Genomic DNA, 57,214 nt, shown 5'->3' on the forward strand with positions numbered 1-57,214 from the left:
ACGCGAACGGTTGGCCCGGCTGTATCCTGACGTTCACCGGCCTGCGATCTCGACGGTGCATGCGGTTCTCGACCGCCATGGCCTGGTCGAGCGCCGCAAGCGAAGGCGCAACAGGGCGATGGGAACACCACTTTCAAACGGCTATCGGCCCAACGATCTGTGGTGTGCCGACTACAAAGGCGAGTTCATGCTCGCCGATCGGCGCTATTGCTATCCGCTGACGATCACCGACTTCGCCAGCCGCTATCTCATCGCCTGCGAGGCGTTGTCGACTACCAAGGAAGCCTATGCCTTCATGGTGTTCGAGAGCGTTTTCAAAGAGTTCGGCCTGCCCAGCGCCATAAGGACCGACAATGGCGTTCCCGTTGCCAGCCCAAACGCGCTGTTCAATCTCAGCAAACTGTCGGTCTGGTGGCTGCGCCTGGGCATCGACATCGAGCGCATCCAGCCGGGCTGTCCGCAGCAGAACGGGCGCCATGAGCGCATGCACCTGACTCTCAAGAAGGAAACCACCAAACCGGCTGGCGCCAATTTCCTGCAGCAGCAGGCCAGGTTCGATGACTTCATCAATGAGTTCAACTCAGAACGCCCACATCAGGCGCTCGACATGGCCTGTCCAGCCGAGCGCTACACGCCGTCACCGCGCATCTATGCCGGCCTGCCGGATCTCGATTATCCGTTTCACGACAAGGCCGTCACCGTCACCACCTGCGGCCGCATCTGCTACAATCGCAAGAAGATCAACCTCAGCCTCGTCTTTGCCGGCCAGACCGTCGGCATCAAACAGGTCGAGGACCATATCTGGCTGGCTTCCTTCATGGATTATGATTTGGGCTACTTCGATGATGAGACATGCAGGCTCGAACCACTCCAAAACCCCTTCGGGCCAAAAGTGTTACCCATGTCTCCGATATAAACCGTAACCTATGTGTCCGGAATGGACCGGAGAGAAGTGGTGCCCAGAGGCGGATTCGAACCACCGACACGCGGATTTTCAGTCCGCTGCTCTACCAACTGAGCTATCTGGGCCTCGCCGGGAAACGAGACATCGCCTGACCGGATTTCAGGAAAGCGCCGTGGGGCACCCCTTGAAAGCGCGTGGGTTATAGCACGGGAATCCGGCCTGTCCAGCGCCTAAGCGCTGATTTTCCGGGGCAATTGTCGCAGACAATACCGACGCCGGCAAAGCAGCAATTGCGTAAGGTCGGCGAAGTGGAATTGCGCGGCCGGCACCGCCCAAACCCTACTTCGGCTCGTCGCTCTCGTCCTCGTCATCCCGCGCGGTGATGACATAGGCGCCCTTCAGCCAGCGGTTGAGGTCGATGTCCTTGCAGCGCTTCGAACAGAACGGATAGGTCTCGCGCGCCGACGGCTTGCCGCATTCGGGGCAGGGGCGCTTCGGGCGCAGTGGTGTGACCTTATCGTCCAGGCTCATGGCCGCGCGGTATGCCAGCTGGTGTGGACCTTGAAGCCTTCGCCCGAAAGCAGCGCCACTGTCTCGTAGAGCGGCAGGCCGACGATGTTGGTGTAGGAGCCGACCAGCTTGACGACGAACGACCCGGCGAGACCCTGGACGGCATAGCCGCCGGCCTTGCCGCGCCATTCGCCGGAGGCTACATAGGCGTCGATCTCCTCGCGCGGCAGCCGCTTGAAGCGAACCCTGGATTCAACCAGCCTTTGGCGCAGCTTGCCGCCCGGCGTAATCAGGCAGATGCCGGAATAGACCCGGTGCGAACGGCCCGAAAGCAGTCCAAGGCAATTGGCGGCGTCGTCCAGCGTCTCGGCCTTGGGCAGGATACGGCGTCCGACCGCGACCACCGTATCGGCGGCCAGCACGAAGCCCGGCGCATAGTCTTCCTCGCTTTTCAGCGAGGCCAGAGCCTTCTCGGCCTTTTCCTTCGACAGCCGCTTGGCCAGCGAGCGCGGATGTTCGGCGCGCAGCGGCGTTTCGTCGACATCGGCCGGCAGCACGCGGTCCGGCTCGATGCCGGCCTGTTGCAACAGTTCGATCCGGCGCGGCGAACCAGAGGCAAGCACGAGCTTCTGCAGGATGCTCATCGCGGTTCGCGCCGGACTGTTACTTGAAACGGTAGGTGATGCGGCCCTTGGTCAGGTCATAGGGCGTCATCTCGACCAGGACCTTGTCGCCGGTCAGCACACGGATGCGGTTCTTGCGCATGCGGCCGGCCGTATGGGCGATGATCTCGTGTTCGTTTTCGAGCTTCACCCGGAACATCGCGTTGGGCAACAATTCCGTCACGACACCCGGAAACTCGAGGACTTCTTCCTTCGGCATTCGATACCTTTGCTTGGATTGCAGTTCCGGCGCCCTGGAGCGCCCAGGCCGGAATTTCGGCGGAACCTATATGATAATCGTGCGCTTGTGAACACGCTTAGATCGCGTCATAAGCGACGCGCTCCAAGCTTTCGTTTTATGCATGTCGTTGTCTCAAAACCGGGACCGCTTTTGAGCGACATGCATCAATCCGCCGCGTTTTTTACCTCCGGAAGCAGAAAACGTCGGCTGATGCGCGCTTTCAGCCGTTCTCTCACGTCGCGATAGCTGGCCATGATCTGCTCGCGCCTGCCGCCGACATCGGTCGGATCCGGCATCGGCCAGTATTCGACGTCGACGGCAAGCGAGCGGGTGAGCTCGAGCGCGGCGTGGTGGGCTTCCGGCGCCAGGGTGACGATCAGGTCGAAATAATCGTCCTCGAGATCGTCCATCGAGCGCGGCTGGCGCTCGCCCAGCGTCAGGCCCTCTTCGGCCAGCACCGCGTCGACGAACGGATCGCGCTCGCCCCTGTGCACGCCGGCAGAGGCGACGAAAGTGGCCGGCGGCAGCATGCGCCGCGCCAGCTGCTCGGCCATCGGCGAGCGCACGGCGTTCATGCCGCACAAAAACAGTATCGAGCGGGGCGCCCCAGTCAGGTCTAACCCCGCCAGTGCAGCACGCAGACCAGCGTGAACAGCCGCCGCGCCGTGTCGAAGTCGATGTCGATCTTGCCGGCCAGCCGGTCCATCAACGTCTGCGAGCCTTCATTGTGCAGGCCGCGCCGGCCCATGTCGATCGCCTCGATATGGCTCGGCGTCGAGGATCGGATGGCGTCGTAGTAGCTTTCGCAGATCAGGTAATAGTCCTTGACGATGCGCCTGAGCGGCGTCAGCGACAGGATATGGGTGACGACATCAGCACCATCCTCTCGGGCGACCGCAAACACCAGCCGGGATTCGGCCAGCGACAGCTTCAGCCGATAAGGCCCGGCGCCGTCATCATTGACCGGCTGAAAGCTGTTCTCCTCGATCAGGTCGAAGATCGCCACCGCGCGCTCATGTTCGACATCGGGCGTCGAACGGCCGATCGACTCGTCGAGCTCGACATCGATCAGCCTTGCGCGGGTTTGATCGCCGTCCGCCATCGCCGCCTACATGTTCAGCCGGATGGCGACGGAGCGGCCATGCGCGTCGAGGCCTTCCGCCTTGGCCAGCGCAATCGCCGCCGGCGCAAGTGCTCTCAGCTGCACCGGCCCGAGCTTCAGGATCGAGGTGCGCTTGACGAAATCGAGCACCGACAGGCCCGAAGAGAAGCGCGCCGAACGCGCCGTCGGCAGCACGTGGTTGGAGCCGCCGACATAGTCGCCGATGACTTCGGGCGTATGGCGTCCCAGAAACACAGCACCCGCATTGCGCATCCTGGCCAGGAAGCCCTCGGCATCGTCGATGGCGAGTTCCACATGTTCCGCGGCGATGCGGTCGACCAGCGGCAGCGCGGCCTCGATGGTCTCCACCAGGATCACCGCACCGAAATCGCGCCAGCTGGCAGCCGCCGTCTCGGCGCGCGACAGGCTCTGCAGCTGCCGCTCGACCGCCTGTTCGACGGCCTTGCCGAAGGCCGGATCGTCGGTGATGAGGATCGACTGCGCCGACACGTCATGCTCGGCCTGAGCGAGAAGATCAGCGGCAATCCAGTCGGGATCGTTGCTGCCGTCGGCCACGACCAGCACTTCAGACGGTCCGGCGATCATGTCGATGCCGACCGTGCCGAACACCTGGCGCTTGGCGGCGGCGACATAGGCATTGCCGGGCCCGACGATCTTGGCGACCGGCCGGATCGTTTCGGTGCCATAGGCAAGGGCGGCAATCGCCTGCGCGCCGCCGACGCGGTAAATCTCTGAAACGCCTGCTAGATCGGCGGCCACCAGCACCAGCGGATTGATGATGCCGCCCGGCGCCGGCACGACGATGACGATGCGCTCGACGCCCGCCACCCTGGCCGGCACGGCGTTCATCAGCACCGAGCTTGGATAGCTTGCCGTGCCGCCCGGCACATAGAGCCCGACCGCCTCGATCGCCGTCCAGCGCGAACCCAACTCGACCCCGACGGCATCGGTATAGCGATCGTCCTTGGGCATTTGTCGCCCGTGATGGGATCGGATGCGGTCACGGGCAAATTTCAGCGCCTCGACCGTCTGCGGATCGGCGTCTTTGTAGGCCTGCGCGATGTCGTCCTTCGACACGGCGATGCCGAGGCTATTGAGGTCGGCCTTGTCGAATTTCAGCGTGTAGTCGACCAGGGCAGCGTCGCCCTCGGCACGAACCCGCGCAATGATGGCGCGCACGGCAGTGTCGACGTCCTCCGATACCTCCCGCTTGGTGGTCAGGAAGGCGGCGAAACGCTGCTCGAAACCGGCATCGGACTGGATAAGCGTAATGGCCATCGGCTGCGTCTAGATCGTGATGAGACTTGGTTGAAATCTCATCACGATCTAACCCTTTGTTGGAGCATGATCTCTGGACAAACGATTCCCGTTTTGTCCAACAAAAACCGGCACCCACTTTTTGGGATCATGCTCTACACCCTGTGCACCGGACGCGAGGTCGCTTCCCAGGCGCCGCCTATGTCGGCAAGCCGCGCCTCGATGCATTCGACGTCGAGCATGATCGCGCCGCCGCCGGAAAAGACCAATTCGACGATGCCGGCCGGCTTGCTGATTTCGATAAAGCTGATTGCCAGAAGCGACAGCACCTCGGCCGGCCGATCGCGGGCAATGCCGCTGGTCTTGGCACCGAGCACGCGGTCGAAATGCAACACCGCCTGGCGGCGCTCATTGTGCTGGCTGAACAGCCCGGACTTCGCCTCCCAGACGAAGCGGTTCATGGTCAATATGAAACGCTTGGCCGAAGGCAGGTATTCGAGATCCGAGACCTTCATCACGGCGTCCTGGACGTGAGCCGAGACGATGCTCAGATCCTGATCGTCGAGCGCAATGAGTTTGAGGGCTGCCATGCCGAATGCACACCTGAAAGTTGGTTTCAGCCTTCTGTTAGGCGGTCTTTCCGGTCGGTGCAACCGCGACACAAATTCAACCCGAGGCTAGCGCCTCGGGTTTGAAGTGTTGGCGGTGAATGGAGGCAGCACCAGACGCCTGTCTGTCTGAAGCAACTGCCGTGCGGTCAAGCCGAAATCCGCTCGATCACCGCGCCGCAATTGGAGAGCTTTTCTTCCAGCCGCTCAAAACCGCGGTCGAGGTGGTAGACGCGGTTGACCGTCGTTTCGCCTTCGGCCGCAAGACCGGCGATGACCAGCGACACCGAGGCGCGCAGATCGGTCGCCATCACGGGTGCGCCCTTCAGCTTGGCGACGCCGTCGACGATCGCCGTTTGGCCGGACAGCGTGATGTGGGCGCCGAGCCGGGCCAGTTCCTGCACATGCATGAAGCGGTTTTCAAAGATGGTCTCGGTGATGCGCGACTTGCCCTTGGCCATGGTCATCAGGCCCATGAACTGCGCCTGCAGATCGGTCGGGAAGGCCGGAAAGGGCGCCGTCGTGACGTCGACCGGCGAAATGCCGGCGCCGTTGCGCTTAACGCGAATGCCGGAGTTGGTCGGCGTGATCTCGGTACCGGTCTGGGCAATCACATCCAACGCGGTCTGCAGCAGCTCGGGGCGGGCGCCTTCGAGCACGACATCGCCGCCGGTCATGGCCACAGCCATGGCATAGGTCCCGGTCTCGATGCGGTCGGGGATGACGCGCACGCGCGCGCCCGACAGCGATTCGACGCCATCGATGGTGATGGTTGGAGTGCCGGCGCCGGAAATTTTTGCGCCCATGGCGTTGAGGCATTCGGCGAGGTTGACGATTTCGGGCTCGCAGGCGGCGTTTTCCAGCACCGTCTCGCCCTTGGCGAGCGCCGCCGCCATCATCAGCACATGGGTGGCGCCGACGGAGACTTTCGGGAACACATAGCGATTGCCGACGAGGCGGCCGTTCCTGGTCTTGGCCAGCACATAACCAGTGTCGACATCGATGTCGGCGCCCAGCGCCTGCAGGCCTTCAAGGAACAGGTCGACCGGCCGCGTGCCGATGGCGCAACCGCCGGGAAGCGACACTTTCGCCTCGCCCATGCGGGCCAGCAGCGGGCCGATCACCCAGAACGATGCCCGCATCTTCGACACCAGCTCGTAAGGCGCGGTCGTGTCGACGATGTTGCGGGCCGAGAAATTGATGGTGCGCGAATAGCCCTCATTCTGCTTCTCGCGGCGGCCGTTGACCGAATAGTCGACGCCGTGATTGCCGAGAATGCGGATCAGCTGCTCTACATCGGCCAGATGCGGCACGTTTTCCAGCGTCAGCGTGTCGTCGGTGAGCAGCGAGGCGATCATCAGCGGCAAAGCGGCGTTTTTCGCGCCCGAAATCGGAATGCTTCCGGCGAGCTTGTTGCCGCCGACAATTCTGATGCGATCCATGAGAGAATGTCCCCTCGGCCCGAAAGGCCGGTTTTCGTCAGTTTGCGTATCGGCCCGTCTAGACCATTGGCCGGCTTGGTTCAAGATTCCTGAGCCCGTTGGCCAAGTTGGCCGGCCAGTGTGGCCGATATCGGTCAGTCCTTGTGCATTTTTTCAGCAGCCGCCAGGCCTTCCGGGCGCTGGTCAGCGTCACCGGTGCGCCGCGAACGCGCTTGCGTCTTGCGCTTCATGAGATTGGCGCGCAACTGCTCGGCCAGACGGTCCTTGCGGCTAGTCCCGTCCTTTTTTGCCGGATCAGCCTTTTTCGGTGGATTTGTCTTGTCGTCCATCGTTCCGTCCCGCCCGCGACTGGCAGGGCCTGCCGTTCAAGGGATAGCTAGCATTGTGGCGCCGCCATGTCAGCGAAACTTGTCTGGCAAAGCCTTTCACAGACGCCTTGCGCTTGCCGGTTCTATATGGCAGAAGCCCCGCCATCAGCGGCTGCGGTAGCTCAGTGGTAGAGCACTCCCTTGGTAAGGGAGAGGTCGAGAGTTCAATCCTCTCTCGCAGCACCAGTTCATTCCTTTGATTTTAAGAAGATGCAGTCGCGAAGTCGGGGTCTCGTTGCGGACCAAAAAAGCCGGCTGACGTAAAAGTGCCAATCCCGCGCATCCAACCGTGGCCCCCTCGCCCGGACACATTGAGAGAAAGAGGCTCTACGGGGCCGGACGACTGCTCAACAAGTCCGGACCTGTCAACTCATGAACAGGCCGGACTGGCCGTATCCGGCATGCTGAACACTACCGCTCGCACGCTGAAAGCCAGCCGCCTCGTACGCATATCCACCACAAGAACACAGCTCGCCCAAGGACTTGCCATCGGCCGGCCATCATGATGCCATCTCGCCTGCGGAAGATAGCGTTGGGTTTTGGGGTAGAGAATGCTCTTTGGGCGAACGGCAGGTGCGACAGGGCGCATGTGCGCGGCAATCGCTGCGGCACTGGCGCTGTGCCTATGCGCGTTTGGCCCCGCTTTGGCTGAAGAGCCGAAGGCGCTGAAAGGCGTCGCGCTCATCATCGGTCAGTCCGACTACCAGCATGTCGGCAAATTGCCCAATCCGGAAAACGACGCCCGCGCCCTCGAGGAGATGTTCGACAGGCTCGGCTTCGAGACCAATGTCGCCACCAACCGCGACGCGCGCAAATTGCGGCGCGATCTCGAAGGCTTCGTCGACGATGCCGAGGGCGCCGATGTCGCCATCATCTACTATTCCGGCCACGGCATCGAAGCCGGCGGCGAGAACTATCTGGTCCCTGTCGATGCCGATATCTCGGCGCTCGACAATGCCGGCGAAAAGCTGGTGCCGCTGTCGTCCATCGTCGCCGAACTGAAGGCCAAGGTGCCGGTCACCATCGTTCTGCTGGACGCCTGCCGCAACGATCCGTTCCCGCCGGGCACGCTCTTGAAGCTGGCGCCGGGCGACGAAGGCAAGCCGATCGGCGCCGGCGGTCTCGGCGAAACGCGCGGCGTGGTTTCCCTGAAGGGCGGCGCCGACGCCAAGGGCCCGGTCGACGGCAGCCTCGGCCAGGTCATCGCCTTTGCCGCCGAGCCCGGCAAGGTTGCGCTGGACGGTCCGGCCGATGGCAACAGCCCCTATGCGGCAGCGATCCTGCGCCACATCGACACGATGGGCGGCGAGGAATTCGGCACCGTTTTGCGCATGATCGGCGAGGAGGTCTATCTCAAGACCAATGGCCAGCAGCGGCCCTGGGTCAATGAGAGCCTGCGCCGGCTGCTCTATTTCGGTACCCCCGCCGAGGCGCCGAAAGGCGACGAGGGGGAAATCCTAAGGGAGCGGCGCCAGCTCCTGCTGACCATCTCGACGCTACCCGATCCGGAGCGCCGCCAGATCGAAACCATATCGCGTGACGGCAAGGTGCCGATGGATGGGCTTTACGCCATGCTGAAGGCGCTCGGGATCGACATACCCAAGGATCCGGCTGAGCTCGACAAGCTGCTGCGTGGCCAGACCGAACGGCTGAAACACGTGTTGGCCGAACGCGAGACTTTGAAAAACCCGGACCCCGAAATTGCCAGGCTATCGAAACTCGCCGAACAGGCGGTTCAGGAAGGCGCGCTCGAAGCGGCGCAGAAATTCAACGAGCAGGCCAAGGCCCGCATCGGCGAACTTTCGTCTACGGTCGACCAGGCCGAGGCCGAGCTGAAGGCAAAGCGGCTGGAATTCGCAAAGGTCTTCGCCAGCAGTGCCAGGACTTATGAAATCTCCTTCAACTTCAAGGAGGCTGCGCAGGATTACGCCAAGGCCTTCGAGCAAGCTGCCAAATGGAGCGACGAAGACGCGTTCTACTACAAGGCGGCAGAGGCCAACGCTCTGTCGGAACAAGGGGACTTCTCCGGCGACAATGCGTATCTCGCCCAGGCCCTGACAGCCTATGAACAGGCATTGACCTATGTCACCCGCGAAAAGTTGCCGCTGCTTTGGGCGGCCACCCAGAACAATATGGGCGCCACGCTTGCTACGTTGGGCGAACGGGAAGCCGGCCGCGAAAACCTCGACAAGGCAGCTGCCGCCTATGAGCAGGCGCTGACCGTCTATACGCATGACGCCTACCCCGACGACTGGGCATCGACCTATGGCAATCTGGGCACGGTCTACTGGCGGCTCGGCCAGCGCGAGAACGGGACGGCGCTTCTGGAGCGGGCTGTCGCGGCCTTCCGCTCGGCGCTCGAGGTGCAGTCGTTGAAGAAACTACCGCTGGAATGGGCGGCGACGCAGAACAATCTCGGCATCGTGCTGTCCGAAATCGGCGACCGCCAGACCACATCGGACAGTTTCCGCGCGGCGATCGAGGCGCATCGTGCGGCATTGACGGAATACAACAGAGAGCGCGTACCGCTCGACTGGGCATTGAGCCAGATCAATCTGGGTGTCGTTCTGGCGAGCCTCGGCGCGCGCGAAAAGGATGTACCGACGCTTGAGCAATCGGTCGCGGCCTTCCAGGCGGCGGCTGAGGAGATGACCAGGGAACGCGCGCCGGCGCAATGGGCGACCATCCAGAACAATTTGAGCACCGCATTCGAGTCGATCGGCGAGATCAACGGCGATATCGCCGCGTTGCAGCGCGCGCGGGAGGCGGCGGAGGCAGCGCTTTCGGTTCGGACGCGCGAGCGCGCGCCGGCCGACTGGGCGAACGGCCAGCTGACGCTGGGCAACGCCTTGCAGCGCCTCGGCGCCAAGCAGAAGAACAAGGAACTGCTGCTGCAGGCAGCCACCGCGTACCAGGCTGCTCTGTCCGAATATCCGCGCGAGAAACTGCCGCTCGACTGGGCTTCGCTGCAGCAGAATCTGGGATCGGTCGACGACACGCTCGGCGATCTCGATACGGGAACCGATTACTACATGCAGGCGGTGACCGCGTATCGTCAGGCATGGGAGGTCTATACCGCCGCGCCGCGCGAGTTCGCTTCGATCGGCTACAGCCTTGCAGGCACGCTGTCGAACTGGGGCGAACGCGCGGGGGACATCTCGATCCTGCGGCAGGCGATCGATGTCTACGGTCAGGTGCTCAGGGTTCGCACCCGCGACAAGGACCCAGCCAATTGGGCCAAGACGGAATTCCGCCTCGGCTGCGCATTGATGATGTCAGGCAAGCTGGCCTCTGACGATCTACTGCTGCAGCAATCGGTCGACGCGCTGCGGGCGGCGCTCGACGGGCAGACGAAAGGCGGTGATGTCACGGAGATCGGCCAGACGCGCCGCGTGCTCGGCCAGACCCTGTCGATCCTGGGCGACAATACATCCAACCTGGACTTGCTGGCGCAAGCAGCGGACACGCTCAAGGCCGCACTTCCCGCCTATTCCAGGGATACCGACCCTGAAGAATGGGCCAACATCAACTATGACCTTGGCTTTGCCCTCTACAGCGAAGGCCGGATTGGCGGCGATGCCGCGTTCTATATGCAAGCCGTGGAGAGCTTCGAGACCGCTGCGCGCATCTACGACGGCTTCCCCGATCGCATGCAATGGGCGCGCACCAAGGGCGATCTCGGCAACGCCCTGCTGTCGGCAGCGAACGGCAGGGACATCGAGTTGCTCAGCCGCTCGATTGCCGCTTATGACGCGGCGCTCAGCGTGGTGACCCGCGACAACGCGTTGTCGGTCTGGGAGAACAACCAGAACAATCTCGCCGGCGGTCTGTCGAGCCTCGGTTACTGGACGAATGATGTTGCAACGTTGAAACGAGCCGCTCAGATCTACCGCGACCTCGCCACGGTGCGCACGATCGCCCGCGGTTCCGATCTTTGGATCACCACCCAGACCAGTCTCGCGCAGACGCTGAGCATGATCGCGGCCCGCGAGCCTTCGGCCGAGCTGTACGAGGAGGCGATTGTCGTCAACCGGGCGCTTGCCGAGCAGATCGGCCGCGAGCGCGATCCCGAACGTTGGGCCAATGCGCGCAACGAGATGGGCTATGCCTTGACCATGGCCGGCCGCGCCGAAAACAATGTCGGGCATTTCGAGGAGGCGGTGCTGGTCCTGCGCGAGGCGATCGTCGTGCAAAAGAAGATCAATTCGGTGCCGGCCGTCGCCTTCACGCAGGACAGCCTGTGCGACGTGCTGGTCGATCTGGGCGCCGCCCACAAGGACAAGGCGATGGCACAGGAAGCGATCGCCGCATGCCAGGACGCGCTCGTTGTCTTCCGCGAGCGTAAGATGGACGATCTCGCCGCCGGTTCCGAAAAGAACCTCGCCGAGGCACAGGCGTTGCTGGCCGAGTTGCATTAATCCGAGCCCGCGCTCCCGGATGCGGGCGAATGGTGGGCACTTCAGCGTTCACGCTGTTGCGCAAGCAGATGTCACCGGCTCGCCATGGCATGACAGAGATGCGATGTGGCGGTATCGGCTTGTGCGCCGGTCGCCACCCGTCATTCAGGACGACAGGTAATCATATTCCGTTGGAGCGCCAGATGACCCTATTCACCCGCCGCGGGCTTCTGAAAACGGCTGCGGTTGCCGGCGGTGGCGGCGTCGGGCTGGCAGCAATGACCAGGCTCAGCGGTTGGGCAGCTGTCACACCTGAGCCGGTGGTGCTCAAGACGGCAAAGATCCAGGCCAGGTTCATGGATGCGAGCGAGACCCGGGATGTCCTGACGTATGGTGAATCAGGCATGCCGCCTGTACTGCGGATGAAAAAAGGCGAGCCTTTCGCCGCCCGCCTCGTCAACGGCATCGACGATCCGACGACGGTCCACTGGCACGGCATTCGCGTTCCAAACAAGATGGACGGCGTCCCCTTCCTGGTTCAGCCCTACGTCTATACCGGCGATCATTTCGACTACGCCTTCACCCCGCCCGACGCCGGCACCTTCTGGTATCACCCGCATTGCAACACGCTGGAGCAGATGGGCCATGGCCTCACCGGCGTGATCGTGGTCGAGAACCCCAACGATCCAAAATTCGACGCCGAAGCCGTCGTCAACCTGCGCGACTGGCGCCTCGGCGACGACGCGCAGTTCATCCAGCAATTCCGGCCGCGCGATGCCGCAAAAACCGGAACCTATGGCACGGTGCGCACCGCCAACTGGCTCGACCAGCCGCAATTCGACGCGCCGGCCGGCGGGTTGGTGCGGCTGCGGGTCGCCATCACCGATGTCACCCGCATCTACGCCTTTCGCGTCGAGGGTGGGAAGGCCGCGGTCATCGCGCTGGACGGCAATCCGGTGCCGCAGCGTTTTGCGCCCGATGCTTTGCTGCTCGGACCGGGGCAGCGCATGGAGCTCGCCATCCGCATGCCTGACCAGGAGGGCGCGATCGTCAGCCTGGGCGACATCAGAGGCACCAAACCCAAGGTCCTCGCCACCTTGCGCGCCACCGGCAGCTCGCTCAAGCGCGATTTGCGCGACCTCGCACCGCTGGAAGCCAACCCGGTGCCGGAGGTGGATCTCGCCAGCGCGAAACACATCGCGCTCTCGCTCAGCGCCACCGCGGAAAACGTGCCGAGCGACAGCATATGTGGCACGCTCGGCTACTCCTTCTGGGCCATCAACAAGGTGCCGTGGCCCGGCGACACGCCGGACCCGACCGCGCCTTTGGCCGAGCTGAAGCTCGGCAAAAGCTATGTCATCGACCTGGAAAACTTGACGCCGCAATCGCATCCCATGCATCTGCACGGCATGAGCTTCAAGGTGCTGTCGTCTTCGACGCGCCAGGTTCAGCCGGTCATCTCCGACACCTATCTCATGCAGCCCAACGAGAAGGTTCAGCTCGGTTTCGTCGCCGACAATCCCGGCGATTGGCTGCTGCACTGCCACATCATCGAACATCAGAAAACCGGCATGACGAGCTATATCAGGGTGGTTTGACGTCGAGGCGGGTCAATCAGCCTCTACTGGGGTTGGCCTCACCTGCCGGGCCTGTTGCCGGAGAAATTGCCGCCGTCCGCTGGTTTCGTTGGCAAAGCGGGGCCGTTCCCTGCTATTCCCGCCTGCAATCAAGAAGCCGTGGACACGCTTGCATGACCAATGTCGCCCTGACCGGACTGGCCCGCGATCTCGCCAGGCGCGCCGCCGAGGGACGCCCGGTGCGCATCGGCGTCATCGGCTCCGGCGAAATGGGCACCGACCTGGTCACGCAAGGCATGCTGATGCCCGGCATCTCGGTCGCGGCCATCTCGACGCGGCGTCCGCACACGGCGCGTGACGCCATCCGCATCGCCTATGGCGACGAGGCGATGGCGGTCGAGGCCGACATGGGTTCGAAAGTCACCGCGGCGATCGAGGCCGGGAAAATCGCCATCACCTCGAACGAGATGCTGGTCACCAATCCGCTGATCGACGTCGTGATCGACGCCACCGGCAAGCCTGGTGTCGCCGCCGATTTCGACTTGAAGGCGATGGAGCACGGCAAGCACCTGGTGATGATGAATGTCGAGGCCGACGTCACGATCGGCTGCTACCTCAAGCAGCAGGCAGACCGGCTCGGCGTCGTCTATTCGGTCGGCGCCGGCGACGAGCCGTCGAGCTGCATGGAGTTGATCGAGTTTGCCTCCGCGCTCGGCTACACCATCGTCTCGGCTGGCAAGGGCAAGAACAACCCGCTCAACCACGATGCCGTTCCGGATGACTATCGCGAGGAAGCCCTTCGCCGCAACATGAACCCGCGCATGCTGGTCGAGTTCGTAGACGGCTCGAAAACCATGGTCGAGATGTGCGCCATCGCCAACGCCACCGGGCTGGTGCCCGATGTGCCGGGCATGCACGGGCCCAAGGCCGACCGCGACCAGCTGGCCAAGGTGCTGATACCGCGCGCCGATGGCGGCATCCTGTCGAAGAAGGGTGTTGTCGACTACACGATCGGCAAGGGTGTGGCGCCGGGCGTGTTCGTCATCGTCGAGGCGACGCATCCGCGCATCGTCGAGCGCATGGACGATCTGCATATCGGCCACGGCCCCTATTACAGCTTCTTCCGGCCCTACCATCTGACCTCGCTGGAAGTGCCGCTGACGGCAGCGCGTATCATGCTCTACGGCCGCCCCGACATGGTGCCGCTGCCGAAGCCGGTGGCCGAGGTCTGCGCGGTCGCCAAGCGCGATCTCGCCATGGGCGAGACCTTCGATGCCATCGGTGAGACCTGCTACCGCTCCTGGACAATGACCGTCGAAGAGGCCCGCGCCGTCAGCGCCGTCGCGGTCGGCCTGCTCGAAGGCGGCAAGGTGCTGAAGCCGGTCAGGAAGGGCGAGCTCATCACCACCGACAACGCCACACCCGACCGCACGACCAGGCTGTTCGCTTTGCGCAAGCTGCAGGATGAGATGCTGTACGGGAGCTGAGATTGGACGACAGGCCAGTCGGGCTGGCCTTGTCATGACAACTCGCTATGTTGTAGTGGCACCGAACGGAGGCTTCTAGGATGAATCTCCAGATCAGAGACCCGCGCGCCCGTGACCTCGCCCGGCAGCTTGCCGAAAAGCGAAAGATTCCAATGACCGAGGCGGTGATCGAGGCGCTCGAATCCGAGCTTCAGCGCGAACGTGAACGAGTTCCGCTGGCTGAGCGGCTGGCCGCCATATCGAACGATCTGAAGGCCAAGGCGGGAAGCGGCGGCAGGGATTTGACTAAGGATGAGATCGACGAGATGTGGGGACATTCCTGATGTTCATCGACACCTCGGTGGTGATCGCTGTCCTCGCCGCAGAGGAAGACGCCGCCGATTGGAGCCGCCGGATCGGGCAGGCCTCGATACGGATAACATCTCCGCTGGTCGTGCTCGAAGCGGCGATGCGGCTTTCGTCGAAGTTGGTGGTGGAGCCGCTCTCGCCGAAAGGGCAATAGGAGACTTCCTGCGCGAAGCCGCGATCGAGGTGGTTCCGATCGAAAGAGGTGATGCCAAGCTCGCGATCCAGGCTTTTTCGAACTATGGCAAAGGTCGCGGCCACCCGGCTCAGCTCAACCTCGCTGACTGCCTGTCATATGCCTCGGCAAAAAGCCGTGGGATGCCCTCGCTCTACAAAGGGAAAGGCTTTTCCCACACCGATCTGGCCTGATCCTACTCCCCCAGTTCCACGATTCGGTCAGCAGCTTCGTCAGCCGCTCCCGCCCAGCAGGCCAAATGCTGCCGCGGTCGCGCCATGGGGCTGTTGACCTGCTCGCGCAACACGCCTGATCATTGCGCTCGTGCTGACGACGCAGACCATCGGCTGCCATTGTATGATCCATTCATATAGTCTGTCTTTTTGATCCGGGTTTTTCAAACGATGCCGAGATGCCAATCTCCGAACGATCAGTTGAACCCCATTGAGGTTGAAATCTTGCAAACCATTTGGACAAGACGCGAAACAATGAAAACCCTTCTGGCAACGGGCATGGTTGCCATGCTTCAGCCTCTGGCTTTTGCAGCCAAGGCCGCCGCCAAGCTGGAATGGACCTATTTTCAGGCTGACGAGAGGGGTTTCCGCCGCACGCCGGTGCTGCTGACCGGTGAGAAGGAAGCCATCCTCCTCGATGGCGGATTTACGCTGTCGGATGGCCGTGCGGTCGCGGATGCGATCAAGGCGACGGGCAAGACTCTGACCACGATCTACGTCAGCTGCAGCGACCCTGACTATTATTTCGGCCTGCGTCCCGTCGCGGATGCTTTCCCCGACGCCAAGATCATCGCAGCCGCTGCGACGGTGGCTGCCATCAAAGCCAATGTGCAAGCCAAGCTGGATGTCTGGGGCCCGCAGCTCAAGGACAATGGACCGAAGGTCCTGGCGGATGTCGTCATTCCCGAGGCATCCGATATCACCTCACTTGAAATCGAAGGAAACAAGATCGAGATCGTCACCGTCGCCGATCTGAAAGACCGGCGGTATCTCTGGGTGCCCAGCCTTGAAGCGGTGTTCGGCGGCGTGCTGATCTCGTCCGGCGTACATGTCTGGGTTGCCGACGAGCCAACCGTAGACGACCGCAAGAAATGGATTGCCGCGCTCAACGAAATCGCGTCCCGCAAACCCAACATCGTGGTGCCGTCCCATCAGGTAGCCGGTGCACCGGACGGTCTGGCGGCCGTGGAATTCACCCGCGCCTACCTCGAAGCTTTCAATAAGGAAGCCGAAAAAGCGAAATCCAGCGTCGAGCTGATTGCAGCGATGAAGCGGCGCTATCCCGATCTTCTTGACGTCTCGTCCCTGGAACTGGGCGCAAAGGTCGCCAAGGGTGAGATGAAGTGGGGCTGATACGGCCCCGCGAGCGTCTCGGCTACTTCCCCAATTCCACCGACCGCAGCCGCGCGGCTTCCACCGCCTCGGTCAGCAGCTTCGTCAGCCGGTCTTCGCCCATCAGCACGGCAAGGGCGGCTGCCGTGGTTCCGTTGGGGCTGGTCACCTGCTGGCGCAGGACGCCGGGCTCCTCGCCGCTTTCGGCAGCGAGTGCAGCAGCGCCATAGACGGTCTGCATGGCCAGCAGCCTGGCGGTCTCGGTCGGCAGCCCGGCCTTCTCGGCTGCAACCGTAAGCGCCTCGATGAAATGGAAGATGTAGGCCGGACCGGACCCCGAAACCGCCGTCACCGCGTCCATCAGGCCTTCGTCGTCGATCGTCGTCACCACACCGCTCGCCGACAGCAGCTCGGCAACGAAACGCCTGATGTCGTCGGTCACCAGCGGGTTGGAATAGACCACCATCATGCCCTTGCCGATCGCGGCCGGCGTGTTGGGCATGCAGCGGATAACAGGCGCGAGATGGCCGAGTATGTGCTCGAAGGTGGCGACCGGCGTGCCCGCGGCGATGCTGACGAAGGTGGTCCTGCCGTCGCCGAAGCGCTTATAGGCGGCGGTGACGTCGCGGATCACCTGCGGCTTGACGGCGATGACGACGAGGTCGGGCTCTGCGTCGGCGGGGATCCCGTTCGCGTCCGCGCCGACACTGCAACCGAGGTGCTCGGCGCGCTTGCGCAATTCGGCATTGGGCTCGACCACGAACACGGCTTGCGGGGCAAGCTTGCCGGATTTCAGCCAGCCCGCAAGCATGGCGTAACCCATATTGCCGCAACCGGCGAGAACAAGCCTGATCGTCATTGAGAGCCCTCCGAGACAAGGGTTCTCCTTAGACGCTAGCGGGCAGACGGGAAAGCCCCTCAAGGGGTCCTGGATCAGGCCAGCCGGTCAAGGTCGCCGGCGCACCGCGATCGGCCGCAGCGACACTTGCCGCATGCCAAGCGCGCCGAGCACGAAGAACAGCCAGACCGGGTCGCCGCGGTGGAAGAAGAAGCTTTCGAGGAAAGCGTTCAGCGCCGTGAACAGCACCACCATCATGAAGAAGTCACCGAGATAGATGTTCTCCTTGCGCGGCGGGATGCGCATGTAGTCGCGCAGCGGCGCGATCAGGAAAGTGTAGACGGCAACGCACAGCGCCGGGATGCCCATCAGCACCGCAATGTCGAGATAGCCGTCATGGCCATGCACGATGGTCCGGATGTCCCAGGCCCGGTCGAAGGGCTGGTCCTGGCTCAGCAGCAGCGGCGTGCCCCAGAAGCTTTCATAGCCGTAGCCGGTCCAGGGCTTCTTCGCCAGCATCTCGCCGGAGAACTCCCACAGCGTCGTGCGCCCGGTATAGGTGAGGTCGGGGAAATAGATGGCCGCCAGTTCCTTCACCGGCGGGATGAAGACGATGCCTAAGGTGCCGATGGCCGTCGCAATGATCGCCAGTGCAAACAGGACCGGCGTGCCGAACCGCATGCCGATCAGGCCCGGCAGCACGACGATCAGGATCGAGAACGGCACCAGGCCGGCCGTCGTCTTGGATCCGGTGTGCAGCATGAAGATCATCGCCGCGCCGAAGATCGCCACGCCCCAGAATTTCTGGCCGCGCCGGAAGAGATAGAGGCCGGCGAAGCTGAAGCAGGCCATGATTGGTCCGGCAATGTTCTTGTGGGCGAACACACCACGCCACAGGCCGGCATGTTCGGGCTCCTGCGAATCGGCCGTATGCAGGGCCTCATGCGGAAAGACGATGAGGCCGATATAGGACAGGCCGATAACGACGATCGCGCAGAATATGATGACTTTCGAAAAACTGTCGGCATCGCGCGGCAGCACCAGGACCGTCGCTATCGTCAGAACGCCAAGCAGCGTGAAGAAGGCCGCGCGCATGGCCGAGGACGGGTCGGTCGCGTTGATGACTGAAAGCATGAAAAAGCCGAGCATCAGAATCCAGGACGGGCTGAGCAGCGAGCGCACCACCTTGGGGTCGGCGAACGTCAGCAGTGAGAAGATCGAAATGGCGCCGAGCGAACTGAAGCCGAGCTGGTTGACGATGTCGCCGCCGTCGCCGGTCAGTTCCGCGCCTGCCGGCTGAAACGGCCGGAACGACACGATGACGACGGCAAACAACAGCGCGGCAATCGCCGTCGCCACACTGTTGCGGGTGACGATGCCGCCCAGCAGCAGCTCGTCAGTTCTTCTCAGGCTGCCTGTATTGCTCATTGGCGTATCCGAATTCGGCAAGCACGCGGCCGAGCGAGACATAGACGGGGTAAAGCGCCGTCGACAGCGATCCTGTCCGCGCCAATTTGATTGCGCCGCGCACGGGCGAGGCTATCAGCAGCGCCAGGCTTTTTGCAAACACCTTGGCGCCGGCGAATGGCATGCCGGCGCGCTTCTTCTTTTCGACCAGCGTCGAGATTACACCGTTGCGTAAGGATCGGGCGCGGATCCAGTCAGCCTCGACGCGCCGGGCTGGAACGCCTTCGCGCACCTTTGCCTCGGCGCACCAGCCAAGCACGAAACCTTTCTGCGCCGAGCGGCTGAGGAAGTCGGAATCGCCGCCGCCCATGAAGTTGAACCGCAGGTCGAGGAAGGGTGGCCCCATGATGGTGAGCACATTGCGCCCGACCAGAAGGTTGCCAGAGGAATAGAGTGCGGCCACGCGCCCGGTCTGGCGATAGGGCGGCGCAAACACCGGGTGCTCGGCCCATTTGGCGTGAGCAGGATCGGTAAACACCGGCACCTGCGGGCCACCGACAATGTCGGCGCCAAGCGTCTCCGCCGTCCTGCACATGCGCTCCAGCCAGTCCGCGTCGGCGATCTCGTCATCGTCGATGACCAGCAGGTGGCGGAAATCCGGAAAATGCAGGATCGCCGTCTGCCAGCCAGCATTGTAGGCACTGCAATTGCCCCGCTCATGCGCGATGATGACCATGCCCTTCATATCGTCGCGTTCGAACAGCGGCACGGCCGCCTGGGCGCCCTCACGCGCCTCGGCCTCGTTTTCGATGACGATGACGGCGAAGCGCCGGCTGGTTTGCTGTGCCTTGAGCGACGCCAGCGTTTCGAGCAGCAGTTGAGGCCGCTTGAAGGTCGGCAGCGTGACGACGGCTTCCATCGTCTCTGCGGCGAGCCCCGGAGAGCGTCCCGCAATCGATACCGAACCGTCCGATGGCAAAGGGATCATCCGCTCCAGCCGCATGTTTTGAATCTGGCTTTCGATAACACCGCGACGATAACGTTTCGTTAATCACCTTTCGCAGCGGCGCCTGCCGGTCCGCGCCTTTCAGCCGTTGCGTTGCGTGATTTAATCAAGGGTTCACCCAGCTTTGCTAGTGGCTGACGCCTGGATAGGTGAGATGCATCTGCTGTTCGCCACATCGATCGTGCCCGACGGCGCTCTCGCTTCGGGCTATGAGATCGCCAATGCTGCGATCATCGCCGCCTTGCGGCGCGCCGGCGTGCGCGTCACCGTCATCGGCTTCATCTGGCCGGGCAAGGCGCCCAGCGACCCCGAAAACACCATCGTGCTCGGCGCCGTCGACGTGCGCACGGAAAGCGCCTCGGCGCGGCAGAAGCTCGCCTGGCTTGGCAAGGCGGTGCTGTCAGGGCTCACCTTCGCTTCCGTGAAGCTGCGCGCGGTTTCCGACAGCGAAGTCCGTGCCGCGATCGAGCGCGCCGGTCCCTTCGACGGCTATGTCCTGAATTCGGTGCAGTTCGCCGGCGCCTTTGAAAAACTGTTCGCCGACCGTCCCTCGATTTTCGTCGCCCACAATGTCGAACATGGTTCGGCCAAAGAGAATGCGGCAGCAGCAAACAGTCGCTTCCAGCGCCTGCTGTTTGCCCGCGAGGCCAGGCTGCTCAAGACCATGGAGGAGCGGCTCTGCCGCCGGGCTCGCTTCGTCTTCACGCTGGCCGAGGAAGACCGCGCCGCACTCGGCGTTGCCAGCGACGACCGCTCGGCGGTGCTGCCGCTGGTGACCACAGCCACGGCGCCAAAGCCGGTCAAGCCGCGCCGCATCGATTGCGACGCGGCGCTGATCGGCACTTGGACCTGGCAGCCGAACCGCATCGGCCTCGACTGGTTCCTGGAAAAAGTCGTGCCGCATCTTCGCCGGAGCTTTCGCATCAGGGTCGCCGGCAACATGCCGTCGGATATCACCTCTGCCCATCCCGGTGTCGAATTTGTCGGCCGCGTGTCCGACGCCCAGAATTTCGTGCGCGGCGCCGCCGTCATTCCACTGATCAGCACCGCGGGCAGCGGCGTTCAGCTCAAGACCATCGAAACCTTCGAGCTCGGCCTGCCGTCGGTCGCCACCAGCCGTTCGCTGCGCGGCATCGATCATCGCCCGGCAAATTGCTTCGTCACCGACGATCCGGCCGCCTTCGCCGGCGCGCTGGAGGCAGCGGCGGCCGATGTCAAGGATGTCGATGGCAGCGCCTTTCACCGCCGGCAGATCAAGGCACTGGATGCCGCCATCAGGCTCGGCCTGGAAAAGCTCGGGTCGGTGGGGGAGGAGGTGTTTGCATGAACATGCACACCGCCCGCGCCGCCTTCGGGCTCGATACGCTGAAGACGATCCTTGGCATTTCGGTCCTTGCCATCGGCTGGGATGACGCGATCGCGCTGCTCGCTCGTCTGATTGCCGAGCGGCGCTTCACCAAGGTCAGTTTTCTCAACGCTCACAACGCCAACATCGCCTCTACCGATCCGGTCTTTGCCGAGGCGCTCGACGATTTCCTCATCCTGCCTGACGGCGTTGGCGTCGATCTGGCGGCAAAGCTGCTCTACGGCGCGCCGTTCCCGGACAATCTCAACGGCACTGATCTCATTCCGGCCTTTCTGCAGGCATCGGCGAGGCCGCTGACCGTCGGGTTGCTTGGCGCCACCCGCGCCAACGCCGAGGCGGCGTCGGTCAGGCTAGCCGCTCTGGCGGTGCAGCACGAATTCGTCGTCATCCATGACGGCTATTTCTCCCCCGCCGAAGAGCAGGCGATCGTCGATCGCATCGAGGCATTGCGGCCCGACGTGCTGCTTGTGGCCATGGGCGTGCCGCGCCAGGAATTGTGGATCGCCCGTCATATCGATGCCCGCCACTGCACGCTGCCGATCGCCGTCGGCGCGCTGCTCGATTTTCTCTCCGGCACGGTGCCGCGGGCGCCTCTGTGGATGCGCCAGCTGAGGCTCGAATGGTTGTTCCGTCTGTGCATCGAGCCCGGCCGGCTGTGGCGCCGCTACGTCGTCGGCAATCCGGTGTTCCTGCTGCGTGTCGTCAGGCAGAAATTCTCGCGTCGGCCCGAGCCCGCCGGAGAGTTGCGGTGAACAGCCGCGTCGTGCCGAGCCCTGCAGCCGAGACCGGTGCCCTGCCGCAAACGCCGACGGCGGCGGTGGTGACCGCCAGCTATGCGCCGGATTTCGAACGCTGCCGCCTGTTGTGCGAGACCCTCGACCGCCATGTCTCCGGCGTGGCGCATCATTACATTCTGGTCGAGCACCGCGACGTGGCGCTGTTTCGCCAGTTGGAAAACGACCGCCGCAGCGTTGTCGACGAGCGCGACCTGCTGCCGCGCTGGCTGCGTGTGTTCGACGATCCGATGAGCCTCTTTCGCCGTCGCATCTGGCTCAGTTTCAAGACCCAGCCGCTGCGCGGCTGGCATGTGCAGCAGCTGCGCCGCATCGCCATCGCTGCGCATGCTGGAGAAGACGTGCTGGTCTTCTGCGATTCCGACGTCGCCTTCCTCAAGCCATTCGATCTGAGCGCCTTCTGGCGCGACGGCAAGGTGCGGCTGTTCCGGCGCGACGGCGTGCTGTCGAGCGACGGTCACGACGAGCATCGCATCTGGTCGCGCAATGCGGCCTCGGCGATTGGTATCGATGCATCCGAGGTTTCGAACCACGACTATATTTCGACGCTGATCGCCTGGCGCCGTCAGACCGTGACGGCGATGTGCGCCGAGATCGAGAAGGTGCACGCGCGCGGCTGGGTCGAGGTCATCGCTTCAGTGCGCCGGTTCTCCGAATGCATGATCTATGGCCGCTATGTCGACGATGTGCTGGGGGGCGCCGGCCATTTCCACGGCTCGGAGGAATTCTGCCGCGTGCATTGGACCGGGGAGGCGCTGTCGGATGACGAATTCCGCAGCTTCGTCGCCGCTATGGCACCGGGGCAGGTGGCGATCGGCATGCAATCCTTCATCGGCACCGATATCGGCCGCATCCGCCGCCTGATCGGATTGGCTTAGATTGCCTTGGCGGGCTTGCGCAGCGCCGAATAGGTCAGCAGCGCCGAGGCGAGATAGAGCAGCAGGAAGACGACATTGAGCGATACGACAAGCGTGGGCGTGTCGGCAATCGTGGTCAGCACATAGGTCAACAGCACCGCCTTCAGCCCCGCCAGCAGGCCGAGGTTGAGCGCCCTGAGCGCGGTCTGGCCGCGCGCGAACAGCAGCTCGGCCTGGTATTCGACCAGGTTGCGCAGTCCCGGCACGCCGATTGCCAATGCCACCAAGGGCGCCGCCTCGGCGACATTCCGGCCAAGTGCATTGGGGACGAAATGCAGCACGATGCCGAGTGCGGCCAGCGTCAATGTCGATACCAGGAACACGCCGGCTTCGATACCGCTCTTGACCCGCAGTCGCGACAACAGCTCCGGCGACCGCATCATCTTCTGCACCAGCATCATCGAGAAGGTGCGGATTGGTATTGCCGTCAGGTCGACCAGCCGCATGATGATGGCATAGATGCCGGCCAGATGCGGCCCGCCGATCGCCAGGACGAGCAGCTTGTCGAATTCCGACTGCAGGTAGAACAGCACTTCGGCGCCGGCAACATAGATCGAATCGGCAAGCCGCCTGAGATAGAGCTCGGTGCGCAGCCTCAGCCGCTGGCGTGGATAATAGAAGCCGAAGGCCAGCAGCAGCGAGGCGGCGTTGGCGCCGATGTAGAACAATGACCAGATCCAGACGCTGTGCTGCCCCGACAGCATGAACAGCACGGCGCCCAGCGCACGGAACGCCGTGGTCACGATCGACAGTACCGCGGCGCGGCCGAATTTGCCGAGCCCGTTGTTGACGATCAGCACCACCTCGACCGGCCGCCACAAAAGCGCTTCGGCAAAGACGATTGCGGCAAAGACGGCCAGAGGCACGGTGCTGGCGAAGAAGATCAGGTAGACGCCCCACGAGGCGGCCGCCAGCAGTGGTAAGGACACGGCGCCAAGCAAAAGGAAGCCGGCGGTGAAGGTGCCGATCAGATTGGGGCGGATGGTGGCTGTGCGGTAAAGCGCCGAGATGAAGCCGAAAGCGAGGATGCGCGACAGCATGACGCCGGCCGCCGAGGCGGTGGCGAACATGCCGAACTCGGCAATCGACAGCGTGTTGGCAAGTGCGATGAAATAGGCAAGCGAGAACACCAGCCGCCCGCCGGCGCCGCTGATGGCTGAAAGATAGTCGCGAACCAGCCCCCGTCTTTCGGCAAGGAAGGTGCCGATGCGGGCGAATGTCCGCCTTTGCGGTATGTCGCTGGCCTGCGTCATATCGAGGAAAGCCGTAAGCCGGAAAGCTTAACGTGCGGTTCTGACGCCATTTTACAGATCCCGGCAATGCGTGGCGAAGCGAGAAACTTTCACTTGCAGACTTCGGAAATTAACCTTTTGTTTCCCATGCCTGTTTAGCGTGACTTAACGATTGGCCGACCGCCGCTCCCGCGCCGTCGAAGGTAAAGTTTCGAGACAATGGTCGACAGGGAAAACCGTGAAGACTGGAGGCGCGAGCGTTCCCTCCTGGCGCTCGGCGAAGCCGTGCGCGGCGATGAGGCGGCGGATGCGTCGGCGGTCTCGATCGGTGACCGGGTGGATCCGTCATGGCGCGAGGATGCCGCCACGCGTCACCGCATAGCCCGCTCGCAACGCGAGGCGCGGTCGAATCCGGCGCCAACGTCACCGCCCGAGCCGCCGCAGTTCCAGGCCGACGGCGAACCCGTTTCGGCCGGCAGCGCGCGTGAGGAGCCTGTTTCCGGCCGGCGTCAGCAGCACGCCGCCTATGAGCCCCGCTCTTTCCACGAGCAGCGACCGGACCGCGACGACGATGACGGGCAGGAATGGAAACCGCTGATCGATCCGCTCCAGGTCGTCCGCGGCATTAGTCGTTCCAAGTTGCTGATCGTCTCGACGACGATATTGGGGACGGTGCTCGGCGTCGCCGTCGCCGTTTCGACACCGAAGAAATACGAAGCCACCACACAGATGGTCATCGAGCCAGGCGACCTGAAGCTTTCCGACAACGATCTCACCCAACCGGTCGGGCAGCCCGATGCGGCGCTGGCTGTTGTCGAAACCCGCATCAAGATGGTGACATCCGGCAAGGTCCTCGACAAGGTCGTGGCCGATCTCAATCTCGTCGACGATCCGGAATTCAACGGACAGGGCTCTGGCGGCGTTGGCGTCCTGTCGCTCATTCGCTCGATACTGTCGCGCCAGGATGGCCCTGGCGGCGGCGGTGAAGTGCGCCGCCAGGCGCTGGCGGTCGGCAATCTGGCCAAGAGCCTGTCGGTTGAGCGCAGCGGCAAGAGCTTTGTCGTTTCCATCAGCGCCACCACTCAAAGCGCCGACAAATCGGCGGAGATAGCCAATAGGACCAGGGACGTTTTCCAGCAGGAGGCGGCCCAATACCAGTTCGGGATGGCCGGGCGCGCGACGGACCAGCTGACGGCCAAGCTCGATGACCTGCGCAAGAATGTCGAGACAGCGGAGCGCAAGGTCGAGGATTTCAGGGCCACGCATGATCTCGTCGACGCGCAGGGCCATCTGATCAGCGACGACCAGATGCTGAAGCTCAACGAGCAGCTCTCAGTCACCCGGGCCCGTACGCTGGAACTCAATGCCCGGGCCGCGTCGGCGCGTTCGCTGGACGTCAATTCGGTCATCAACGGCACGTTGCCGGAAGAAATCAATTCCAACACGATGAGCGAACTGCGCGCGCAATATGCAGCTTTGAAGCAGGAGGCCGACCGCGCCGCCGTGCGTCTGGGACCGCGTCATCCCGAATACCAGGCGCTCAGTGCCCAGCTCGACGGCTCGCGCGAGCGCATCGCAGGCGAACTGCGCCGCATCGCCTCGTCGCTGCAGGTCGATTTGAAGCGCTCGGTTCAGCTTGAGCAGGATCTCGCTTCCCGCCTGGCTCAGGCAAAGGTCCAGAGCGGAGACGTCAACAGCGATCTGGTCAGCCTGCGCGAACTGGAGCGTGATGCCACGGCCAAACGCTCCGTCTACGAACAGTACCTTCTGCGCGCCAAGGAGACCGGCGAACAGCAAAACATCAACACCACCAACATCAATCTGATGACCCCCGCGCAACCGCCGCTCGAACCCAACGGACCGTCGCGGGCTGTAATAGCGCTGGCCGGCCTGCTGCTCGGACTTGCTTCGGGCATCGGTCTCGGCGCCATGCGCGGCGCCTTTGCCAGCCTGCGCGGCGCTGCCAATTCGCGTTCGCGCGGCAGAATGGACGAGCGCCGCCCTCCGGTCGAGGACAAGGTCTATCGCGCGCCGCTGCCTGTGGCGCCGCCACCGGCAGCACCTCCGGTGTTGCCGACCGCGGCCGCTCCCGCCCGGAGCCCAGGTCTGTTCGACGGACTGTTCTCGGCGATGCGCAAAGCCGCGCCGGGTAGCGGGACGTCAGGCGAACCCGTCGAGACCTACCGCGCCCAACCAGCCGCCGAATATACAAGGCCGGTGCAGGAGCCTGTGGGCTATCGCCAGCCGGACTTCCGGAACGAGGTTCCGCACGCCAATTCCCCTGCGCAGCAGCCTGGCTACGCGCAGCCTCGTCAGCCGGCTGACTATGCCTATTCGCAGGCTCAGCCGATGCCCGCGGCGTCCGGGCCGTGGTCTTCTCCGCAGCCCGCTGGGGCGGCGCCGGAAGACCAGCAGGCGCAAATCGACGATATCCGCGCCAGCCTGCGCGAATTTCGCGAAGCGGTGCGCGAACTCACCGAAAGCCGTTCGCACCGCCGCTATTTCTGAGCAATTCCAGGAAAAGTGTGAAACGGTTTTCCCGGGAAAAGCGCGTAGCGCGCTTTCCCTTGGGAATTGCGTCAAAACAAGAAATAGAGCGGTTCAGCCTTTCCGTGAAAGGATGAGTCGCTCTGAGCCCGTCAGCACAGAATAAAAGCTGCCGGTTTCGAGTTTACGGCATGTGACGGCGCTTTGACGGGATTGCTTAGGCCAAATTTCGTGACAATGCCGCGCAGCATGGCGCCCAAAAAGCGCTGCCGTCGGGCTTTACCCGAATGGGCGGAACGTTTGGAACAACGACATGCACGAAGCAACGTTCAAGGCGCGCGCCGCGCCTTGGCTGGAATGATGTCGAGGATGGTTCATGGCCGAAGTGATTGACGGAAAGATCGTCGCCGCAGACGTGGTTCAGAAGGTCAAGGCCTTGACCGAGGACCTGGTCGCCAAGGGAAAGGCCCAGCCCGGCTTAGCGGTGGTCATCGTCGGCGAGGATCCGGCAAGCCAGGTCTATGTCGCGTCGAAGTCGCGCACCGCCAAGGAATGCGGCTTTCATTCGCTGCAGCACACACTGCCGGCCGACACGTCCGAAGCGGCACTGCTGAAGATCATCGGCGAACTCAACGCCGATCCGGCCATCAACGGCATTCTGGTGCAGCTGCCGCTTCCCGCCCATATCGATGCCGGCAAGATCATCCAGGCCATCGCACCGCAAAAGGATGTCGACGGCTTTCATTTCATCAATGTCGGCAAGCTCGGCACCGGCGAACTCGAAACAGCCTTCGTGCCCTGCACGCCGGCCGGCTCCATGCTTTTGATCGAACGCGTGCGCGGCAAGGATCTTTCCGGCCTCAACGCGGTCGTCGTCGGCCGCTCCAACATCGTCGGCAAGCCGATGGCAAATCTGTTGCTTGCCGCCAACTGCACCGTCACCATCGCCCACAGCCGCACCAAGGATCTGCCGGCACTGGCCCGCACAGCCGACATTCTGGTTGCCGCCGTCGGCCGGCCCGAAATGATCAAGGGCGACTGGGTCAAGCCCGGCGCCACCGTGATCGATGTCGGGATCAACCGCATTGCCGCACCCGAGAAGGGCGAAGGCAAAACCCGCCTCGTCGGCGATGTAGCCTATGCCGAAGCGGCCAAGGCCGCCGGCGCCATCACCCCCGTGCCCGGCGGTGTCGGACCGATGACCATTGCCATGCTGATGGCCAATACGTTAGCCTCAGCCTACCTTGCGGCCGGCTTGAAGCGGCCTTCCTTCTGACCCAGAAAGCAGCTTCTTTGCCGAACCTTACTGTACCCTCTGAACGGCCGGTCGTGGATGATCCCGTTCAAGGGGGCCGGCAATTCGCGTTCCTGCTGGTCGACAAGTTTTCGATGTTTTCGCTGGCAGCGGCGATCGATACCTTCCGCTCGGCCAACCGCCTGCTCGGCCGCGATTTCTATGGCTGGACGACGGTCTCGGCCGACGGCGATCCCGTCATGGCCTCCAACGGCCTGCCGCTCAAGATCGACTATGCCGTCGCCGATTTGCCGCCCGTCGATATCCTATTCGTGTCGGTGGGCCTGTCGGTCGAGTTCCCCGGCAAGAGCAAGGTGCTGGCGGCGCTGCGCAGCTGGGGCCGGCGCGGCAATGCGCTCGGCGCGTTGTCGGTCGGCTCTTACCTCCTGGCCGAAGCCGGCCAGCTCGAAGGCTATCGCTGCACCATTCATTGGGAAAACCGGGCCGGCTTCGTCGAGCGCTTTCCCGACATCAACTGCACCGGCAACGTCTTCGAGATCGACCGCAAGCGCTACACCTGCGCCGGTGGCACGACCTCGATCGACCTGATGCTGGAGATCGTGCGTGGCGACTTCGGCTCGAACCTCGCCAACGGCGTTGCCAACCAGTTCCAGCATGAGCGCATCCGCTCCGCCGGCGACCGCCAGCGCGTCGGGCCGGAGCGCGACCTGACCGGCAAGTCGGAGAAGCTAAGGCGCATCGTCGAACTGATGGCCGACCATCTCGACGAGCCGCTATCAGCCGTGCAGCTTGCCAAATCGGCGGGCCTGTCGGTGCGCCAGGTCGAGCGCTTGTTCCTGCGCCATTTGAGCGTCACGCCCGGTCGTTACTACATGCGGCTCAGGCTTGAGCGGGCGCGCGAACTGCTGCGCCAGACCAACATGCCGATCCTCGACGTGGCCATCGCCACCGGCTTCACCTCGCATTCCTATTTTGCCCAGAGCTACCGGCTGCAGTTCGGCCGTCCGCCTTCCGAAGAGCGGCGCACCACGTACTGACGCGGTGCTGAGCCGGCCTCGGAACAGGCCTCGGCCGGCGCCGATCCTGTTACACGGCAACCGTTCGTGACCCGCTCCGGGGCTTGTGTCCGGACGCGCTGTCAAATAGCTTCCGGCGCGGATCAGAGGGCGGCCTCAAGGAGATTTCGATGGCGGGACTTTTGCGGAGCGTCGCTGCGGCGCTGCTCCTTTTGTCGATGACTTCGCTCGGCTTTGCCGCCAATAGGGTTATCATCATTCTTGACGCTTCAGGCTCGATGTGGGCCCAGATCGACGGCAAGCCGAAGCTCGAGATCGCGCGCGAATCGCTGAGGACCGTACTGCAGTCGGTCCCGGGCGACGACGAGATCGGCTTAATGGCCTATGGCCACCGCGAAAAGGGCAGCTGCGACGACATTGAGCTGATCGTGCCGCCGCAAGCCGGCTCGGCTAGCGCCATTTCGGCCGCTGCCGACAGCCTGAAATTCCTCGGCAAGACGCCGCTGACCGCAGCCGTCAAGCAGGCGGCCGAAGCTCTGAAATACACCGAGGACAAGGCGACCGTGGTTCTCATCACCGATGGGCTTGAAACCTGCGAAGGTGACCCGTGCGCGCTGGGCAAGGAACTGGAGGCCTCAGGCGTCGATTTCACCGTCGACGTCGTCGGCTTCGGCCTGACCGCTGACGAGGGCAAGCAGATCGCCTGCCTTGCCGACAACACCGGCGGCAAATATATCCAGGCCTCGGACGAGAAGGCGCTGCAGGAAGCACTGGTCGAAACCGTCGCCGCGCCGGCTCCGGCGCCGGCACCCGAACCCGCTCCGGCGCCTGCCCCTGAACCGGCAAAGCCCGAATTCAATTTCATCCCGAGCGTGGTCATGGCGGAAGGCGGCGATCCGATCACCGACGGCAATGCCTGGGAGGTCTACAAGGCCAAGCCCGATGGCACGCGCGGCGAGGCCGTCACCACCCAGTACAACAACTACGAGGCCAATCTCGAGCCGGGCGACTATGTCGTCGTCGCGCGCGCCGACGAAGCTCGGGCGGAACAGAAGGTCAAGATCCAGGCGGGCCAGGTCTACAAGCCGCTCTTCACCTTGAACGCCGGCACCATGCTCATCCATCCGAAGCCAAGCCAGGGCGCCGAGATCAGTGACGAAGCCCATGTCGACTTCGCCTTCCCGGGCGGCAGCACCACCCACTATGGCGACACCAGGATCATCGTGCCGGCTGGTGAGCAGAAGGTGACGGTTGCGATCGGCAGCGGCTCGGTGACCGAGACCATCCAGCTCGCCGCCGGGCAGACTGTGGAAAAGGACATAGTCGTCGGCGTCGGCCATGCCGCCGTCAACGCCTACTACACCGCAGGCGGCGACAAGGCTGACTCCTCGGGCATCAGCGTCCAGATCGTCAAGGCCAAGAAAAAGATCGACGGCTCGCGTGACGATGTCGCTCACTCCTATGGGCCCGACAGCAAGTTCTGGCTGCCGCCGGACGACTATGTCGCGGTCACCTCGCTTGAGCTCGCAACCGTCGAGCAGCCTTTCAGCGTCAAGGTTGGCGACGTCAAGGACGTCAAGGTGACGCTCGATGCCGGCGTGCTGGTGATGTCGGCGCCGGGCGCCTATTCGATCGAGGTGCTGTCGTCGAAGAAGGATATCCAGGGCAACCGCAAAGCGCTCGGCCTGAACTATGGCGACACCTGGCAGCAGACTATCCCAGCCGGCGACTATGTCGTCCTCCGCCACATGTCCGATCAAGGCCATGACAAGGAAATGCCGGTGACGGTCAAGGCCGGCGAACGGAGCGAGATTACGGTTCAGCCGTAATCGCCATCCATCCCTCACCAAAGGGCGGCCTCAAACCGAGCTCGAGCCGCCCTTTTTACAAAATAGGCAATGATGCCTCAAGCCGTGCCGAAAGCACTGGCGCCGTGGTCGGCGCGGCCGACCAGCTGGCGGAAACCGGCGAACAGCTCGCGGCCGAAACCGAACTCGTTGCCGATGAGATCAATGTCGGCCGTGCGGCGCAGCGCGAGCTCGGGCCCCGGCACCAGCACTTCCAGCGTGCCGGCATCGGCGTCGAGCCGGATGATGTCGCCGTCATGGATCCTGGCGATCGGCCCTTCCTCGACCGCTTCCGGCGTTACATGGATCGCCGCCGGCACCTTGCCGGAAGCGCCAGACATGCGCCCGTCCGTGACCAGCGCGACGCGCTGGCCACGATCCTGCAGGATGCCGAGCACGGTGGTCAGCTTGTGCAGTTCCGGCATGCCGTTTGCCTTTGGGCCCTGGAAGCGGATGACGGCGATGAAGTCGCCGGTCAGCGTGCCGGCCTTGAAGGCTTCGTTCAGTCCCTGCTGGCTGTCGAACACCTTGGCCGGCGCCTCGATGACGCGGCGTTCCGGCTTCACGGCGGACGTCTTGATGACGGCGTGGCCGAGATTGCCGGCGAGCACTTTCAGGCCGCCGGTCGGCTGGAAGGCCTTCTTGAACGGCGCCAGCACCTTCTCGTCACCGCTCTGCAGCGGCGAGGCTTCACGCACGACGCCGCCATCTTCGCCGAGCCGGGCCTCGACCGCATAGGGCCTCAGGCCTTCGCCCCATACCGTCTGCACATCCTCATGCAGGATGCCTTCGTCGAGCAATTCGCGGATCAGGAAGCCGAGCCCGCCGGCGGCATGGAAATGGTTCACGTCGGCAAGCCCGTTCGGATAGACGCGCGCGAGAAGCGGCACCGCTTCCGACAGGTCGGAAATGTCCTGCCAGGTAAGCGTGATGCCGGCCGCCGCGGCCATGGCGATGAGATGGATGGTGTGGTTGGTAGAGCCGCCGGTGGCGTGCAGGCCGACGACGCCATTGACGAAAGAGCGCTCGTCGATCATGCGGCCGACCGGCGTGTAGGCGTTGCCGAGCGCGGTGATCGCCAGGGCTCGCCTGGTCGCCTCGCGCGTCAGCGCGTCGCGCAGCGGCGTGCCTGGATTGACGAAGGACGCGCCGGGCGTATGCAGGCCCATGATCTCCATCAGCATCTGGTTGGAATTGGCGGTGCCATAGAACGTGCAGGTGCCCGGCCCGTGATAGGATTTGGACTCCGCTTCGAGCAGTTCTGCGCGTCCGGCCTTGCCCTCGGCATAGAGCTGGCGAACCTTGGCCTTCTCGTCGTTGGGCAGGCCCGTCGTCATCGGCCCGGCCGGCACGAACACCGCCGGCAGATGGCCGAAGGTGAGAGCCGCGATCACCAGCCCCGGCACGATCTTGTCGCAGACGCCGAGATAGACGGCGGCGTCGAACATGTTGTGCGACAGGCCGATCGCCGCCGACATGGCGATGACGTCGCGCGAAAACAGCGACAGCTCCATGCCGGGCTGTCCCTGGGTCACGCCGTCGCACATGGCGGGCACGCCGCCGGCCACTTGCGCGATGCCGCCAACTTCCTTCGCGGCTTCCTTGATCAGCGCCGGGAAGGTTTCGAAGGGCTGATGCGCCGACAGCATGTCATTGTAGGAGGTGATGACGCCGAGGTTCGGCACCTTGTCGGCGCCGAGCGCCAGCTTTTCAGACGGGCTGCAGACGGCAAAGCCATGCGCGAGGTTGCCGCAAGACAGGACGCCGCGGTTGGCGGTGCGGCTGGAGGCCTCGGCGATGCGGCCGAGATAGCGCTCGCGGCCGGCTTTCGAGCGTTGGCGGATGCGTTCCGTGATGGCTTCGATGTCGCGTCTGGCTGTCATGGTCGGTCCTTTCGAGCCCCGGAAGAACGTCCTCCACCGTCTGCCGGGACTACTTTGCGTGAAATCAGGGTGCCCAGAACACCTCTACCGGGGTGGGTGCCGCTTCGAGCACTTTGCGGATGGGCTTTTTCGCGCCCGGTCCCATCGCATCGTCGAAGGCGGTGCGCTTGTCCTCGCCTTCTATATGCAGCGCGATGAAGCCGGCGTCGACGATCCGCGCCAGCGGCAGCGTCAACCGGGGTTCGCCGGCGCTTGCCGCGTGAACCGGCAGCACGATCCTTGATGAGGCTGGGTCGAGCAAATCGCCGAGATTCTCGGCGTCGGGAAAGAACGAGGCGGTGTGGCCGTCGCCGCCCATGCCGAGCACGACGACATCGAGGGGCCAGGGCAGAGCCTTCAGCGCCGCATCGTCGGCCGCCGCGGCGGTCTCGATGCTTGCCGCCTCATGGTAGAGCGGCACGAAGTGCGCGGCAGCCGCCTTGTTCTGCAGCAGGTTGGCCGCCACCAGCCCCGCATTCGAGCGCGGCGAGGAGGCCGGCACGAACCGTTCGTCGACCAGCGTCACCGTCACCTTGTTCCAAGCGATCGGAATGGCCGAAAGTGCTGCAAAGAACTTTGCCGGCGTGGTGCCGCCGGAAACGGCAAGCAGGGCCGTGCCGCGCTCGTCGATGGCCTTGGTCAGGCGCGCCGCGACATTGCCGGCAAGGGCTGCCGCCAGATCCTGGCGCCCGGCAAAGCCGTTCCAGTTATAGACGGGCTCGCTCAATTGCTTTCGTGCCATGTCCGCCCGTCGCGTTCGATCAGCGCAATCGAGGCCGAGGGACCCCATGTGCCGGCCGTATAGCCTTGCGCCTCCTGCCTGGCGCTTTCCCAGGCGTTCTGGATCGGGTCGATCCACTTCCATGCCGCCTCGACTTCGTCGCGGCGCATGAACAGCGTCTGGTTGCCGCGGATAACATCCATGATCAGCCGTTCATAGGCGTCCGGCGCGCGACCGTCGAAAGATGTTGCAAAGCTCATGTCGAGCGGGATCTGGCGCAGCCGCATGCCGCCCGGGCCTGGATCCTTGATCATGATGAACTGCTTGACGCCTTCGTCGGGCTGCAGCCGGATCACCAGTTGGTTGGCTGAGATCGGCCCGGCGCTGTCGCCGAAGATCGAATGCGGGATCGGCTTGAACTCGATGACGATTTCCGAAACGCGGGTCGCCAGCCTTTTGCCGGTCCGGAGATAGAACGGCACGCCGGCCCAGCGCCAATTGCCGATCTCGGCCTTGATGGCGACGAAGGTCTCGGTGGAGCTGTCTTTGCCGAGTTCCTCGACATAGCCTTTCACCGCGCCGCCTGCAGAGGCGCCGGCGCGGTACTGCCCGCGCACGGTGTGCTTGGGTGCCTCATTGCCGTTGATGCGCTTCAGCGCCCGCAGCACCTTCAGCTTCTCGTCGCGCACGGCATCGGCATCCATCGACGATGGCGCCTCCATGGCAACCAGGCAGAGCAGCTGCAGCATGTGGTTCTGCACCATGTCGCGCAGCGCGCCGGCCTTGTCGTAGTAGGTGACGCGGTCTTCAAGACCGACGGTCTCGGCCACCGTCATCTGCACATGGTCGATATGGGCAGAATTCCAAAGCGGCTCATAGAGCGCGTTGGCAAAGCGCAGCGCCATCAGGTTCTGCACCGTCTCCTTTCCGAGATAGTGGTCGATGCGGAAGATCTGGCTTTCGTGGAAGTCGTCTCCAACCACGTCGTTGAGCTTGCGCGCCGAATCGAGGTCGCGGCCGATCGGCTTCTCCAGCACGATGCGTGAATTCGGCGTGATGAGATTGTGGGCTTTCAGCTGGTGCGAGATGTCGCCGAACAGCGCCGGCGCAACCGCCAGATAGAAAGCGCGAATGCGGTCGCTTTCGCCGATCGCCTTTTTCAGCTTGTCGAAGCCGGCACCCGTCGTCGCGTCGGCCGATACGTAGGACAGCCGGGCAAGAAATGTCTTGAGTTCCTCGGCGTCGATGTCGGCCGGCTTCACATGCTGGGAAATCGCCTGCTTGGCGAAAGCCTGGAATTCCTCGTCGCTCATCTTGGAGCGCGAGGTGCCGATGATGCGGGTCGGCTCGGAAAACTGGTGGTCGCGCTGGCGGTGGTAGAGCGAGGGCAGCAGCTTGCGTTCCGACAGGTCGCCGGTGCCACCGAAAATGATGAAGTCGAAAGGCTCGACGGGAATGATCTGGCTGGTCATGGTCTGTCCGCTTTGACGCCGCTCGCTGTGACGCGGCAGGATATAATCTAATCGATTTAAACTATCCAGTGCCATGGTGTCACATCGAGGCCAAATCACTGCATATTGATTCGCTCCAAATGTGCCTTGACACTGGCTGCCACCCGGAGGCTTTTCGTCAAGCGATGGTCCCGGGGCTTTCGCGCCTGCAACATAAAGCGGGAATGTGACGAAAGCTAATGCGTGTCGCCCAGAAGTGCGAAGCGGTTCTGGGAGACAGACACGCATCAAACAAAAAGGAAAATGCGCTTGCGAGGTGGGTCTTCAATGAGCGGAAAAAGCATGCGTCTGGAAAACAAGGTTGCCGTCATCACGGGTGCTGCGTCAGGTTTCGGCGAAGGCATGGCCAGGCGCTTTGCCGAAGAGGGCGCCAAGGTCGTCGTCGCCGACCTCAACGCCAAGGGCGCGGAGCGCGTTGCAGCAGAGATCGGCCAGGCCGCGATCTGGACCCAGACCGACGTTTCGCAGCGTTCCGAATTCGACGAGATGGTCTATGCCGCAAAAAGCGCCTTCGGCCGCATCGATATCATGGTCAACAATGCCGGCTACACCCATCGCAATGGCGACATGCTCGACGTCGACGAGGCGACCTTCGACCTGATCACTTCAGTCAACATGAAGGCGATCTATCACGCCGCACTTGCCGTGGTGCCGATCATGGAGCGGCAGGGCGGCGGCGTCATCCTGACCACGGCTTCGACCGCCGGTCTGCGGCCGCGGCCGGGGCTCACCTGGTACAATGCCTCGAAGGGCTGGGCGATCACCGCGACCAAGTCGATGGCGGTCGAACTCGCGCCCAAGAACATTCGCGTTAACTGCCTTTGCCCGGTCGCCGGCGAGACCGGCATGCTGGAGAAATTCATGGGCACCGACACGCCCGAGATCCGCGAGAAATTCCGTGCCTCGATACCGCTCGGCCGTCTGTCGACGCCGCTCGATATCGCCAACGCTGCGCTTTGGCTTGCGTCGGACGAAGCCGCCTTCATCACCGGTGTGGCGCTGGAGGTCGACGGCGGCCGCTGCATTTGAGCAATTCGGGAAGTACCTCGCTGTTCGCAATGCATGGCAGACAGAGCAATGTCGGCAAGAGTTCGCATCGGTGCGCCGGCCGGCCGAGGAACGAACAGTTGACGTCGTCACGCCGGACCCCAGTTTGACTTCTCGATCCCCCGAAAGGCATAACGGGATCCTGGATAGTGTTGGCGGGTGATGAAGATCAGGCAGCAGAAAAGTCGCTACGATCTTGGATGGCGGCTGCGGCTTTACCTGGCCACCCGTGCGCGGGCGCGAAGCAAGGCAATTTTCATCGGCATTACCGGAAGCTCCGGCAAGACCACGGCGGGAAGCCTGCTTGGACACATCCTGGCCGGTCATGGTTCGGTCCATACACAGGTTCTGGCCAACACGATGAAACTGTTGGTCTCGACGCTATCCAGGCGAATGGGAAAGGGTGGCAAAACCGACTACGTCGTCTTCGAGGCTGCTGCATTCGGCCCGGATACAATGAAGCCCATGGCCGAGTTGCTTCGCCCCGACGTGGCTGTTGTCACAATGGTCCGGCTGGAGCATCGGGCCAGTTTCAAGACTGTGGAAAACGTCGCTCGAGAAAAGAGCGCCCTGGTCGCGGCGCTGGAGCCGGGCGGCTTCGCGATGCTCAATGCCGATGACCCTCTTGTGATGGGCATGGCCTCGGCGAGCTATTGCCGTTCCGTCACATTCGGCACATCGGAGCAGGCGGATTATCGCGTCAGCGATATCGAGGCAGCCTATCCCAAGCCGTTGCGGTTCTCGCTCCACTGGCGCGGCGGTGTGCTCGATATCGAGACGTCGTTCCCCGGCCAGCATTTCTGGCTGCCGACGTCAGCGGCGGTTGCAACCGCTCTTGAGCTGGGCGTGCCTGCGCAGATGGTCAAGGACAGAACCGCGACGTTCCAGCCTCTGGAAAATCGCGGCCAGGTGCTCGTCCCCGCGGGCGGCCCCCACTTCATCGTGGATGCCGCAAAGGCGCCCTGGCATTCGCTGAGCCTTGCCTTCGACATGGTAGCCGGATCGACATTCGGGCGAAAACGTATCGTTCTTGGCCAGCTATCGGATTTTTCCGGCTCGAATAACAGATATGCCCAAGCCTACAGCAGCGCGCGCGAGATTGCAGACCAGGTGATTTATGCCGGCGATCATGCCCATCGCTCCAAGGCGAACCAGGCAGATCGCGACAGCGGCCGCTTCATCGAATTGCGCACGGCCAGGGAAGTGTCGGACTACATCGCCCAAACCGCGCAGCCTGACGAGTTGATCCTGCTCAAGAGCTCGTCCAATCTGCACCTCGAGCGTGTCGCTCTTGCCTGGACCCACGACGTCCAGTGCTGGGTTTCGGTATGCGGCAAGACCGAGGGATGCGAGCAATGCGGCCTCTATGAAGTGCCGTTTGAGCAGCACCGTGAGTTTGTGGCGCAGAGAAAATCGAAGCGTCGCAAGCACAGACTGCTGCGGCTCCTCGGCCGCTAGAATCTTTGGCTGAAGCACGCCAGCGCCCGTTTGACTCTGGAACTTGGCACGACGCATGTTAGGCTGGGCTAAAAGCTGGCGGGGTGTGAAACTGGAATTGCTGAAAATTCGCAAGGACTTGGGCTGGGCGCTGCGACGGCTGCAGGCGCGCTGGGTGCGGGCGCGTAACAAGGCGACGTTCATCGGCATTACCGGCAGCTCCGGCAAATCCACATCCACCAGCCTGCTTGCACACATACTGGCCGCCCAAGGCAAGGTGCATCTACAGGCCCAGGCCAATACAATGCCTGCGCTCATCCGAACGCTTTACAAGCGCCTGAGGAAGGCCGGCAAAGTCGATTACGTCGTTTTCGAAGCCGGCGCTTCCGACTTCGGCACGATCAGCGCCATGGCGCAGATGCTGAAGCCGAGTGTGGCGGTGGTTACGATGATCCGTCTGGAGCATTTCGGCAAGTTCAAGACTCTGGAAGCTGTGGCGGGAGAGAAGCGGGCGCTGGTCGGGGCACTCCAACCCGATGGACTTGCGGTTCTCAATTGCGATGACCCACTGGTGATCGGCATGGCGTCTGGCGCGAAATGCCGGATTGCGACCTTCGGCCAGTCCGGCGAGGCAGACTACCGCGTGAGTGACGTGCATGCCGCGTATCCGGAATTGCTGCGGTTCACCCTTCATTGGCGCGGTGGCAGCCTGAATATTCAAGCGCCTTTTCCCGGCGAGCAATTCTGGCTGCCGACTGCAGCGGCTGTTGCCGCCGCCTTGGAACTTGGCGTCCCGCCAGAGCAAGTCGTAGCGAGAACGGCATCGTTTGCACCACTGCCCAACCGCTCTACGGTGCAAGAGGTATCCGCGGGTCCGAAATTCCTGGTCGATACGGCCAAAGCGCCCTGGCATTCGCTCAACATTGCCCTGGAGATGATTGCAAAGGCCAAGGGTGCTCGCAAGCGCATTGTGCTGGGGCAGATATCCGACTACGCCGGCTCGTCGAGGAAATACGGCGCCGCCTACAACATCGCGCGCGAAATCGCCGATGAGGTCATTTATACCGGCGACAATGCGCATCGCTCGCGCGCCAGCCAGGCCGACCGCGACAGCGGCCGTTTCATTGAGCTTCGCACTGCCAAGGAAGTTTCGGATCATATCAAACGGACGGCAGTCCCAGGAGAACTGATTCTGCTGAAAAGTTCGTCCAACCTTCATCTGGAAAGGATCGCGCTCGCCTGGACACACGACGTCAAATGCTGGGTCCCGATATGCCGCAAGTCGGAAAGCTGCCAAATGTGCGGCCTCTACGAGGTGCCGTTCGAGGAACAGCGGGATTTCCTGGCGAAGCGCAAACTTGCTCGCAGGAGACACCGTTTCAGGTGGTTGCTCGGCGGCTGACCAGATCTGGCGGCTTGCGTCTCAATCCCCGGTCTTGATGTAGCTCTTGTAGATCCAGCCGCGCTTGCCGTTGTAGACGATCTGGCACCATTTCTTGCAACTCATCACCTGCACCGACGACTTGGCGGGCACGGTCCCCATGGCGGCGGCGTTTTTCTGCGGACCGCTGCGCATTGTCACCGCCCTGAGGATGCGTCCGGTGCCGGCGGCAGCAGCCACCTTCTGTGGCTTGGCCTTGGCCTGGGTATCGTCCGTTGCGGCGGAAGATTGCTCGTTTGGAAGTTGCGGTTTTGGCGTCGGTATGGCGGCGGTCTCGGCGTCGTCGTCATTGGCGGGAGCAGCGACCTTTGACAGCTGCGTCGTGGCGTCGCTCTGCGCCGCCGGTTCTTCGAATGCCGCGGCATCAGACGGTTTGGCGGCAGCCTGCTCGGCAGGCGCCTGATCGGATGGCGTCGCGGCAGGGTCGCTGTTGGATTGCGCCGCAGTCCAGCGCGGATCGTTGGCCGACAGCGGCGGCATGGCAGCCCCACCGGCAGCGACCGTCGATGAAACCGCATCGCCCTTGCGCGCGGCTTGTGGCGCCGCTACCGCGGCAGCCGTGGCCGCGACCGGGGCAATCTTGGTCGTCTTGACCGGAAAAGTCGGAACGTTCTGCTGTGTGCTGGCGATCGCTTGCCGGTCGCTGGCCGGCAACGCCAGCCAAAGCGCTATGCCCGCCACGCCAAGCAGCGCTGCGGTGCCGACCGCGGCGATCACCAGATGCGAATTCGTGCGCACCCCCTGCCAGAAGGAGGGCCGCATGTCATAGCCGAATTGCATGGCGAAGCGCCGACGTTCCGGCGCGCCGAAACTGAAGGGCTCGTTCACTCTTGCCACCTCCAAAAGATGAGCCGGTGTTCTTTCGATCGGCGCCGGCAGCCCGGCATTCGATCGGCATCGGTCCCAACAACAAAGCGGGCAGGCCCGCAGAAATCCCCGTTCAATCGCCCAGAACCGGCATCCTTTGCCCTTGATTGTGGCATCAGTGCGCCCTCAGGGGAATTGTGCGCTCTTGTTAAGGATTCTGCAACGTCTCGCTGCGGCAACCAACAGCTCAATAGAATCAGCTCAGTACCAGCCACGGCTGATATGAGATACTTTCCCTATATTCGGTCCCTCAGGGCAAACCAGTTCAGTGCCAAGAACAATAATGGCGTTCTAAATCGCCGGCCGCCGGGAAAAGCCGGGATGTTCAGGTCCTCGATCAGCTTCAGTCTGTCGCGGTTGCCGGCGACGGTCTGGGCATAGAGCTTGCCGAAGAAGTTCGACAGCATCACGCCGTGGCCGGAATAGCCTCCGGCCGAGATCACATTGGGCATCACCTCGCGCACGAACGGTTTCCTGGGCATGGTGATGCCGACATAGCCGCCCCAGCCATGGGTGATCTCGACATCGCTCAGTTCCGGATAAAGCTCGGCTATCTGCCGGCGGATATGGACATGGATGTCCTTCGGATCGTTGACGCCATAGACCTCGCGCCCGCCGAACAGCAGCCTTCCATCGCTGGATTTGCGGAAATAACGCACGACGAAACGCGAATCGTCGACCGCCTCGCCGCCCGGCAGCACTTTCGAATCGACGCCCAGCGGCACCGTCGCGCCGATGAAGGAACCGATGGGCATGATGTGCGCGGCACTCACCGGCTCGAGCGTGCCGCCATAGGCATTTACACCGATCAGGCATTTCTGGGCGGTGATGGTTCCTCTCGAAGTCGTCACCCTGACCTTGCCGCCGCTGGAGGTAACACCGGTCGATAGTGTCTGCTCGAACAGGTGCGCGCCGGCCGCTGCCGCGACCTTTGCCGTGCCGATCACCAGCTTCATCGGGTGGATGTGTCCGGTGCCGGTGTCGCGGGTGCCGCCGAAGTAGCGTGTGGAGCCCAGCCGTTCGGCCGTTTCCCTGGCATCCATGAAGGCGATGTGCGGATAATTGAAGCGGCCCGCCATGATCTCGGCATGCGCCTTGTAGTCGTCGAGATAACGCGGCTTGTGCGCCACGGACAACTGGCCGGGCATATAGTCGATGTCGATCTGGTTGACGGCGGCGAATTCGAGCAGGTGCGCTTTCGCCTCCTCGGCAAGGTCGAACAGCGCCTTGGCGCGGGAGAAGCCGTATTCGGCCTCCATCTCTTCGGCCCAGGCGCGCTGGCCCGTGCCGAGCTGGCCGCCATTGCGCCCTGAAGCGCCGTCGCCGAAGCGATGCGCCTCGATCAGAACGACGTGGGCTCCCGCCTTCGCCAAATGAGCGGCCGCCGACAGCCCGGTGAAGCCACCGCCGACGACGACGACGTCGCAGCTGCGGTCGCCGTCCAGGGCAGGGTACTCAGGGCGTGGTCCGGCTGTGTCTTCGTACCAGGAGCGACCGGGGGAGATAGGTGATTGGTAAGGCATGGGGACACCAGCCAATGGTGAATGGTGAATGGCTGCGAGACGCACGACGTCTGCGCTCATCCATCCAATATGAAACTACTCACCATTCACTATTCACCATTCACACGACGAAGTCGCCGCTCACACGTTGAGCAACAGATACTCCCGCTCCCACGGGCTGATCACTTCCATGAAGGTCTCGAACTCCGCCCGCTTGATCGCTGCATAGGTTGCGGCGAAGGACTTGCCCAGAAGAGCGCATAGTTCCTCGTCGCCTTCGAAAAGATCGACGGCTTCGAGCAGGCCTCGTGGCAGGTCGATCTCGTCGGCGTTTGCGGTGGTCAGCACCGGAGGCTCGGCCTTGATCTTGTTGGTGATGCCGATCAGCCCGCAGGCAAGTGAGGCCGCCAGCGCCAGATAGGGGTTGGCGTCGGAAGACGGGATGCGGTTTTCGACACGCCGCGCCGCCGGATCCGAGCGCGGCACGCGGAACGCCGTGGTGCGGTTGTCATAGCCCCATTTGTTGTTGACCGGCGCCGAGGCCGACTGCGTCAGCCGGCGGTAGGAATTGACGTAAGGGGCAAACATCACCAGCGCGTTCGGCACATGCTTCTGCATGCCGCCGATGAAATGGAAGAAGTGGTCGGTTTCCGAGCCGTCCTTCGCCGAAAAGATATTCAGCCCGGTCTTCTTGTCGATGATCGACTGGTGGATGTGCATGGCAGAACCTGGCTGGCCCTGGATCGGCTTGGCCATGAAGGTGGCATAGATCTCATGCTTCAGCGCTGCCTCGCGGATGGTGCGTTTGAACATGAACACCTGGTCGGCGAGCTCGACCGGATCGCCGTGACGCAGATTGATCTCGAGCTGGCCGGCGCCTTCCTCGTGGATCAGCGTGTCGATCTCCAGGCCCTGGCTTTCGGAGAAATGGTAGATGTCGTCGATCAGTTCGTCGAACTCGTTGACGCCGGCGATCGAATAGCCGGCGCCGCCGCCGATTGCCCGTCCGGAACGCCCGACGGGTGGGGTCAGCGGATAATCCGGGTCGGGGTTCTTGCGCACCAGATAGAATTCGATCTCGGGCGCCACCACCGGCTTCAGCCCGCGCTTGTCATAGGCTGCTACCACGCGCTTCAGGACGTTGCGCGGCGTGAACTCGACCGAACGGCCATCCTGATGGACGAGGTCGCAGATGACGGCGGCCGTCGGGTCTTCTTCCCACGGCACGACGGTCAACGTCGACAGATCCGGCATCAGCTTTAGGTCGCCATCATCCTCCGGATAGTGGAAACCGTTGCCATCCTCGGGATAGCCGCCCGAAATCGTCGTCATGAACACTGCCGATGGCAGCGCCAGCGAGGTGTTGGAAGTGAATTTCTTCGACGGCATCATCTTGCCGCGCGCGACGCCAGCCTGATCAGGCGTGATGCATTCTATGTCTTCGATGCCGCGCCATTCCAGCCAAGCGCTGACTTCCTTCCAGTTCTTCACGCCGCGTTGATTTTTCACGAAGGCAGGCGTTCGGACGCGTCCTCCGCGGGTCGACGGACGGACTTCCTTTTTCGCAGGCGGCATCATTCACCAGTTTGGGTTGCAATTTTCACAGTATAGCTGCTGCCGGTGATGGAAGGGAAGGGGAGCTGGCCCGATAGGTGCGGCAACGAGGCTGAACGCCCTATGTCAGACGGCCTTGCCGGGCGGCGCATTTGCGCTCAGCCATCTGCGCAAGGCACCGGCATAGCGCCTGCGCCATCCGCTTTGCGGCGCGGTCAGGAACCAGGATTGGCTGAGGTTCCAGCTGTCTGCGCACAGATCCCTGAGCCTTGTGTTGATGATGCCTTTGCCGGATAGCGGATAGACCGAGAATTCGGAAAAGAAGATCGCGCCTTCGATTTCGTAGAAATCGCATCGCATGTGATCGAACGGCGCGGTCAGCCGCTCGGCGATGGCAAGCATGCGCGGGAAGGATGCCGGCAGGTCGATCCGGATCCACTGGGGGCCGCTGCCTGGCGGTGGCGGCGCGTAGGTTCCGTCACGGTCGAAATGACATTTCTGTTCGTTGCCGTGCTCATCCCGACGCGCGGCATAGACATAGGCCGTCGTCCCGTTAGACACGTGGAATTTGTACTCCAAAGCAACGGGCTGACCGTCCTCGAGGAGCATCTCTTCCACGAAGATGCGCCTGCTGGCGTGCTTGTAGCCCCATTCGCCGAGCTTCCTGCCATAGCGGTGGCGCATCCAGCGTGCCGTACGCCGGCGCAGCCTAGCTCTGTCCACCTCACCGTTGCGCACCATCATGTTCCAGCGGCAGCCATGATTGGCCTTCACCATGACATTGCCGGTGAGCAGCTCCGCCGGAAGTTCTGCCGCGTCATATCCGGACCACAGAACCGCAGCCGTCTTGAGTTCTGGACAGGTGGACAGAGCGTAGGCTTTCGAGGCGAGCTTGTCGCAAGCCGTGGTGAAGAAGCGATTGTGGTCGAAAATCTTGCGCCACAGGAACTTGTCTGCATAGGAAGCGGGCCTTGCCGGATCGGGCAGCACGCCGCTATGGTTGAAGGTGCGGGCGCAAATCATCGGATGGCGGAAAAGGCACCATGCCTGTACCAGGGTAAGCAGCACGCGGTCGCTCATCCACAGCCCTGGCATGATCAGCTTGCTGGCCAGGGAACACTCCGGCGTGCAACGAACACGTCCCGCGTCATATTTCGATGGATGCTCGTGCGGCCGATAACCGCAAGCCGGGGACCAAGCGTTCTTTCTACGCTTTCCGCCCACAGCCTGCCAAGCGAGACCGGCTCCCACAAGACGATCTGCACATCTTGAGGCGCGGTATCGGCTATGCGAGAAACCACCGCTGCCTTGGGCGATACCATGCTGGCGACATAAACGACCTGCGCCTCGCCATAGTCATAGTCGCGGCCGTCGCAAAGCTCGGCCCGCATCCGCACATAGCCGAGCTTGGCCGCAAGCCTGTTTGCCGTTTCGACCGCTTCAGGCACAATATCGAGACCGATGATTTCGGGGACGACAGTCTGGTCGTGTATGCGGAACATCGTAAACGGACGCCCTCCGCAGCCGACCATGACAGCGCGGCAGCAGCTGCCGAAATCGACGTGATCGAAGACTTCGTTCAGGCGATTATACGCATCCCTAGATGACAGCACGCCGATGCTTGTTTTGCCCGCTGCGATCTGCCCGAAGGATGCCGGACCGCTCAGATCCTGATCCAGCATGTGCCTGATCTCGGCGGTATCTTGCTCCTGCACCATCTTGCCGAATGCGGCGGTCAGCGCCGGTCGGTACGAAAGGATCTCCGGGTAGGTTTCAAGCAACGCCTCGCCGGTATCGTGTCCCATGGCGATGCCAAGATCTCGGATGGCATTTATGAGTTCAGTAGGAGTACGCCCTGGCAAGGAGCCCAGAATTTGCTCCAGTTCACGCTTCCAGGCGCCCAATTCCGGCATTGCTTCCCACCATTCCCTTGCCGTAGCTAGCAGTGTGCGGCGACAACGTCTACATCACTGCCTTCACTTGAACGGGACAGTCGACCATGCCCCTGACCACGATCGGCTTCGACGCCGACGATACCCTATGGCAGAACGAACAGTTCTTCCGCCTGACCGAGAAGCATTTTGCAACCCTGCTCGCCGACCATGGCGAGGCCGAGCACATTTCGGCACGGCTGCTCGAGGCCGAGAAGCGCAACCTTGCCGTCTACGGCTTCGGCATCAAGGGCTTTACCTTGTCGATGATCGAAACGGCGATAGAAGTGACCGAGGGCCGTGTGCCGGCCTCGACGATCGCCGAAATCCTTGCCGCCGGCCGCGACATGCTCGGCCATCCTGTCGAGGCGCTGCCGCATGCGCGCGAGACAGTCGAAAAGCTCGCCGGCGCCTACCATCTGGTGCTGATCACCAAGGGCGATCTGTTCGACCAGGAGCGCAAGCTGGCGGCGTCCGGCCTTGGCGACCTGTTCGATGCCGTCGAGATCGTCAGCGACAAGAGCGCCGCCACCTATGCCAGGATCTTTGGCCGTCACGGCAGCCCGCAGACCAGCATGATGGTCGGCAATTCGCTCAAGTCGGACGTGGTGCCGGCCATCGAGGCCGGCAGCTGGGGTGTGTATGTGCCGCACGAGCTGACCTGGGTGCTCGAACACGTCGAGCCGCCGGTCGAGGCACCGCGTTTTCGTCAGCTTGTAGATCTTGGCGAACTGCCGGCTTTGATCGAGAGCATCGGCAAGGAAGGCTGACCGCCCGCACGCGTTCGGGCGGATTGCGATCAGCCGCGCCCGAGACTGATCAGCCGGTCGACCACCGGCTGCAGCCTTTCGGTGGTGATCGGCTTGGTTACCACCACATCGACCACGCTCGACAGACCCAGGCTGTCGGGCGTGCCGGTCTTGGTTGAAAGCAGGATCACCTTGGGGAGCGACCGCCCAGATGTCCGCCGCAAGGCGTCGATGGCCGCAATCAGCGCGCGGCAGTCCTCGTTGTCGGGGCCGCCATCGAGAACGACGGCGCCCGGAATGAGGGTTCGCAATGTCTTGGCCGCCATTTCTGGCGACTCGGAGATCGGCTTCAGTCCGGACTTCTCGACGATCTTCGACACCACCACCCGGTTGATCGGCGATTTTCCAACGACCAGCACGTGGGAGAAATCCGTTGATATCTCGGAGTTCGCGTCCCTGCTTGACGAATTCAGATGTTTGGCGGTGTCGGTCTCGCGGTTCACAGGGCACATGGGCGGGGCGGGCACTCGGCGCTGCTTCAATGCAGGGTTGAAATCCGAGAGCCAATTGGCGTGAGATCGCCCGCCATGTCAAGCTGAAATGACGGACCTGCGAAATATAGCCGGAAATATTAAAACCCGGAGACAAGGTCTGTTTTCGAACTGTAGTTAAGTTTACGCTCAAAAGCGAAAGTCACCCGCGCTGAAAACCCGCGGGTGACGTTGAAATCGGCCAGTGAGCGGCGGGGCCCATAGGTTCCACAAGCACAAAGCTTCCGTTAGGGAAGATCAGCCGTGACTCTTCTGCGTGACGATCACCGGGATCAGCAGGTCGCCCCAATTGCCGTCGCCACCATGATGCCGGGCCGAGCGCACCAGTTCCACCGAGACGCCGGCCTCCACTGCCTTCATCACCGATTGATTGAGCCGGTGCAGGTCGTTGGCCAGCATGCGGATGGTCGCCTGTTGGTCGACACTCATCGTGGTGGACTGCTCTTCTGCACGTTCCTTGACGCGGCTTATGGATGCCATTTTCTTCTCCCTTGCCCTTCGGGCGTTTCCTCTGTTGGTTATGTCGATCGGTTCATTCCGCTGCCGGCTTGAACTGGGCGTGCTCAGTCGATTCATGCATGGCGGCGGTCGAGGACTGGCCGCCGCTGATCGCCATTGAGACGGCGTCGAAATAGCCGGTGCCGACCTCGCGCTGGTGCTTGGTCGCGGTGTAGCCGTGGACTTCGGCCGCGAACTCGGCTTCCTGCAACTCGGAATAGGCCGCCATCTGCCGCGCCTTGTAGCCGCGGGCCAGCTCGAACATGCCGAAATTGAGCTGGTGGAACCCGGCCAATGTGATGAACTGGAACTTGTAGCCCATGGCGCCGAGCTCGCGCTGGAACTTGGCGATCGTCGCGTCGTCGAGGTTCTTCTTCCAGTTGAACGACGGCGAGCAATTATAGGCGAGCAGCTTGCCCGGATGATGCCTGCGCACGCCTTCGGCGAATTTCTTGGCCTGCGCCAGATCGGGCTTGGATGTTTCGCACCAGATCAGGTCGGCATGCGGCGCATAGGCAATGGCGCGCGCGATGCACGGTTCGATGCCGTTCCTGACCTGGTAGAAGCCTTCAACCGTGCGGCCGGCATCGTAGTCGACGAAAGGCTGGTCGCGCTCGTCAATGTCGGAGGTCAGAAGCTTTGCCGCTTCCGCATCGGTGCGTGCCACGACTAGCGTCGGCGTGCCCATCACGTCGGCCGCCAGACGCGCCGCGTTGAGGTTGCGGATATGCGCAGCGGTCGGGATCAGCACTTTGCCGCCGAGATGGCCGCACTTCTTCTCAGAGGCCAGCTGGTCCTCATAGTGGACGCCGGCAGCGCCGGCCTCGATGAACGCCTTCATGATCTCGAAGGCGTTGAGCGGTCCGCCGAAGCCGGCCTCGGCATCGGCGACGATCGGCGCGAACCAGGTGTCGACCGACAGGCCGTTGCCTTCCGAGGTCTCGATCTGATCGGCGCGCTGCAGCGTGCGGTTGATGCGCTTGACCAGTTCGGGCGCCGCATTGGCGGGATAGAGCGACTGGTCCGGATACATGGCCGACGCGGTGTTGGCGTCGGCGGCGACCTGCCAGCCCGAGAGATAGATTGCCTTCAGCCCGGCACGCACCTGCTGCATCGCCTGGTTGCCCGACATGGCGCCGAGTGCATTGACGAAGTCTTCCTCGTGGATGAGCTTCCACAGCCGGTTGGCGCCCATTTCGGCAAGACTCTGGCGTATCTGGACCGACCCGCGCAGCCGCTTCACATCGTCCGGCGAATAGGCTCGTTCGATGCCGTCGAAGCGGCCTTCGGGCGCGGATGGGACAAGATTGTAAAAATCAGTCATTGGTCACTCCAGATCAATCGATGCCAGTGTCTTGAAACGCCGCGCCCTGGGATGGTGTGCGTCGTCTGTGTGTGACATCATTTACATTGCGCCGCGACGAGAGCGAGGAAAACCGCCATTTCCGGTAGAAAATAAGAGAAAACCTGTGTTGTGTTTGACTACTTGCCGCTGTAAATCTGTCATGATTGTAAAAAGATGGTGCGCCGTTCATCGCTCGCAAGTCGTGTAAATTCTTGTCAAGGAAAGCCGATGGCCGACCAGAAGATATTCGCCGGGCCGCGCATCCGCCGCATCCGCATCGCCAAAGGCCTGACCCAGACGGCGATGGCCGAGGGGCTCGGCATCTCGCCGTCCTATCTTAACCTGATCGAGCGCAACCAGCGGCCGCTGACGGTGCAGCTGATCCTGAAGCTGGCCTCTGTCTACAAGGTCGACCCGCATGAATTGCAGGGTGAGGCGAGAGGGTCGATCTCGGCCTTGAAGGAAGTGTTCGGCGACCCGCTGCTTGCCGGTGAGCTGCCGGGCGACCAGGAACTGATCGAACTGGCCGAGGCCGCCCCCAACGCATCGGCTGCGATGATAAAACTGTTTCGCGCTTACCGCGAGCAGGCCGAGCGGCTGTCCGATCTCAACGAGCTTCTGGCGCGCGAGGGCCGCGCCACGGCGCTGTCCGGTGCGCGGCTGCCGATCGACGAAGTGCACGAGATTTTCGAGCGCCGGCCGAACCATTTTGCAGCACTCGAGGAGGAGGCCGAGGCCTTCACCTCGGTGCTCGACCCCGGCGACGATCTGTTCGGCGCGCTGAAGGCGTGGCTGAAGCGCGAGTATGGCATCGTCGTCAAGGTGCTGCCGGTCGCCACCATGCCGAACTGGCGCCGCCGTTATGACCGTCATTCGCAGCGTCTTTTTCTATCGGAGCGGCTGTCGCCGTTCGACCAGTTGCGCGAAGTCGCCATGGAGGCCTGCCTGATCCGCATGACGGTCGCTGTCGCCGGCGAAATTCAGACGCTGAAGCTCGGTACGGACGAAGCCCGTCGGCTCGCCCGCTTCGAGTTCGGCCGCTACGCCGCCAATGCCTTGATGATGCCCTATCAGGCATTTCATGCCGCCGCCGTGCGGGCTCGTTACGACATCGATGTGCTGCGCTCGCGTTTCGGCGTCTCCTTCGAACAGGCGGCGAACCGCCTGACCATGCTGCAGCGTCCTGGCTTGTCCGGAGTGCCGTTCTTCATGCTCGAGGTCGACAATGCCGGCAACCGCTTCCGCAAGGCCGGCGGCCAGGGCTTTCCGCAAAGCCGCTTTGGCGGCGGCTGCCCGAAACTGCCGGTCCATGCCGCTTTCGCTTCGCCTGGCCAGATACTGGTCGAGGCGGTGGAAATGCCCGACGGCGCCGAGTTCCTCTGCATCGCACGCACGCTCGAGGGGCCGCAGGGTTCGTTCTCCGAGCGCCCGCGCCGCACCGCGCTGCTGTTGGGCTGCGATATCGGCTTTCGCGACGAGATCGTCTATGGCGCCGGGCTGCCGGCAAAGGCCGGACAGGGCGCCGCCACGCCGGTCGGTCCCGCTTGCCGGCTGTGCGAACGCATCGGCTGCCTCGCCCGCGCCGAGCCGCCGGTGACCCGTCCGCTCGGCCTGGACGAGATGGCGACGGGCCTGAGCGCCTTCGATTTCCAGTGATGCTTCTCGGGCTGGAGGTCGCGGAAGACCGCAGCTGTTTGCGCTAAGCAATAGAGCGCGGCCCGAACCATCCCCGAACCAAATATTGATTAAGCATCGGCGCTGCGCTATCGAAGGTGAGCTGCAGGGCAGCCAAGGGGGGACGGCTTATGAACAGGAAAGCTTTGTGGCTTGGCGTGGCGCTTGCCCTTTTGGCGGGGCCTGTTCTGGCAGAAAAATCCTCGGAATTCTTCAAGGACTATCGACAGTATAGTGACGACGGCAAGGCATTCCTGGACAAAATCGATCCAAAGACCGGCGCGGTCGACCTTCCCGAAGGCATCCATCTCGATCTCAAGGACAAGTTCTATTTTCTGGGCAAGAAGGACGCGACGTCCGTCCTGACCGAGGCCTGGGGCAATCCGCCTGATACCGCGTCCGAAGCAATCGGCATGATCTTCCCGGCCAAGTACGAGCCCATCGCCGGCAACGGTTGGGGCATCGAATTGCGCTATGAAAAGATCGGCCATGTCGATGACGCCGACGCCGCATCCATCGACTACACCGAATTGCTGAGCAGCATGCAGGCGGACACATTGTCGGCCAACGATCAGCGGGTGAAGGACGGCTTTCCCCCGATCAAGCTGATCGGCTGGGCCTCGCCGCCGGTCTATGATTTCGTCCACAAGCGGCTGCACTGGGCCAAGGAACTGCAGTTCGGAGACGATACCGTCCACACGCTCAATTACGACGTCCGTTTCCTCGGCCGGGAAGGCGTCTTCGTGATGAGCTACATCGCTACGGTCGAACAATTGCCGGAGATCAAGCAGAGCCTGGACGAAGTGCTGGGCGTGGCGGACTTCAACACCGGCAAGAAATACACCGATTTTCTGCCAGGCACCGACACGGTCGCCGCGGTTGGCATTGGCGGCCTCATCGCCGGAAAACTCGCGGCAAAGGCCGGCCTGATTGCAGTCGCGCTCATCGCCCTGAAAAAGTTCGGCATTCTGCTGCTGGTACCGTTGGCCGGTCTCTGGCGCTTTATCCGCGGCAACAAGGGCATGTCCTAGAAACGGCGGTGTTTGCCCGTATGGCTGCCGGTTGGCGGTGCGCCAAAGGGAATGCCGGGCTGGATCACGTCCGGCTGTAGCCTATGCGCTAGGCGAATACGGCACGTTTCTGTCGTCCATTGTGCATCATGCCACCCCGAGATAGCCGACAGTCGCACCCCATGACCGATACCGCATCTTCTCCAATCGCCGCACCGCCGATCGTCTCGCCGCGCGAAGAGCGGGTCGGCTTGCTGCTGGTGTTCCTGTCGGCGCTGATGTGGAGCTTTGGCGGCACCATCGCCCGCTTCATCGACACCGCTGACAGTTGGACGGTGGTGTTCTGGCGCTCGCTGTGGGCGGCTGTGTTCCTGATTTGCTTCATGGCCTGGCGCGACGGCTGGCGCGGCATGTTGCGGCTGTTTCGCGACATGGGCCTGCCCGGCCTTGCCGTGGCCGTCTGTTTCGCCACGGCGTCGACGTGCTTCGTTGTCGCGCTCGCCTACACCACCGTTGCCAATATCCTGTTGATGCAGGCCGGTGTGCCGCTGCTGGCGGCATTGCTTGCCTGGGTGCTGTTTCGCGAACGCGTCGCCGTCGCGACCTGGGTGGCGATCGCCGCCGTCATCGCCGGCGTCGCCATCATGGTGTCGGAATCGCTCGACGGCGCCGTATCGCCCATCGGCGACGGGCTGTCGCTGCTGATCGCCGTCATGTTCTCGATTGCCACCGTCATCACCCGGCGCTTCGCCCATGTGCGCATGACGCCGGCGACGTGCCTCGGCACGATGCTGGCAGCGGCTTTCGCCGCATCGCAAGCCACGCAGTTTGCCACGTCGACCCACGACATGGCTTTCCTGTTTGCCTTCGGCGTTATCAATCTCGGCCTGGGCCTTGCCTTCTTCGCCACCGGCGCGAGGCTGGTTCCGGCGGCGATCGCAGCACTCCTCGGCACGTTCGAGCCGATCCTCGGACCGATCTGGGTCTGGCTCGTTCATGGCGAGGTGCCCTCGGTGCGCACCATCATCGGCGGCGCGGTGGTGGTCGCCGCGCTGCTCGTCCATATCGCGCTTGAATTCAAGCGCCAGGCGAGGCCTGCACGGCCGGGGACCACTGGCCTGCCATCCCCTAATTGACCCGCCTTTCCCTTGGTTGAGCCCGTCTTCCCTAATTACGCCGTCTTTCCCCAATTAGCGAAGCCGCACGCCCTATTGACCGAGCTTCCCCGCGCGGGCCATTGACAACCTTGCTGCGGCACGGGCAGGCTGGGGCACGGCAACAACAAGACAGGCTTATCTTGCCAAGTGTCCCCGCCGGTCGGACCAAGACCGGACCACAGCGTCGTATCCCTGCCAGCGCCGCGGCGAAAGCCTCTGACGGCGTCAGCGCGCCCGCCATGCGGGCACACAGAGCCATCATCTGCCGCTCGTCGAACCGCCCGGACGGCGCTGGCAGTTCATGCTTGTGGCTGCCCGGAAAGCTCAATACTCTGAAGCAAATGCCCAATCGCGCTCGAACAGCGACGACTTGGCGAAGGAACACTCATCAAAGGAGAACAGCATGATCCGCAAAGCGCTCTGGCTTTCGGCGACCTCGGCATTTCTGACGCTTTTCGCCGTTGGCGGCCATGCCGAGGATCGCGTCGTCAACGTCTTCAACTGGTCGGATTACATCGACAGTTCGATCATTGACGACTTCACTAAGGAGACCGGCATCAAGGTCGTCTACGACACCTTCGATTCCAATGAAATCCTCGAAACCAAGCTGCTTGCCGGCGGCAGCGGCTATGACGTCGTCGTGCCCAGCGGCAACTTCCTGGCCCGCCAGATCCAGGCCGGCGTGTTCCAGAAGCTCGACAAGTCGAAGCTGCCCAACATTTCCAACATGTGGGACACGGTTTCGGAGCGCACCGCCAAATACGATCCCGGCAATGAATACTCGATCAATTACATGTGGGGCACCGTCGGCATCGGCTACAACATCAAGAAGGTGCAGGCAGCACTCGGCACCGACAAGATCGACAGCTGGGATGTGTTCTTCAATCCCGACAGCCTGGCCAAGCTGAAGGACTGCGGCGTCTATGTGCTGGACTCGCCGGCCGACATCATCCCGGCGGCGCTCAAATACCTCGGCCTCGATCCGAACAGCACCTCACCTGACGACATCGCAAAGGCCGAGGAGACGTTGCTGAAGGTGCGTCCGTATATCCGCAAATTCCATTCGTCCGAATACATCAACGCGCTCGCCAACGGCGACATCTGCCTGGCGGTCGGCTGGTCGGGTGACGTCTTCCAGGCGCGCAACCGCGCGGTCGAGGCCAAGCAAGGCGTCGAGATCGGCTATTCCGTGCCCAAGGAAGGCGCCCAGATGTGGTTCGACCAGATGGCGATTCCCGCCGATGCGCCGCATGCCGCCGAGGCACTCGAATTTCTCAACTACATGATGAAGCCGGAAGTGATCGCCAAGTCGTCCAACTATGTGCTGTACGCCAACGGCAACAAGGCTTCGCAGCAGTTCGTCGACAAGGCGCTGCTGGATGATCCGGCGGTCTATCCGGACGCCGAGACCTTGAAAAAGCTCTATACGGTCCAGCCCTACGATCCCAAGACCCAGCGCCTGATCACGCGCAGCTGGACCAAGATCGTCACCGGCCAGTAAGCAATGCGACATGGTCCCGGCAGCCACCTGCCGGGACCATTCTTCTCTGGGGCAAGAAGCAAAAAAATAGGACGGAGTGGGACATGAAATCGCTTGGCAGCATCCGCAGGGATTTCGCGCCATGGAACGACCCGAACGCCAAGCCATATATCCAATTCGAGAACGTCACCAAGAAGTTCGGTGACTTCACCGCCGTCAACAATCTGTCGCTGACCATTTTCGAGCGCGAGTTCTTCGCCCTGCTCGGCGCGTCGGGCTGCGGAAAGTCGACGTTGCTGCGGATGCTTGCCGGCTTCGAGGAGCCCACCGCCGGCCGTATCCTTCTCGACGGCCAGGACTTGCGCGGCATCCCGCCCTACCGCCGCCCGGTCAACATGATGTTCCAGTCCTATGCGCTGTTCCCGCATATGAGCGTGGAAAAGAACATTGCCTTCGGCCTCAAGCAGGAAGGCATGCCGGGACCGGATATCGAAAAGCGCGTCGCCGAGATGCTGAAGCTGGTGAAGCTAGAGCAGTTCGCCAAGCGCAAGCCGCACCAATTGTCGGGCGGCCAGCGCCAGCGCGTCGCGCTCGCCCGCTCGGTTGCCAAGCGGCCAAAAGTCTTGCTGCTCGATGAGCCGCTCGGCGCGCTCGACAAGAAGCTGCGCGAGGAAACGCAGTTCGAGCTGATGGACCTGCAGCAAAATCTCGGCCTTACCTTCGTCGTCGTCACCCACGACCAGGAAGAGGCGATGACCATGGCCGACCGCATCGCCATCATCGACAAGGGCGAGGTGATGCAGGTGGCGACGCCGGCGGAAGTCTATGAGGCGCCGAGCTCACGCTTCGTTGCCCACTTCGTCGGCAATGTGAACATGTTCGAAGGCAAGGTCGCCGAGCGTGCGGCAAACACCACGCGCATTACCGGCGCGACAGGGGCCCAGATCGTCGTCGAAAACAGCACCGATACAAAGGCCGGTTCCGACATCGTCTTCGCCATCAGGCCGGAGAAGATCAAGGTGTCGTCGAAGAAACCGGCCGACGCAGTCAATGCGCTTGAGGGCGAGGTCTACGACGTTGCCTATCTCGGCGACATGACCGTCTACCACATCCGGCTGGATGACGGGCAGATCATCAGGGCAAGCGCGCTCAACGCGGCGCGAGTCACCGAGGACCCGCTGACCTGGAACGACCGCGCCTGGGTCTCCTTCCGGCCGGATGCCGGCGTCGTGCTGACGCGGTAGGGGGCGGGCATGTCCAACATCGCCATCACCGGCACCGGCCCATCGACAGCGGCCAAACCGTTTCTGACACGGCTCGGCGCCGGCTTCGTCAGCCGGCTCGTCATCATCGTGCCCTATCTCTGGCTGCTGTTCTTCTTCCTCATCCCGTTCATCATCGTTTTCAAGATCTCGCTGTCGCAGACGGCGATCGCCATGCCTCCCTACACGCCCGTGCTCGATTTCAGGGACGGCATGTCCGGTTTCTTCGCCGGCTTCCGCGAACTCAACTTCGACAATTATACCTTGCTGGCGCAGGACGCGCTTTACTTCAAAGCCTATGTGACCAGCGTCATCATCGCCGCGATATCGACGGTCCTTACGCTGCTCGTCGGCTACCCGATCGCCTATGGCATGGCGCGTGCGCCGGCAACGATCCGCCCGACCTTGATGATGCTGGTGATCCTGCCGTTCTGGACGTCGTTCCTGATCCGCGTCTACGCCTGGATTGGCATCCTCAAACCTGAAGGCCTGCTCAACCAGCTGCTGCTCGCCACCGGCATCATCGACGAACGCTTGATCATTCTCAACACCTACTATGCGATCTTCATCGGCATCGTCTATTCCTACCTGCCATTCATGGTGCTGCCGCTCTATTCCTCGCTGGAAAAAATGGATTATTCGCTGATCGAGGCGGCCAAGGATCTCGGCTGCCCGCCGACATCAGCCTTCTGGAAAATCACCTTCCCGCTGTCGCTGCCCGGTGTCATTGCCGGCTGCCTGTTGGTGTTCATTCCCGCGGTCGGCGAGTTCGTCATTCCCGACCTGCTCGGCGGATCGCAGACGCTGATGATCGGCAAGACGCTCTGGAACGAATTCAACAGCAACCGCGACTGGCCAGTATCATCGGCGGTGGCGGTGATCCTGCTATTGCTGCTGATCGTGCCGATCATGCTATTCCAGCGAGCCCAGGCGCGCGCCCAGGAGCAAGACAAATGAACACCAGCTGGAGCCGCTTCAACGTCACCTCGGTCGTGCTGGGCTTTGCCTTCCTCTATCTGCCCATCGTGCTGCTCGTCATCTTCTCCTTCAACGAGTCGAAGCTGGTCACCGTCTGGGGCGGCTTCTCGACCAAATGGTATGCCTCGCTGTTCCACAATCAGGGGCTGATGGACGCCACCTGGGTGACCGCGCGTGTGGCTGTCATCTCCGCCACTGTGGCAACCGTGCTCGGCACGCTGGCGGCACTGACCTTGACCCGCTACACCCGCTTCCGCGGCCGCATCCTGTTTTCCGGCATGGTGTTTGCGCCGCTGGTCATGCCGGAAGTCATCACCGGCCTGTCGCTGTTGCTGCTGTTCGTTGCCGTCGGTCTCGACCGTGGCTTCCTGACCGTGACGCTTGCTCACATCACCTTGACCATGTGCTTCGTGGCTGTCGTCGTGCAGTCGCGCCTGGTGTCGTTCGATCGTTCGCTGGAAGAAGCTGCCTTGGACCTCGGCGCAACGCCGGTAAAGACCTTCTTTCAGATCACGCTGCCGGTGATCATGCCGGCCATCGTCTCCGGCTGGATGCTGGCCTTCACCTTGTCGCTTGACGATCTGGTGATCGCCTCCTTCACCTCGGGGCCTGGCGCCACCACGCTGCCGATGAAGATCTACAGCCAGGTGCGTCTCGGCGTGACGCCGGAAATCAACGCCGCCTGCACCATCCTGATCGCCGTCGTGGCGGTAGGCGTCATCATCGCTTCGGTCGCCAACAAGCGGCGTGAGGTGCAGCGCCAGCTCGACGAACAGGCCGCGCAGCGCGGTTGATTGCGTCAAACGAGGGATAGGGCGGTCCCGGTAAGGGTCCGCCTATTCGCCTGAGACGCCGCGGCTGATCGGCGAGATGAACGGCGTGCTCCAGGTGCCGCCGACGAAGAATGACGACTGGTTGGATCCCTGCTGGCCATTGACCGGTGCCGCTGCCGGGTCGGCCTGGGTGACACCCCCCGAAAGCGCCAGCCCGCGTCCGCCGTAAGAGGCGATGCCGGACAGCCAGACCTTGTATTTCGCCGAATTGGCCTCGGCCTTGTCCAGCCTTGCCACACCCTTCGAGATGGTGGCCTTGAGCTCGGCGCCGTCCATCGGCAGTGTCCCGTCCGAGACGTCGTCGAGCGCGAAGAAGCCGCCCTGTTCCGTGTGCTTCAGAAATGCCGGCAAATTGAGCCCGCTCAGCGCGCCCGGCCCGAACGTCGCAGAGACCGAGCCGTCGGCGTTCTCGAAGATCGAGTCCCAGGATTTGCCCGGCCCTTTGAGAATGACCGAGACAGTGCCGGTGCTGGCCGGCACCAGCCGCGTCATTCCGGCCGCGGTGCCGAAAGCGGCGCCGTCAATGTCGGAGGCGAGCAGCCGGATCTCGACCTGCGAGCCCTCCGGTTTGCGGTCGAAACGCAGGCTGCTCTGCACGTTGCCGCCAAAGGCCGACGCATCGGAGATATCGAAGACGGCAAGCCCGTTCTTCACCTGCGCCGTGGCGGCGACGTCGGCAAGCTGGATTGCGCCGGCCGAGGCATGTGCCGCTGACAGCCTCAGATCGAGATTGATCCGGTCGGCGAAGCTGGTGTCGATTTCGCCGGGACCGGTCTCGCCGGTCGGCGCCAGCGGCGTGAAGGCCGAAAACAGCGACCTGAGGTCGAGCGTATCGAAGGCGAGTGTGCCTGATATCACCGGCAAGGCGTCGCCGAACGAAAAATCCAGCGCCCCCATTCCCGGATTGCTGTCGAGCGTCACCGCGGTGTTTTCGAATTTGACGCGGCCGGCGGTCGCCGTGATCTTGCTCGAAATCGAGACCGAACCGATCGCCGTACCAGGGGCAATGCCGGCCTGCGACCATTCCAGCACGCGCCGCAGCGAGGGCGCGGCGAATTTCGCCTGGCCATCGAAATAGGCGTTTTGCGACATGCTGGCCGTGCCGTCGAACGAGAAGCTGGCCGGCGCTGCCTTGAA

General features: G+C 62.9%; 51 protein-coding genes and 2 tRNA genes (2 of these 53 only partly in view). 27 read left to right on the forward strand and 26 right to left on the reverse strand.

Annotation, left to right across the window (positions count from 1 at the left end; genetic code table 11):
- Positions 1-916 carry the 3' portion of a helix-turn-helix domain-containing protein gene (locus tag NKI37_RS18110; RefSeq protein WP_502896370.1) on the forward strand. It extends 272 nt beyond the left edge of the window, so 916 of the gene's 1,188 nt are visible here — the last part of the coding sequence; the start codon falls outside the window, past its left edge; it ends in the stop codon at positions 914-916.
- Positions 917-953: 37 nt separating this feature from the next.
- Here the strand turns inward: NKI37_RS18110 and NKI37_RS18115 are convergent.
- The 10 genes from NKI37_RS18115 to NKI37_RS18160 all read right to left on the reverse strand — a co-directional run bounded on the left by NKI37_RS18115 (position 954) and on the right by NKI37_RS18160 (position 7,076).
- Positions 954-1,029 (reverse strand) — tRNA-Phe (locus tag NKI37_RS18115).
- Between the two features lie 214 nt (positions 1,030-1,243).
- The gene (gene yacG / locus NKI37_RS18120; RefSeq protein ID WP_023669280.1) at positions 1,244-1,435 is read right to left on the reverse strand and encodes a DNA gyrase inhibitor YacG; all 192 of its coding nucleotides are present in this window, start codon (positions 1,433-1,435) and stop codon (positions 1,244-1,246) included.
- A complete protein-coding gene (locus NKI37_RS18125; RefSeq protein WP_023747220.1) occupies positions 1,432-2,058 on the reverse strand; it encodes a Maf-like protein in 627 nt (208 codons plus the stop codon). The genes yacG and NKI37_RS18125 overlap by 4 nt, the downstream gene beginning before the upstream one ends.
- 19 nt (positions 2,059-2,077) lie before the next feature.
- On the reverse strand, positions 2,078-2,296 hold the full coding sequence (gene infA, locus NKI37_RS18130) for a translation initiation factor IF-1 (protein ID WP_006200926.1): 219 nt from the start codon (positions 2,294-2,296) through the stop codon (positions 2,078-2,080).
- 185 nt (positions 2,297-2,481) lie between these two features.
- On the reverse strand, positions 2,482-2,946 hold the full coding sequence (locus NKI37_RS18135) for an arsenate-mycothiol transferase ArsC (protein ID WP_081725519.1): 465 nt from the start codon (positions 2,944-2,946) through the stop codon (positions 2,482-2,484).
- Positions 2,934-3,419: a UPF0262 family protein gene (locus NKI37_RS18140; RefSeq protein ID WP_023669283.1), complete on the reverse strand. Its 486-nt coding sequence runs from the start codon at positions 3,417-3,419 to the stop codon at positions 2,934-2,936. The genes NKI37_RS18135 and NKI37_RS18140 overlap by 13 nt, the downstream gene beginning before the upstream one ends.
- A 6-nt stretch (positions 3,420-3,425) precedes the next feature.
- A complete protein-coding gene (hisD, locus tag NKI37_RS18145; RefSeq protein WP_352544002.1) occupies positions 3,426-4,718 on the reverse strand; it encodes a histidinol dehydrogenase in 1,293 nt (430 codons plus the stop codon).
- A gap of 134 nt (positions 4,719-4,852) precedes the next feature.
- Positions 4,853-5,287 (reverse strand): DUF2948 family protein, encoded by a 435-nt coding sequence (locus tag NKI37_RS18150; RefSeq protein ID WP_023692404.1) that lies wholly within the window; start codon positions 5,285-5,287, stop codon positions 4,853-4,855.
- A gap of 167 nt (positions 5,288-5,454) precedes the next feature.
- Positions 5,455-6,747, reverse strand: coding sequence for a UDP-N-acetylglucosamine 1-carboxyvinyltransferase (murA, locus tag NKI37_RS18155; protein WP_023727782.1), 1,293 nt, complete (start codon positions 6,745-6,747; stop codon positions 5,455-5,457).
- A gap of 134 nt (positions 6,748-6,881) precedes the next feature.
- Positions 6,882-7,076, reverse strand: coding sequence for a hypothetical protein (locus tag NKI37_RS18160; RefSeq protein WP_023832768.1), 195 nt, complete (start codon positions 7,074-7,076; stop codon positions 6,882-6,884).
- 150 nt (positions 7,077-7,226) lie between these two features.
- Here NKI37_RS18160 and NKI37_RS18165 point away from each other — a divergent pair.
- The 8 genes from NKI37_RS18165 to NKI37_RS18200 all read left to right on the forward strand — a co-directional run bounded on the left by NKI37_RS18165 (position 7,227) and on the right by NKI37_RS18200 (position 16,463).
- Positions 7,227-7,301, forward strand: a tRNA-Thr gene (locus NKI37_RS18165).
- Between the two features lie 401 nt (positions 7,302-7,702).
- Positions 7,703-11,533: a caspase family protein gene (locus NKI37_RS18170; RefSeq protein WP_352789330.1), complete on the forward strand. Its 3,831-nt coding sequence runs from the start codon at positions 7,703-7,705 to the stop codon at positions 11,531-11,533.
- Positions 11,534-11,715: 182 nt separating this feature from the next.
- A complete protein-coding gene (locus NKI37_RS18175) occupies positions 11,716-13,110 on the forward strand; it encodes a multicopper oxidase family protein (RefSeq protein ID WP_352789333.1) in 1,395 nt (464 codons plus the stop codon).
- A gap of 152 nt (positions 13,111-13,262) precedes the next feature.
- Positions 13,263-14,576 (forward strand): NAD(P)H-dependent oxidoreductase, encoded by a 1,314-nt coding sequence (locus NKI37_RS18180; protein WP_352789335.1) that lies wholly within the window; start codon positions 13,263-13,265, stop codon positions 14,574-14,576.
- Between the two features lie 80 nt (positions 14,577-14,656).
- Entirely contained in the window at positions 14,657-14,899 is a 243-nt protein-coding gene (locus NKI37_RS18185) for a type II toxin-antitoxin system VapB family antitoxin (protein WP_023681903.1), read from the forward strand.
- A complete protein-coding gene (locus NKI37_RS18190) occupies positions 14,899-15,078 on the forward strand; it encodes a PIN domain-containing protein (RefSeq protein ID WP_352789338.1) in 180 nt (59 codons plus the stop codon). Before NKI37_RS18185 ends, NKI37_RS18190 begins: the two co-directional genes overlap by 1 nt.
- Positions 15,079-15,107: 29 nt before the next feature.
- Positions 15,108-15,290 (forward strand): type II toxin-antitoxin system VapC family toxin, encoded by a 183-nt coding sequence (locus tag NKI37_RS18195; RefSeq protein WP_280806608.1) that lies wholly within the window; start codon positions 15,108-15,110, stop codon positions 15,288-15,290.
- A gap of 273 nt (positions 15,291-15,563) precedes the next feature.
- Positions 15,564-16,463, forward strand: coding sequence for an MBL fold metallo-hydrolase (locus NKI37_RS18200; protein ID WP_023681902.1), 900 nt, complete (start codon positions 15,564-15,566; stop codon positions 16,461-16,463).
- Between the two features lie 22 nt (positions 16,464-16,485).
- On the opposite strand, the gene proC is transcribed toward NKI37_RS18200, so the two are convergent.
- The 3 genes from proC to NKI37_RS18215 form a co-directional block, all read right to left on the reverse strand.
- Entirely contained in the window at positions 16,486-17,301 is an 816-nt protein-coding gene (proC, locus tag NKI37_RS18205) for a pyrroline-5-carboxylate reductase (protein ID WP_352789341.1), read from the reverse strand.
- 87 nt (positions 17,302-17,388) lie between these two features.
- Positions 17,389-18,708 (reverse strand): O-antigen ligase family protein, encoded by a 1,320-nt coding sequence (locus NKI37_RS18210; protein ID WP_352789344.1) that lies wholly within the window; start codon positions 18,706-18,708, stop codon positions 17,389-17,391.
- Positions 18,677-19,675, reverse strand: coding sequence for a glycosyltransferase family 2 protein (locus tag NKI37_RS18215; RefSeq protein WP_352446451.1), 999 nt, complete (start codon positions 19,673-19,675; stop codon positions 18,677-18,679). The genes NKI37_RS18210 and NKI37_RS18215 overlap by 32 nt, the downstream gene beginning before the upstream one ends.
- 172 nt (positions 19,676-19,847) lie before the next feature.
- Here NKI37_RS18215 and NKI37_RS18220 point away from each other — a divergent pair, with 172 nt between their 5' ends.
- Genes NKI37_RS18220 through NKI37_RS18230 form a run of 3 tightly spaced genes read left to right on the forward strand, consistent with a single transcriptional unit; the run spans position 19,848 to position 22,731 of the window.
- A complete protein-coding gene (locus NKI37_RS18220; protein ID WP_023669297.1) occupies positions 19,848-21,020 on the forward strand; it encodes a glycosyltransferase in 1,173 nt (390 codons plus the stop codon).
- Positions 21,017-21,811, forward strand: a complete 795-nt coding sequence (locus NKI37_RS18225; protein WP_023669298.1) for a WecB/TagA/CpsF family glycosyltransferase — start codon at positions 21,017-21,019, stop codon at positions 21,809-21,811. Before NKI37_RS18220 ends, NKI37_RS18225 begins: the two co-directional genes overlap by 4 nt.
- Complete coding sequence (locus NKI37_RS18230; RefSeq protein ID WP_023704513.1) at positions 21,808-22,731, forward strand: DUF6492 family protein; 924 nt, start codon at positions 21,808-21,810, stop codon at positions 22,729-22,731. Before NKI37_RS18225 ends, NKI37_RS18230 begins: the two co-directional genes overlap by 4 nt.
- On the opposite strand, the gene NKI37_RS18235 is transcribed toward NKI37_RS18230, so the two are convergent.
- Complete coding sequence (locus tag NKI37_RS18235; protein WP_352789346.1) at positions 22,728-24,023, reverse strand: lipopolysaccharide biosynthesis protein; 1,296 nt, start codon at positions 24,021-24,023, stop codon at positions 22,728-22,730. The genes NKI37_RS18230 and NKI37_RS18235 overlap by 4 nt on opposite strands.
- A gap of 198 nt (positions 24,024-24,221) precedes the next feature.
- Here NKI37_RS18235 and NKI37_RS18240 point away from each other — a divergent pair, with 198 nt between their 5' ends.
- The 4 genes from NKI37_RS18240 (at position 24,222) to NKI37_RS18255 (ending at position 30,589) form a co-directional block, all read left to right on the forward strand.
- Positions 24,222-26,510, forward strand: a complete 2,289-nt coding sequence (locus NKI37_RS18240) for a GumC family protein (RefSeq protein ID WP_352794526.1) — start codon at positions 24,222-24,224, stop codon at positions 26,508-26,510.
- Between the two features lie 355 nt (positions 26,511-26,865).
- Positions 26,866-27,765: a bifunctional methylenetetrahydrofolate dehydrogenase/methenyltetrahydrofolate cyclohydrolase FolD gene (gene folD / locus NKI37_RS18245; RefSeq protein ID WP_023669302.1), complete on the forward strand. Its 900-nt coding sequence runs from the start codon at positions 26,866-26,868 to the stop codon at positions 27,763-27,765.
- 17 nt (positions 27,766-27,782) lie between these two features.
- On the forward strand, positions 27,783-28,781 hold the full coding sequence (locus tag NKI37_RS18250) for a GlxA family transcriptional regulator (protein ID WP_032891834.1): 999 nt from the start codon (positions 27,783-27,785) through the stop codon (positions 28,779-28,781).
- Positions 28,782-28,930: 149 nt separating this feature from the next.
- Positions 28,931-30,589, forward strand: coding sequence for a vWA domain-containing protein (locus tag NKI37_RS18255; protein ID WP_352626307.1), 1,659 nt, complete (start codon positions 28,931-28,933; stop codon positions 30,587-30,589).
- A gap of 77 nt (positions 30,590-30,666) precedes the next feature.
- On the opposite strand, the gene edd is transcribed toward NKI37_RS18255, so the two are convergent.
- The 3 genes from edd to zwf all read right to left on the reverse strand — a co-directional run bounded on the left by edd (position 30,667) and on the right by zwf (position 34,722).
- On the reverse strand, positions 30,667-32,490 hold the full coding sequence (gene edd, locus NKI37_RS18260; protein WP_023747208.1) for a phosphogluconate dehydratase: 1,824 nt from the start codon (positions 32,488-32,490) through the stop codon (positions 30,667-30,669).
- A 64-nt stretch (positions 32,491-32,554) separates the two neighbouring features.
- Complete coding sequence (pgl, locus tag NKI37_RS18265) at positions 32,555-33,271, reverse strand: 6-phosphogluconolactonase (protein ID WP_023701816.1); 717 nt, start codon at positions 33,269-33,271, stop codon at positions 32,555-32,557.
- Positions 33,253-34,722: a glucose-6-phosphate dehydrogenase gene (zwf, locus tag NKI37_RS18270; protein ID WP_352789349.1), complete on the reverse strand. Its 1,470-nt coding sequence runs from the start codon at positions 34,720-34,722 to the stop codon at positions 33,253-33,255. The genes pgl and zwf overlap by 19 nt, the downstream gene beginning before the upstream one ends.
- Before the next feature lie 321 nt (positions 34,723-35,043).
- Between zwf and NKI37_RS18275 the strand changes: the two genes are divergently transcribed.
- The 3 genes from NKI37_RS18275 (at position 35,044) to NKI37_RS18285 (ending at position 38,647) form a co-directional block, all read left to right on the forward strand.
- Positions 35,044-35,790, forward strand: a complete 747-nt coding sequence (locus NKI37_RS18275; protein WP_027049416.1) for an SDR family oxidoreductase — start codon at positions 35,044-35,046, stop codon at positions 35,788-35,790.
- 180 nt (positions 35,791-35,970) lie between these two features.
- On the forward strand, positions 35,971-37,266 hold the full coding sequence (locus NKI37_RS18280) for a Mur ligase family protein (RefSeq protein WP_352789351.1): 1,296 nt from the start codon (positions 35,971-35,973) through the stop codon (positions 37,264-37,266).
- Between the two features lie 85 nt (positions 37,267-37,351).
- Positions 37,352-38,647 carry a Mur ligase family protein gene (locus tag NKI37_RS18285; RefSeq protein ID WP_023697307.1) on the forward strand — a complete coding sequence of 432 codons (1,296 nt, stop codon included), beginning with the start codon at positions 37,352-37,354 and terminating at the stop codon, positions 38,645-38,647.
- 21 nt (positions 38,648-38,668) lie between these two features.
- Here NKI37_RS18285 and NKI37_RS18290 read toward each other — a convergent pair whose 3' ends face one another.
- From NKI37_RS18290 to NKI37_RS18310, 5 genes are all read right to left on the reverse strand, one after another.
- A complete protein-coding gene (locus NKI37_RS18290; RefSeq protein ID WP_023697306.1) occupies positions 38,669-39,514 on the reverse strand; it encodes an SH3 domain-containing protein in 846 nt (281 codons plus the stop codon).
- A 275-nt stretch (positions 39,515-39,789) separates the two neighbouring features.
- Complete coding sequence (locus NKI37_RS18295) at positions 39,790-41,076, reverse strand: NAD(P)/FAD-dependent oxidoreductase (protein ID WP_023689330.1); 1,287 nt, start codon at positions 41,074-41,076, stop codon at positions 39,790-39,792.
- 120 nt (positions 41,077-41,196) lie between these two features.
- A complete protein-coding gene (locus NKI37_RS18300; RefSeq protein ID WP_023689329.1) occupies positions 41,197-42,633 on the reverse strand; it encodes a glutamine synthetase family protein in 1,437 nt (478 codons plus the stop codon).
- A 102-nt stretch (positions 42,634-42,735) separates the two neighbouring features.
- Positions 42,736-43,704, reverse strand: coding sequence for an ATP-grasp fold amidoligase family protein (locus NKI37_RS18305; RefSeq protein ID WP_352789355.1), 969 nt, complete (start codon positions 43,702-43,704; stop codon positions 42,736-42,738).
- Between the two features lie 2 nt (positions 43,705-43,706).
- Entirely contained in the window at positions 43,707-44,522 is an 816-nt protein-coding gene (locus tag NKI37_RS18310; protein ID WP_352789358.1) for a class I SAM-dependent methyltransferase, read from the reverse strand.
- Between the two features lie 86 nt (positions 44,523-44,608).
- Between NKI37_RS18310 and NKI37_RS18315 the strand changes: the two genes are divergently transcribed.
- Positions 44,609-45,310 (forward strand): HAD family hydrolase, encoded by a 702-nt coding sequence (locus NKI37_RS18315; protein ID WP_031196692.1) that lies wholly within the window; start codon positions 44,609-44,611, stop codon positions 45,308-45,310.
- Between the two features lie 29 nt (positions 45,311-45,339).
- On the opposite strand, the gene NKI37_RS18320 is transcribed toward NKI37_RS18315, so the two are convergent.
- The 3 genes from NKI37_RS18320 to aceA form a co-directional block, all read right to left on the reverse strand.
- Complete coding sequence (locus tag NKI37_RS18320; protein WP_023751977.1) at positions 45,340-45,801, reverse strand: response regulator; 462 nt, start codon at positions 45,799-45,801, stop codon at positions 45,340-45,342.
- Positions 45,802-46,077: 276 nt separating this feature from the next.
- Complete coding sequence (locus tag NKI37_RS18325; protein WP_023669318.1) at positions 46,078-46,320, reverse strand: SMc00767 family acetate metabolism repressor; 243 nt, start codon at positions 46,318-46,320, stop codon at positions 46,078-46,080.
- A gap of 52 nt (positions 46,321-46,372) precedes the next feature.
- Positions 46,373-47,662 (reverse strand): isocitrate lyase, encoded by a 1,290-nt coding sequence (gene aceA, locus NKI37_RS18330; RefSeq protein ID WP_023669319.1) that lies wholly within the window; start codon positions 47,660-47,662, stop codon positions 46,373-46,375.
- Positions 47,663-47,911: 249 nt separating this feature from the next.
- Here aceA and NKI37_RS18335 point away from each other — a divergent pair, with 249 nt between their 5' ends.
- From NKI37_RS18335 to NKI37_RS18365, 7 genes are all read left to right on the forward strand, one after another.
- Complete coding sequence (locus tag NKI37_RS18335) at positions 47,912-49,339, forward strand: helix-turn-helix domain-containing protein (RefSeq protein WP_352789361.1); 1,428 nt, start codon at positions 47,912-47,914, stop codon at positions 49,337-49,339.
- Positions 49,340-49,488: 149 nt separating this feature from the next.
- The gene (locus NKI37_RS18340; protein ID WP_084566804.1) at positions 49,489-50,388 is read left to right on the forward strand and encodes a DUF2167 domain-containing protein; all 900 of its coding nucleotides are present in this window, start codon (positions 49,489-49,491) and stop codon (positions 50,386-50,388) included.
- 161 nt (positions 50,389-50,549) lie between these two features.
- On the forward strand, positions 50,550-51,503 hold the full coding sequence (locus NKI37_RS18345) for a DMT family transporter (RefSeq protein WP_023729069.1): 954 nt from the start codon (positions 50,550-50,552) through the stop codon (positions 51,501-51,503).
- Between the two features lie 424 nt (positions 51,504-51,927).
- Positions 51,928-53,025, forward strand: a complete 1,098-nt coding sequence (locus NKI37_RS18350; RefSeq protein WP_023669323.1) for a polyamine ABC transporter substrate-binding protein — start codon at positions 51,928-51,930, stop codon at positions 53,023-53,025.
- Positions 53,026-53,108: 83 nt separating this feature from the next.
- Complete coding sequence (locus NKI37_RS18355) at positions 53,109-54,248, forward strand: ABC transporter ATP-binding protein (protein WP_023697298.1); 1,140 nt, start codon at positions 53,109-53,111, stop codon at positions 54,246-54,248.
- A 9-nt stretch (positions 54,249-54,257) separates the two neighbouring features.
- Positions 54,258-55,223, forward strand: coding sequence for an ABC transporter permease subunit (locus NKI37_RS18360; RefSeq protein ID WP_352513151.1), 966 nt, complete (start codon positions 54,258-54,260; stop codon positions 55,221-55,223).
- A complete protein-coding gene (locus tag NKI37_RS18365; protein WP_352513149.1) occupies positions 55,220-56,038 on the forward strand; it encodes an ABC transporter permease in 819 nt (272 codons plus the stop codon). Before NKI37_RS18360 ends, NKI37_RS18365 begins: the two co-directional genes overlap by 4 nt.
- 42 nt (positions 56,039-56,080) lie before the next feature.
- Here the strand turns inward: NKI37_RS18365 and NKI37_RS18370 are convergent, their stop codons facing one another.
- Positions 56,081-57,214: the 3' portion of an AsmA family protein gene (locus tag NKI37_RS18370; protein WP_352626314.1), read on the reverse strand. Its footprint extends 720 nt past the window's final position; 1,134 of the gene's 1,854 nt are visible here — the last part of the coding sequence; the start codon falls outside the window, past its right edge; it ends in the stop codon at positions 56,081-56,083.

Origin of the sequence: Mesorhizobium sp. M0626 (assembly GCF_040320665.1) — a bacterium.
GTDB lineage: Bacteria > Pseudomonadota > Alphaproteobacteria > Rhizobiales > Rhizobiaceae > Mesorhizobium.

What these genes read in the sequence shown, in the direction of transcription:
- yacG (WP_023669280.1), bottom strand. Translation starts at nt 1,435, where the DNA reads ATGAGCCTGGACGATAAGGTCACACCACTGCGCCCGAAGCGCCCCTGC.
- NKI37_RS18125 (WP_023747220.1), bottom strand. Translation starts at nt 2,058, where the DNA reads ATGAGCATCCTGCAGAAGCTCGTGCTTGCCTCTGGTTCGCCGCGCCGG.
- infA (WP_006200926.1), bottom strand. Translation starts at nt 2,296, where the DNA reads ATGCCGAAGGAAGAAGTCCTCGAGTTTCCGGGTGTCGTGACGGAATTG.
- NKI37_RS18140 (WP_023669283.1), bottom strand. Translation starts at nt 3,419, where the DNA reads ATGGCGGACGGCGATCAAACCCGCGCAAGGCTGATCGATGTCGAGCTC.
- hisD (WP_352544002.1), bottom strand. Translation starts at nt 4,718, where the DNA reads ATGGCCATTACGCTTATCCAGTCCGATGCCGGTTTCGAGCAGCGTTTC.
- NKI37_RS18150 (WP_023692404.1), bottom strand. Translation starts at nt 5,287, where the DNA reads ATGGCAGCCCTCAAACTCATTGCGCTCGACGATCAGGATCTGAGCATC.
- murA (WP_023727782.1), bottom strand. Translation starts at nt 6,747, where the DNA reads ATGGATCGCATCAGAATTGTCGGCGGCAACAAGCTCGCCGGAAGCATT.
- NKI37_RS18160 (WP_023832768.1), bottom strand. Translation starts at nt 7,076, where the DNA reads ATGGACGACAAGACAAATCCACCGAAAAAGGCTGATCCGGCAAAAAAG.
- NKI37_RS18170 (WP_352789330.1), top strand. Translation starts at nt 7,703, where the DNA reads ATGTGCGCGGCAATCGCTGCGGCACTGGCGCTGTGCCTATGCGCGTTT.
- NKI37_RS18175 (WP_352789333.1), top strand. Translation starts at nt 11,716, where the DNA reads ATGACCCTATTCACCCGCCGCGGGCTTCTGAAAACGGCTGCGGTTGCC.
- NKI37_RS18180 (WP_352789335.1), top strand. Translation starts at nt 13,263, where the DNA reads ATGACCAATGTCGCCCTGACCGGACTGGCCCGCGATCTCGCCAGGCGC.
- NKI37_RS18185 (WP_023681903.1), top strand. Translation starts at nt 14,657, where the DNA reads ATGAATCTCCAGATCAGAGACCCGCGCGCCCGTGACCTCGCCCGGCAG.
- NKI37_RS18190 (WP_352789338.1), top strand. Translation starts at nt 14,899, where the DNA reads ATGTTCATCGACACCTCGGTGGTGATCGCTGTCCTCGCCGCAGAGGAA.
- proC (WP_352789341.1), bottom strand. Translation starts at nt 17,301, where the DNA reads ATGACGATCAGGCTTGTTCTCGCCGGTTGCGGCAATATGGGTTACGCC.
- NKI37_RS18210 (WP_352789344.1), bottom strand. Translation starts at nt 18,708, where the DNA reads ATGAGCAATACAGGCAGCCTGAGAAGAACTGACGAGCTGCTGCTGGGC.
- NKI37_RS18215 (WP_352446451.1), bottom strand. Translation starts at nt 19,675, where the DNA reads ATGATCCCTTTGCCATCGGACGGTTCGGTATCGATTGCGGGACGCTCT.
- NKI37_RS18220 (WP_023669297.1), top strand. Translation starts at nt 19,848, where the DNA reads ATGCATCTGCTGTTCGCCACATCGATCGTGCCCGACGGCGCTCTCGCT.
- NKI37_RS18225 (WP_023669298.1), top strand. Translation starts at nt 21,017, where the DNA reads ATGAACATGCACACCGCCCGCGCCGCCTTCGGGCTCGATACGCTGAAG.
- NKI37_RS18235 (WP_352789346.1), bottom strand. Translation starts at nt 24,023, where the DNA reads ATGACGCAGGCCAGCGACATACCGCAAAGGCGGACATTCGCCCGCATC.
- NKI37_RS18240 (WP_352794526.1), top strand. Translation starts at nt 24,222, where the DNA reads ATGGTCGACAGGGAAAACCGTGAAGACTGGAGGCGCGAGCGTTCCCTC.
- folD (WP_023669302.1), top strand. Translation starts at nt 26,866, where the DNA reads ATGGCCGAAGTGATTGACGGAAAGATCGTCGCCGCAGACGTGGTTCAG.
- NKI37_RS18255 (WP_352626307.1), top strand. Translation starts at nt 28,931, where the DNA reads ATGGCGGGACTTTTGCGGAGCGTCGCTGCGGCGCTGCTCCTTTTGTCG.
- edd (WP_023747208.1), bottom strand. Translation starts at nt 32,490, where the DNA reads ATGACAGCCAGACGCGACATCGAAGCCATCACGGAACGCATCCGCCAA.
- pgl (WP_023701816.1), bottom strand. Translation starts at nt 33,271, where the DNA reads ATGGCACGAAAGCAATTGAGCGAGCCCGTCTATAACTGGAACGGCTTT.
- zwf (WP_352789349.1), bottom strand. Translation starts at nt 34,722, where the DNA reads ATGACCAGCCAGATCATTCCCGTCGAGCCTTTCGACTTCATCATTTTC.
- NKI37_RS18275 (WP_027049416.1), top strand. Translation starts at nt 35,044, where the DNA reads ATGCGTCTGGAAAACAAGGTTGCCGTCATCACGGGTGCTGCGTCAGGT.
- NKI37_RS18280 (WP_352789351.1), top strand. Translation starts at nt 35,971, where the DNA reads ATGAAGATCAGGCAGCAGAAAAGTCGCTACGATCTTGGATGGCGGCTG.
- NKI37_RS18295 (WP_023689330.1), bottom strand. Translation starts at nt 41,076, where the DNA reads ATGCCTTACCAATCACCTATCTCCCCCGGTCGCTCCTGGTACGAAGAC.
- NKI37_RS18300 (WP_023689329.1), bottom strand. Translation starts at nt 42,633, where the DNA reads ATGATGCCGCCTGCGAAAAAGGAAGTCCGTCCGTCGACCCGCGGAGGA.
- NKI37_RS18305 (WP_352789355.1), bottom strand. Translation starts at nt 43,704, where the DNA reads ATGCCAGGGCTGTGGATGAGCGACCGCGTGCTGCTTACCCTGGTACAG.
- NKI37_RS18310 (WP_352789358.1), bottom strand. Translation starts at nt 44,522, where the DNA reads ATGCCGGAATTGGGCGCCTGGAAGCGTGAACTGGAGCAAATTCTGGGC.
- NKI37_RS18315 (WP_031196692.1), top strand. Translation starts at nt 44,609, where the DNA reads ATGCCCCTGACCACGATCGGCTTCGACGCCGACGATACCCTATGGCAG.
- NKI37_RS18320 (WP_023751977.1), bottom strand. Translation starts at nt 45,801, where the DNA reads ATGTGCCCTGTGAACCGCGAGACCGACACCGCCAAACATCTGAATTCG.
- NKI37_RS18325 (WP_023669318.1), bottom strand. Translation starts at nt 46,320, where the DNA reads ATGGCATCCATAAGCCGCGTCAAGGAACGTGCAGAAGAGCAGTCCACC.
- aceA (WP_023669319.1), bottom strand. Translation starts at nt 47,662, where the DNA reads ATGACTGATTTTTACAATCTTGTCCCATCCGCGCCCGAAGGCCGCTTC.
- NKI37_RS18335 (WP_352789361.1), top strand. Translation starts at nt 47,912, where the DNA reads ATGGCCGACCAGAAGATATTCGCCGGGCCGCGCATCCGCCGCATCCGC.
- NKI37_RS18340 (WP_084566804.1), top strand. Translation starts at nt 49,489, where the DNA reads ATGAACAGGAAAGCTTTGTGGCTTGGCGTGGCGCTTGCCCTTTTGGCG.
- NKI37_RS18345 (WP_023729069.1), top strand. Translation starts at nt 50,550, where the DNA reads ATGACCGATACCGCATCTTCTCCAATCGCCGCACCGCCGATCGTCTCG.
- NKI37_RS18350 (WP_023669323.1), top strand. Translation starts at nt 51,928, where the DNA reads ATGATCCGCAAAGCGCTCTGGCTTTCGGCGACCTCGGCATTTCTGACG.
- NKI37_RS18355 (WP_023697298.1), top strand. Translation starts at nt 53,109, where the DNA reads ATGAAATCGCTTGGCAGCATCCGCAGGGATTTCGCGCCATGGAACGAC.
- NKI37_RS18360 (WP_352513151.1), top strand. Translation starts at nt 54,258, where the DNA reads ATGTCCAACATCGCCATCACCGGCACCGGCCCATCGACAGCGGCCAAA.
- NKI37_RS18365 (WP_352513149.1), top strand. Translation starts at nt 55,220, where the DNA reads ATGAACACCAGCTGGAGCCGCTTCAACGTCACCTCGGTCGTGCTGGGC.